The sequence below is a fragment of the Nostoc commune NIES-4072 genome (assembly GCF_003113895.1).
GTDB lineage: Bacteria > Cyanobacteriota > Cyanobacteriia > Cyanobacteriales > Nostocaceae > Nostoc > Nostoc commune.
This window is the reverse complement of sequence record NZ_BDUD01000001.1, coordinates 5,054,658-5,112,328: the sequence shown is the minus strand read 5'-3', so window position 1 is coordinate 5,112,328 and position 57,671 is coordinate 5,054,658. Positions and strand designations below refer to the sequence as shown.

The window sequence follows — 57,671 nt, the reverse complement described above, 5'->3', positions numbered from 1 at the left end:
TTTTAAAACTACAAAAGAAGTACTAGGTTAGTTCTTCCTTTTCAAAAATGTGTTGTTGACGTTGAATGACTCCTGAATTCTTTTGTAAGTACAGTTTACGGAGAATTCCTATTAACCCATTTGAAGCCCAATATCAAATGTTGCAGCGTAGCCAAGGCTTGTTTTAGTAAGCTTGAGCAACATTTGTTCGCCACCATTTTGAAAAATCCCGTCTCCAGCGTTCTTTAAATTGCGTTGTCCCTTGCTGGCGTATGGTGTCTGGGTGTGTACTTGATCCGTGATCGAGTCATCAAAGTATAGCTGCAACGTAAACTCATAACTCTGTGCTGATGGCGCATCTGTGCGAACCTTAAAGTGGATATGGACGGTTCTGCCTTGATACCAACCAGGATAAATAGTTGTGAACTCAACGGTTCCATTTGCATCCGTGACTTGATAGCCGCGCAGGAACTTTTTACCGACGGTATTAAAACCTGGATCTCTCACGTCTGAATAAACGCCTAGCGCATCACAGTGCCAAATATCCACGATCGCACCTGCGCGTAGCCTACAACCAGTGTTACCAATCTGCGAAACCCGCAGTGTCAGTTGGAGTGGTACGCCGTTTTTCACCGAACCGTCTGCTGGATCGGAACGGATATTGGAGCGGTTAAGCTTTTCGTCTACGAAATAGGGGCCTTCGGTCTGTTCTGGAGTCACAAGACAGGCAGGCAATGTACTAGAGTTAGCTAAAGATGGTGCTGTGAGGGCTACAGTCGATCGCGCCTGTGTGGATCTGGATCTCGGTATGCATCCAACTACAATTATTGCAGTTCCGGCTGCCCTAAATAGAGCAAGTGCTTTTCTTCGACTCAAAATGCGATTTATTTGACAATATTTTTTTTTCATGACGTGTTCACTATGCTTTTATCATTCTCAAAGTCCTCCGATAAATTGGAGGATTTAAGAGGATCTAGGTTTGTAGTAAGGACTTTAGTTCTGGAATTTTAAGTACTGAAGTGCTTACTACGAACTCATCAAGCACCACTACGATTAATGGATAATTTCATTTTTTCCTTAATCTAGATGATGTTTAGCTATTTTGGTGGATTAGGGCGATCGCCTGAATTTGGAGGATTGGCAGGAACTCCTAGTGCATCTTTTAACTGTTGTTCTGTAACTCCTAACTTTGCCGCCGCAGCTTTAAAATCAGGTCGAGGTGGGCGCTGATTGCGATCGCCTAAATTGGGAGGATTTGCAGGAACGCCCAACGCATCTTTTAACTGTTGTTCACTAACTCCTAGCTTTGCCGCCGCCGCTTTAAAATCAGGTCGAGGTGGACGCTGATTATTGCGATCGCCTAAATTGGGAGGATTTGCAGGAACGCCCAACGCATCTTTTAACTGTTGTTCACTAACTCCTAGCTTTGCCGCCGCCGCTTTAAAATCAGGTCGAGGTGGACGCTGATTGCGATCGCCTGGATTGGGAGGATTAGCAGGAACTCCTAGTGCATCTTTTAACTTTTGTTCACTAACTCCTAACTTTGCCGCCGCCGCCTTAAAATCAGGTCGAGGTGGTCGCCCCTGTTCATCCGGTGCTTGGTTGGGCGGCAGTTGCGCTTGTGCAATTTGAGAGAATTTACTAGCGGCATTTGCTTGATTGAGTGAAATAAAACCAAACGTACCAACCAGAACCGGAATCGCTGTTACAACTAGTACTCGACGAATATTCATAAAAATCAACCTTCAAAAGGTAGGTGTTGATATTTCTAATTAAGCCAACTTAAAATTACAGTCCACCTGCTTTCTAAATTACAGTTTTGTAATTTAAGCACAAGGATGAAGAACTTATACTGAAACTGTAAGTAAAGTAGTAAAGGCTTGTGAACGTTCTGTTTGTCGAAGATGAAGCAAAAATTGCTAACTTTGTCCGGGCTGGACTGAAGGAGCAGGGATTTGTTGTAGACTACTGCGACAACGGTGATGAAGGATATCTGCGGGCATTAGAAAATGAATATGATGCGATCGTACTCGACATTATGGTGCCGGGAAAGGATGGACTATCGATTCTGAAACTCTTGCGGCAGAAAGGTCGAAATGCTCCAGTAATTTTGTTGACGGCTCGGAATGAACTAAACGATCGCTTGGAAGGACTAAATTTAGGAGCCGATGATTACATCGCTAAACCGTTTTTTGTGGAAGAGTTAGCGGCTCGAATTCATGCCGTTATTCGCCGGAGTGTGAGCGAGCGCCAAAATCTGCTTTGCGTAGGCCCTATCACCTGGCGATCGCATCACTAGGGAAGTGACTTGCGATCGCCAGGTGATAGAACTCACTAGCCGCGAGTTTAATCTTCTGGAGTATCTCATGCGCTCTCCCGGAAGAGTTTTCACCCGTACCCAAATCTTAGAGCATGTTTGGGGCTACGACTTTAACCCCAACACCAACGTCGTGGATGTTTGTATCCAGCGAATTCGTAAAAAAATTGACCCCATCGATCAAGCAGTCTGGATTGAAAGCATTAGAGGGGTTGGATACAATACAGTTCAGTTAAGGCTTGATCCTCCTTAACACTCCTTAAAAAGAAGGGAACTAAGCCCTTTTTTTAAGGGGAGTTGGGGGAATCTTCCGAGGTCAAACATCACTCACTGAACTGTATTGCGATATAAGTCTGATAATCTTTATAAGTCGTTGGGAAGAATCCCTACTGATATCAACCAAGAGAAAATCTGTTTGATAAGCTCGATTTTGGGTTGCGAGTGCGATCTTTCAGCTACCCTGAAATTGAATATATAAAAGAGCAATTTTCAAATGACCATTTACTTTTATAAGGTTTGGCAGCCTTATGGCTGTTTTTCTAACTTTTCTCCCCACGGAATCCATATCCAGGGTACTTACTGGCCAACGGTTGAGCATTATTATCAAGCGCAAAAGTTTGTTGGCAGCACAGATGCGGCAATTATACCCGTCATCCATGCTGCCGCTACCCCAGAAGAAGCTGCCGCGTTGGGAAGATGTAGCACTCGCCAACTCCGTCGAGACTGGGATTTGGTCAAAACTGAAATTATGCGAGAGGCTGTCCTCAAAAAGTTTATCACTCATATTGATATTAGAGAAGTTCTCCTCAAGACAGGCGATGAGATTTTGGTTGAAAACTCCCCAACCGATTCTTTTTGGGGCTGTGGTGCTAATAGAGCAGGTCTTAACCATCTCGGCAAAATCCTTATGAGTGTGCGTGAAGAAATCCGTAACTTACTATCTTTAACGGTAATTTACGAATAATTTAATCAAGATAGTTACATTCAATATAAAATTAGGAATTCGACGGGGAATAGTAAAATTCCCCAACCAAAAATCTTTGAAACAGTTGCGAATCAATTTAGTTATTTCTTTGAAAAAATTTAAATAGTTAAATGAATGTGCAAAAAAGGTAAAAAATATTTTTAATTTAACGTAGTTTTTAAAACAATAAATTAAGTAATTTTACTGAAATACTTTAGTAATTGAGAATATAAAATTAATAAGTGTTAATGATTAATATTTTCTTAACATTAGACTTAAAAGGATATATTTAGAGTATCTAATGATACAAAAAATTTGATATCTCACTAAATCCACTTAATAAGGGTAGAGAGAACAAGCAAAATATCCTTTTCAAATATCCTCTGATCCATTTTCAAAGATATTGGCAACAGATGTACGCCCAGAGCAAATGCATTTGTCGCAGGAATTTTTGGAAATGGGATGAAAATCAAGGCATTGTTAAGTTTAAAACTTTTATCATTGACAATTATAAAAAAAATTATACTTCAGTCATGGTGTACATAGACAATGACATTTACCCATAAACCAAACGGGTTGCAGCAAAGCTTAGATCAAGAAAGTTTACTGCACCAGATGATAAACCAGATCAGGCGATCGCTCGACCTCCAAGACATATTAACGACTACCGTTAGCCAAGTCCGTTTATTTTTGGGTGCAGATCGGGTAAAAGTGTATCGTTTTGATAGCGATGGTAGCGGTGAAGTTATTGCTGAATCTATCCATGAGCAGCGTCTGCCATCCTTATTGGGGCAGCGCTTCCCAGCTGATGATATTCCACAAGAAGCTAGGGAGATGTTTTTGTTAGTAGGGCAACGTTCGATCGTGGATGTGGCAAACGGGAAGATCGGGCTATCGCCTCTACAGTCAAAAGAAACTGGTAAACTTCTACGAACTAATATCCACTATCGGCAGGTAGACCCGTGCCATATTCAATACTTAAAGGCAATGGGTGTGCAGTCTTCGTTGATAGTACCAATTTTAGATTGCGATCTACAAGAAGAATCGGCAAAGCCTAAATTGTGGGGATTGTTGGTATCTCATCACAGTAAACCGCGAAAAATTTCCAAGCAGGAACTAAAAGTATTGCAGCAAGTAGCTGACCAAGTAGCAATAGCGATCGCTCAAAGTAATCTACTCACCGCAGCTCGCACCAAGCAAGAGCGAGAAGCTACTATTAACCGAGTAACCACACTATTACATAAACTGCCAACAGTCCAATTGCAGGGGGCGCTAGAAGAAGTTATTACCGCCTTCAATGGAACAGGTGGCAGGCTTTACATTGAACAGAGTCAGGAACTATACACCTGGGGCGTTCAACCGACACTCCCCTACGAGTTATATAACAATATTATCGAACAGCATCCTATCTGGCAAAACTGGATGGCTGAGTTTAAACAAGGTAATATTTGGGCAACAACTGATCTGTATAAAGAACCACATTTGCGAGTTTTAGCTTTAGCATTCCGTTCAACTCAAATTCGCGGACTTATGGTGATTCCCATACATGACCGGGAAAAATTTATCGGTGTATTAAGCATTTTTCGTTCTGAATTTGAAACGGAAATCTTGTGGGCAGGACGATGTGAAAAAAATCGGCGGCAATTGTTACCCCAGCTTTCCTTTGAGCTTTGGCGAGAGCAAAAAAAGGGGCAATCAGCCCAGTGGAAACCGGAAGACATCTCATTAGCGCAAGCCTTGTACGATCATTTCTCAATGGCAATTCAGCAGCAACAGATGTTTAGACAGGTACAAACCCTGAATGGCAACTTAGAACTGCGGGTGCAAGAGCAAACTTATGAACTCGAAAAATCATTACTATTTACCAAGGTACTCAAGCAAGTCACAGAGCATATTCGCCGCACATTAGACTTGCAGACAACTCTGCAATCCATCGTTCGGGAAGTCCGTGCCCTGCTAAACTCAGACCGGATGGTAATTTTTGAACTGAAGAGGAAATCGGTAATTGTCGAAGAGATTAATGGTAATTGGCAGTCAGTTTTGGGAATGAATGCACCATCCGATTGCTTTCCTGATGAGTATACCCATCTATATAGTCAGGGCAGAGTCCGGGTAATTAGCAACGTTTCGACAGCTTCTTTAAATGATTGTCATCGAAAGTTTTTACAGAGTCTGCAAGTGCAAGCAACCTTAATAGTTCCGATTAATATAGGTATCGAAGTATGGGGGTTATTAATAGCCCATGAGTGTGAGACTCCTAGAAATTGGGAAGATGCAGAAATTGATTTATTGCAACAGTTAGGAGATCAGGCTGCGATCGCGATTCAACAAGCGCAACTCTATGAACAAACCTGTAATGCCGAAGCTGAAGCCAGAAATCAAGCCGCCCAGTTAGAGCATACCCTACATGAACTCCAAGAAACACAGACAAAATTGATTCACACCGAAAAAATGTCCGGTTTAGGACAGTTGGTGGCGGGTGTCGCCCACGAAATCAACAACCCTGTTAACTTTATTTACGCTAACCTGTGCCACGCCAGTGATTACACTGAAAAAATACTAGAAATTTTACGTCTCTACCAGTTACACTATCCTCAGCCTCATAGTGAAATTAGCGCCGCTATCAAAGCAATGGATTTTGAATTTTTGGTAGAAGACCTCCCAAAAATCATGACTTCAATGCAAGTAGGAAGCGATCGCATCCGCTCAATAGTGCTGTCGTTACGCAGTTTTTCTCGCTTGGATGAGGCTGAAAACAAGCGTGTTGACCTGCATGAAGGCATTGACAACACCTTGTTGATTTTGCAACATCGGCTCAAAGGTAATGGTGAATTTCCAGGCATTGAGGTCATCAAAGACTATGGCAACATACCACGGGTGGAATGCTATGCCGGTCAAATGAATCAGGTATTCATGAATATTATCAGCAATGCCATAGATGCGCTAATGGGGAATGGGAGTAAGAGGGACAAGGAGAATGCTCAATACCAAATGCCCACTATTCACATTTCCACTAGAGTCTCAGCAGACGGCTCTCGTCTATTAATTCGTATTAGCGACAATGGGTCTGGGATGACTGAAGAGGTGAAAAGGCGGATTTTTGACCCATTTTACACTACCAAACCTGTGGGTAAGGGTACAGGACTAGGATTGGCAATCAGCTATCAGATTATTGTTGAAAAACATGGTGGAATAATGGAGTGCATTTCAGAACCTGGCCAAGGTACAGAGTTCTGGATTGAAATTCCCGTCACGCCTCCAGCCAGAATAGATCGCTAAAGCTAGAGGAATCGTTAACAATTCAAAATCCAAAATCAATTAAAGAAATTTCAGACGGAGATTTAAACCCTGACTAAGACAAATGACCAATGACTAAAGTAAAGTTTAGTTGCAAAAAAAATCCTTAGTATCCAGAAGTGATAATTTAATAACAGAAGCTAATAAAGCTTCCCTTGGCAGATAATAACAGCTGCATTTGGAATGTAATTAAGAGGTAAAAGACGCTGTTTAACTTAAATCTGTCTCGTCAAAACACACCAACACCCAACACGAAAACTGCTATTTCCTCAAAGATGGAAGATTCGGGGGCGCTGTAACTGGTCTTTATAACTTGTTTACACAAGCGATGAAAGTTAGTACATCCCTGGTTATGATAAATAATAAAGAGGAAATAGTTCAGCGAGTAGAGGTTCGGGTGTTGTTGTGTGTAAAGAGAAGTCTAAGATAGGGACTCCTCTTAGTGTAAGATTATACGAAGTTAAATAGTGAAAAATAGTTTAAATAGCGCCTTATGTCAATTATTGCGCTTAGAGCGTGGTATCTACAGGATTACGAGCCGATTCCAGAACTGGAAAAACGTCCGCCAGACATTCGCTTAAGTAAAAAAAGCTTGCTGAGATCGGCATTGCGAGCAGACTTTTTAGAAGAAAGCGACGAAGTTAGGAAATCAACTTGGTTTGGACGCTATCTGGAAGGAGAAAATATTGAATTTTATATTGAAGGTAGTGGTGGCTATTGCGTAGCCAACATTGACTTAATTAGTCATGAAATTTATTTTACCAAACAGGCGCTGTTGGCTCAGTTAGAACCAACGATTTTTTTATCGTATCAAACAGAGTATGCCGCAGCCACAAATGTTTTAAGAGAAGAACTGCGAAAAAGTTTGGACAGTTTAAACAAGCGATCGCGCCTTCCCCTAACATTAGTAGAATCCTCTCGTCCCAGTGATGCGACTGTACGGATTAACCGCACGATCATGCGAAAAATCCGTAAGAGTTTGTTATTTATTGCTGACACCACGCCCATTGCTAGTATTGATGGTAAAGAAATTCCCCAAGTAATTCCTAGCCCTAATGTCTGTATTGAAATTGGCTACGCTATCCAAAGTAAGCGTTCTGAACAGATTTTACTAGCGCAGATGCAACGCCCCGATTTTGAAGGCCAATTTCCCTTCGACTTACCCACACAGCAAATTTTGCAATTCCAAGACACCACTGAATTAAATAAAATTCTAACAGGAACGCTTCAAAACCAACTAGCACGATTCAAATTGTTTTATTGAGCAGTTTATAAGTTATCTAACTATTACTCTAAAATCCCCTTGAATTAGTATTTAAAATAAGCGAACAGGTTTATTTTGCAGCTTGGAAGTAATAGAACTGACCCGATCAACCACAGAAATCATGTATTTGTAATCTGGTACTTGTCCATTGGGTACATACCCTACTTCTTGAGCTAAACCTGAAGGCGCATCGCTCATTACTTTACGGATGAACTCTTGACGGTTACGTTCGACATTAGGCCCAATTAAGACTACACCCAAGGGTACATAATGAAGGTCTTTAAATAGGATGCGGAATTGGGTTGACCCCAATTGTGAACCGTAGAGACTCAATTCAGCCTCCGAGACAGCACAGGCGATCGCTTTTCCCTCAGCGACCAATTCCAACGCGGCTTTAGGCGTAGGTGCAAATAGAATCTGTGCTAGTGTTGTACCAAAAAGATTGTAAAGTGGAAAATAATATCCTGTTGCTGAACCTAACTGACCTAAAGCAATTGTTTGACCTTGTAGTTGTTTTAATTCGGATATTGGATTGTCTTTGCGAACAACAAAGATTGAACGCAAATTACTAATACCTATTAAAGGAAACAGAGGAACATATTGGTGACGTGCGATCGCGATCGCAGCTAAACCCGGTGGAGCAAATACCAACGACCAAGCACGAGCCTCAAGTCGCTCAACCGCTTTATTTTCATTAAAAGCAGGCTCTAGCTGAATTAATGCATTTGTCTTCTCGCCCAAGTAATTATTAAATTTAGCATATTGATTAATTATTTGGTCGCCTCCACCATAATTGATAACACCAATAGTTAATGTGCCTTCAAACTCCCGTGGTGATTGACAAGCGGCAAATGTTAAACCTAGCAGATTAAACAGAAAGAAACGACGGGGAAATCGCAAAAACATCATTAATTATTATGCTTAAGAGAATTACTTAGGTTTCAAGACTAATTTAGATAGATTTGATTGCTGTCTAAATAGGTTATATTGCGACAAAAAATTAACATTTATTTAAATATTGTTGAGATAATTTCTAACAGGTATAAATAAATATTAGACAAACTCAGATATCGCCTTAGTTGGTTAGGTTATGTTAAACAACATTACGTTAAAGAACTTAAAAATAGGTGCTAAATTTAACTTACTTTTAATATTGGTTTTCATAGTCAGTATTTTGGGTAGTGGCGTTGCCTTATCCAGTGTACTTCAGAGAAGGGCGCAAAATGAAGTGGTTTCCCAAGCCGAGATTCTCATCCAAATGGTAAACGCAGTTAGAAACTATACACAAAATCGTATAGTTCCCCTATTAGAACCGAGAGTAGAATTAAACTCAACGTTCACCCCTGAAGTAATACCGACTTTTTCCGCTAAAGAGGTTTTTGAAAATTTTCGTAAAAACCCGCAATATAGCAACTTTTTTCATAAAGATGCAACACTCAATCCAACTAATTTAGCAGATAAAGCCGATAATTTTGAAACTCAACTTGTAGAGCGTTTTCGTAACGAACCTAATACTCTAGAAATTACAGGCTTTCGCACCTTGTCAGAAAGTGAAGTATTTTATATTGCACAACCACTTAAGATTACACAACAGCAATGTCTGCGGTGTCATTCTACACCAGATCAAGCTCCTAAAAGTCAGTTGATAACTTATGGCTTGGAAAATGGTTTTGGCTGGCAGCTAAATGATATTGTTTCTGCCCAAATAGTCTCTGTTCCTTCCGAAGAGATTTTTGCCAATGCCAAACGAACTTGGATGTTGATAATGGGACTTTTAATTGCGATTTTTGCGATCGTAGTTTTCGTAATTAACTTTTTAATCAAAAAATATGTGATTCAGCGCATCAGAAGAATAGAGAAAATAGCTCAAAAAGTTAGTATTGGTGATATGGATGCTGATTTTGAAGAAAGCTCCAAAGATGAAATTGGTGGTTTAGCAGAAGCATTTAATCGGATGAAAGCTAGCTTAAAAATAGCTATGGAAATGCTGAATAACCAGAGCTAATAATTCGTAATTTACGGATAGAAAAACGCAGTGGTTAAAAAATTAAGAAAGTAGGCGTTCCTGAAATTGCAAAGCTTTTTGAGGTTCAGTAATTTGTGATGCTAAAACATTTACAAATTCTGCACGAGAACTTTGCCCAGAAGACCTAACAGCTTTTTGGACTAAGAACCTAGCTATTGGCCCAATTAAATCAGCCAATTCTCGTTCGCACTGATGCACAAAGCTATCGTTGATTATTTGAGGTTCTTGGTTTGGTAAATTATTTTGCTTCAATTCAGATTGAACAGTAAGTTTTTGTAGTGAAGTACGTTTATCTAGTAAAAACCTTGTTTTATTCTTAAAATCAATTTGTTGATTTCCTTGAAGATGAACGCCCAATTGACTAATTAATTCTTCACAGTTGGGCGCTGATGCTGCAACTTGTCGTAGTAATCTTGAGGCAACGGGGCCGACAAATTCCAAAAGAATTGTTTCCAAGCGACTGTAATTTTCCGGTGACAGGATAGAAGTATGCGGATACCTAATTGAGTTTTGTTGAGAAAGTGAAGCTTCAGGCGGTTGCGTAAAAAATGATTGTTGAAGTGATTGCGCTTCTATTTTAGTATCGAGATGCTTAAGCACTTGTAGAACTTCAGCCGCAGACTGATAGCGTTGTTTGAAGTGGTGTAGCACCATCTTAGATAGCACAGATGCCAACTCAGAACTAACGTTAGCTTGATGCTGCCAATAAATTTCTCCAGTATCTACGTCTTCCTCAAAGTTTATAGGATTTAACCCCGTCAGCGATTGAATAGCAATAATGCCCAAGGAATAAATATCGCTGTTTGGGCGCGGCTTACCTTGACCCTGTTCTGTAGACATATATCCTGGAGTGCCAATGGCAATAGTAGCCTCTGTGCCCCCTGGAAGTGTAAGCAGTTGAGTTTGGACTTGTTTGACTGCACCAAAGTCAATCAGTACTAGCTTGCCGTCTTGTTGCCGCCTAATTATATTGTCCGGCTTAATATCTCGATGGATAACGTTGCGGCTGTGAAGAAATTCCAGAATAGCCAACATCTGTTGGAGAAGTTGAATTACTTTCTCTTCTGTCCAAGCTTGATTGGGAAACAGTTCTGCTTTTAGAGTATGCCCTTCAATGAACTCTTGCACCAAGAAGAACTCTTGGTTGTGTTCAAAATAAGCTAAAAGTCGAGGAATCTGGTCATGGTAACCCAATTCTTCTAGTGTTTCTGCCTCACTGGTAAATAGCCGTCTGGCAGTTTCGAGAAATTCAGAGTTACGAGTGACGGGCTTAAGGTGTTTGACAACGCATTTCGGGAATCCTGGTCGGTGGGTGTCTTGTGCTATGTAGGTTTGACCGAATCCACCTTTACCTAAGACCTGGAGAACTTGGTAACGTCCGTCTAATAATTGTCCTAACATTGTGTCACAAGCCTTAAGTCCTCAAATTAATCTTGGCACAACTACCAGCTTTAGGAAGGTTTCTTGAGATAGAAAGTAGGTAGGTAGTGCTGAGATTTGAAGATTTTTTGAGGATTAGACTTTTCAGGAACTGGTTAAAGGATTAGGCGTCTACAGTGAAGAGTCATTGGGGATTGGGGATTGGGCATGGGTAAGAGGACTTGGGGACAAGGAGAATTGGGGACAAGGGGAAAGACTTGTTTCAAGTTCTCACCTCTTGTCCCCTTGTCTCCTGTGCCTCCCCTGCTCCCCCTGCCTCCCCTGCCCCCTTACTTCCAACCTCCCGTATGCTTACCCTTTTCATTCGGGGGTTACGTGGTTAACAATGGGTTGAATGTTTTTTAAATAATTCAACTCTTATGGCTAGAACTCCAAATGAATATGCCGTATACCTCCTATTGGAAAGCGGCCACCGAGAAGAAGTACGTTTTCCTACTATTCAAGAGTTTCAGAAGTGGTATAGCGGCGAACTTGTGCCAAAATCTGCTTCAAATGACTTTATTAGCGTGCCGATCAAAAATATTCAAGGGGAATATATGGTAGTAAGACCTTCCCGAGTTGTGGCAATCCGGGTAGAACCCGTTTTTAGTTCTAGTGTTGAAAGATTCAACTAAATGATGAGAAAAACCTTTGCTTTGCTTTCCTTAAGTCTGGGAATTGCCCTTGTAAACCCTCTCTGGTCGGCTGTTGCTCAGGTTCCTAACTTCCTGCCGTTGCCAGTACCCATAACTCCTGATCTTCCACCTCAGCCAGTACCAATTACTCCTGAGATAACGCCACCCCTAAAACCAATCGCTATCGGAAGCGATTGTAGGTTCCAGCAGACTTGCTTGGGTTGGGATGAGCAAATTTGGGGTCAAAGGGGTAAAATAGGCGATCGCAACGCGCTGTTGGCTTCCATTGATAACAGTCTTCTTTACCTAACAAAGAATGAGGCGATCGCAGCATATCAAAATTATCCGATGAGGGAAATTACCCTTGATCGCGTCCGCCGAAGTTTGTTACGCTTCCGCCAACTAGTTATCAGTTCTAAGTCAGCAGCGCAATTACAAGCTGCTGTCAGCCGAGAGTTTGTTTTTTACCAGTCTGTGGGTAACGATGGCAAAGGTACTGTTAAGTTCACTGCTTACTACGAACCTGTTTACACCGCCAGCCGTGTCAGGACTGCAATATATAAGTATCCTCTTTATCGGCTACCACCTGATTTTAGCCAATGGCGAAAACCCCACCCAAAACGAATTGATTTGGAAGGGAAGGATGGTTTAAAAGGGAATAAGAGTAAATTGCACGGTTTAGAACTGCTTTGGTTCCGCGATCGTTTAGACGCATACATGGTACATATCCAAGGTTCTGCCCAAATTAAGTTAACTAATGGCAAAACAACGTCAGTTGGCTATGCAGGTGGAACTGATTACCCTTGGACTAGCATCGGCAAAGAACTAGCCAAAGATGGCAAACTTCCATTGGCAGGATTGACAATGCCACGGATGACTGCTTTCTTCCGACAAAAGCCTCAGGAGTTGAGTAATTATCTGCCACGCTGGGAACGATTTATTTTCTTCCAAGAAACAGGCGGTAGACCCGCTACTGGTAGTATTCATGTGCCAGTAACAGCAGAACGTTCCATTGCTACAGATAAGTCTCTCATGCCACCGGGAGCGCTAGCGCTGATTTACAACTCATTTCCCTATCCTGCTGGTGGTGGCAAACTAGAAAGGCGTACTGTCAGCCGCTTTGTACTTGACCAAGATACAGGAAGCGCCATCAAAGGCCCAGGCCGGGTAGATTATTTCATGGGGTCTGGTAAACTAGCAGGCGATCGCGCTGGCATCACAGGCGGTAATGGTTCACTATATTATTTGCTGCTCAAGGAATAAAGTTAGGAGTAGAGACGCGATTAATCGCGTCTGTACAGGAGTTAGGAGTTATTAATTCAAAACTCATCACTCCTCACTCCTCACTTTTTTTTAGTAAGGTGGATAAGCAAAATCATCTTCATCAGCATAAACATAAGAGTTAGAAACTCCTGCCATTGCCAATTTAGGCGTTTCTGATTTTACAGGTTCCTTCCCAAAATCTTTGTATTCTTCAAAAGTCTTGCAAATCATTCTAGACTCAAGAGAATCGGAAGCAATTAAGTATTCTGTTAAAGTCCCTACCGTGGGATGTTTGTAGTCTACAGTTGAAGCTACCAAAACTGTATTTGGTTCAATACCTCTTTCTTCACACTCAATTATTGGACAAAAAATGCCGTGAGCGTGGAACAATGGGCCTTTTGGTGTCAAGGGTTGCTTGCGATAAACAGCATAAGCCTTTTCTAGTTCAGCGACAAATCCACTAACTACTTTGCCTTGTTGATATTCGCAGTAGGTTTTGCTAAAACTTGCTCCGGCGGCACCATTAAGAGTTAGTTGTAGTGGTAATTCATGTAAAAACTTTTTATTCTCTCCCACTAGAAAAATTAGATAGCGAGTAAAGGTTTTAAATTTAAGTTTGTCGGCTAAAAAAGCATCATAATTCTCTTTGAGCGTACCCAGTTTTAAACCACTTTCCCGGTCTTTAACAGATAATGGCCCCCGACGCACTATAACTACGCGTGGAGTAGTGGAAATAAAGACCGTTTCAACTCCAGAGGTAAATTCATGCTCCACTTGCTGCCAATTATCATCTGGCACAAAGCCGACAGCATTAGCATTATCCAGCTTAATTGCCAAACCGTGGGATTGCATACCATCTGTGCCATATCGAGGATTAATCATCTGACACCAGGGAAGGACTTGAGAAGGCGGTGCATTAAATTTCTCGTCTTCAAAGTCGAAATTAGCAGATGCTTTCATCGTTTTAGGCATATCAAAGTGTTTTCTTGAACAAGCTGATCCTGAAGAGCCAGAATCAGAGGGTTGTTACGAGCTTTACTCGTCCCTTGCGCGTCGCCCTAAAAAGAAGGGTGAACGTTGCGTCAAACTGGAGTAGTAGTTTTTCCAGATTAAGACAGAATCAATCTATGTTGCAATCCCTGTTTCGTTTTGTAACAACAGATTCTCGTCGAAACAGTTCTAGGCACTGAGTAGCTATTCCTCGATATTATTTCGCTAAACTTAAAGCAGCAAGACTCTTTAAATCGGGCACTTCTAAATCAGCTTGACTTATTGCTGAACCTGTGGCTATAAGTCCTTTTTGGTCTGCTCGACGGTTTACCCAGACTGTTGAAAGTCCCAGAGATTTGGCTGTAACGATATCATGATATACACTAGCAGCAACATGTAATATCTGCTCTAACGGCAAATCAATTCTTTCAATAGCCAGTCTGAAGTTGTTGAAGGAGGGTTTGTAGCTTTTTGCCTGTTCTGCTGTGATTATCTGGTCAAATTCCACCTGCAAGTGCTTTGCCGAGAAAGCAAAGAGATCGTCATCTACATTTGAGATAATTACCAGCTTAAACTTTTGCTTGAGGGTTTTAAGTGCCTCAATTGTATCAGCGAAAGGCAGCCAATGCTGAATCGAATCAGCAAGTGAATTTAGTTCCTCAGCAGTTGGCCCAAAACCAAATCGTTCACCAAATTTCTGGACTACTCTCTTCAAAACTTCCCGATATTTGATATAATCGCCCTTTTCCAGTTCTGCTTCAAATTCAGCAAACAGTTCTAGAATTTCCTCATCATCCAAATTAGTGTTATGTGCCAGCAGAAGTGGCTTTAGCACCCGTAAGATACCGTTCTCCCAATCGATTAAGGTTCCGTAACAATCGAAAGTTAAAGCTTTATACTGATTGAAGTCAATCATTTTTTATACTCCAGAGCTTGATTAATAGTGTTCAGTTCTCACAAACGAAAAGATGGGTTCACCCATCTGCATTGGTGCAGCCCGCCGCAGGCATCGCCACATTTGCAACTCTTAAACTTTCTAAACATTTATTGATCAAAGCAGAGTTCAAGTAAGTAGACAACAAAAGACTAAACTGTGTAAAGATAAGCAAGTCGATTGGCACAACCAAACTAAACTCTATTATGAAGTAGGCTAAAATCCTCTTGCCTCTTACCTTCAGCATAGCTGCTTGCTGCCTGATTTAAACGACAAATATTCACGCTGATTACTTTGGGTGTGGGATAATATTATCTCACAAAGGAAATTATTCCTAAGTATATTTTCTTGTATTTTCTATGGATGTCAGATTTCAAGATACAAAAGCAAATAACAGTAAAGAATCAAACTCAACCGAACAGCAATCTCATAGCAAGCCATCCAGGCCTTTTTCAGTAGCAGAGGCAGTGGTAAAAATACTGCAAGATATGGGAGTGCAGTATGCCTTTGGTGTTTCGGGAGGCGCGATCGGTCCAATGTGGGCTGCGTTACATCAAAGTCCCATCGAGGTGTTACACTTTCGCCACGAAGCCGGAGCAGCTTTTGCAGCCATTGAGGCGCATTTTGCTAGCGATCGCCCGGTTGTGGTATTCACTACCACAGGGCCGGGGATCACCAACGCTTTAACAGGGCTGTTAGCTGCCCGTTGGGAGGGCGCTAAGGTCATTTTCGTGTCAGCTTCGACCTCAGCACCACAGCGTGGCCGGTGGGCTTGCCAAGAAACTAGCACCTACACAATGCCTAGCGCCGGGATTTTTACTTCTGGGCAAATATTCCATTATGCAACCACTCTTGAATCCAGCGATGAACTCCCAGAGGTTTCTCGAAGGCTTGCTCTTGGACTAGGACAACCAGAGGGATTCGTAGCTCATATAAGTATTCCTACAAATATCCAGACAAGTTCATTAAAGACATCATTGCCACGCGTAACTCTGTCTCACGGTATAGTAACAGCAACTGAGGAAACAATCGCAAAAAGTGTTCAGTTACTGTGTGAGGGGCCGTTTGCAATCTGGGTCGGTTTCGGGGCACGAGGTGCTGCAAAAGAGATTCGCCAGCTTGCTGAGAGAACTGGTGCTGCTGTAATGTGTTCACCACGGGGTAAGGGCATCTTTCCAGAAAACCATCCTCAGTTCGTAGGTGTCACCGGCTTTGGCGGACATGAGTCAGTTTTGACGTATATGCAGGAGCAGCGTCCTTGGCACATACTCGTACTAGGAACACGGCTTGGTGAACTGACATCGTTTTGGAACCCTGAGATGATTTCCAGGCGCGGCTTTTTGCATGTTGACATAGACCCAAAAGTACCAGGAACCGCATATCCATTTGTCAAAACATTCGCCATCCAGTCCGATGTGGGAGTGTTTGTCAAGGCATTACTGAAGTACTTTCCTGAGCGCTCTAGTACTTCTACATTTACCTCACTGCTGAGGTATAAGCGCGATATAATCCATCCGCGTGCTGAGGGTAAAGTGCGGCCAGATGTGCTTATGAATATGATTCAACAGGTGATTGTTGAACAGAGCAATGCAGTTATCATGACCGAAGTGGGTAACTCGTTGGTTTGGGCAATTCACCTGCTGCAATTTACCAAACCGTATCGTTTCCGAATCAGCACTGGCTTTGGGTCTATGGGACACTTTGTGACTGGTGTCGTGGGTGCTGCCTTAGCACGGAATAGCAAGGCAGTTGCTATTGTCGGGGATGGTGCTATGCTCATGAACAGCGAGGTAAACACTGCGGTAGGATTCCAAATTCCCGCCGTCTGGATTGTACTCAACGACGGTCGCTACAATATGTGCGAACAGGGAATGACGTATCAGGGCTTCAACAGCGTGGATGCAACTATTCCCCAAGTGGATTTCGTCAAGATTGCTCAGGGGATGGGAGCTGATGGTATCCGTGTTCAAAGCGAGTACGACATTCAAGGGGCGCTAGAAAAAGCTATGGCATCGCCCGATCCGTTTGTTGTTGATGTAATCATCGAACCTGCCTGCCCTGCACCAATAAGAAGCCGTCTCGACAGTCTAATTTCACAAGGCGCTACGAATAATTACTCAGAGGAGATTAGTTATGGTGGATTACCCAGTAGGTATTCGGGCGATCGCAGTCAGCTTTCCCAGCATTAGACGTACTAATGATTACTACAGACAAAAATACCCTGAGTTAATTGCTCAGGCAGAGCAGAAAAGTTTGGCGAGGATGTTTTCGCTCGCAGGCTCCACCCCTAGCAACGAGTTTGACCTAGAAATGATGCCATATCTGTCAGATCCATTTCGTGGTACTGTTGAGCGATGGGTACTTGGTACTGGCGAATCATCACTGACGTTAGAGGAGCGTGCTGCAAGAGATGCCCTCGAAGCGGCTAAACTTTCTGTTAAAGACGTTGATCTGATGATTGTCGCTTCTGTATGGCCCGAAAAAATCGGGCTAGGCAATGCAGCTTTCCTTGCCCATAAACTTAGTCTGGAGGGTGCTGCATGGAATCTTGATGCAACATGTGGCAGCACACCAATTGCGCTTCAAACCGCCTGTGCCTTGGTACGAGCAGGAGAGTACCGCAACGTCTTGGTAGTTATCTCATGCACATACTCTCGCTTTTTTGACGAAGATGATACCATGTCATGGTTTCTTAGTGATGGTGCCGGAGCTTTCGTGGTTGGTTCATTAGAATCGAATCAGGGAATTCTTGGCACAAAGACCATTCATGCTGGTGAGTTGTGTAATGTAGTTTTTCCTCAACTTACGACGGACGCGCAAGGCAATCCACGGCTTCGCATGAAGCTATGCAAGGAAGCCAACAAGGTAACTCGCTCAACAGCCGTGGGGTTTCTCCGTACATGCTGTGAGGGTGCGATCGCCGCAGCCGGTGTAACACTCGAGCAAATTGACTTTTTTATTTTCAATACATCTACAGCTTGGTTTGCTAGCTTCTGCATACGCGTACTGGGCATTGATCCAGAACGGACGATTGATCTCTATTCTCAATATGCAAACATTGGGCCAGTGCTTACTGTCGCCAATATGTACTATGCTGCAAAATTGGGCAAGATTCGCGAAAATGACCTAGTTCTCGTCTATGGCTTCGGAGCAGCCGGTGCTATTTCTGCGAACGTTATGCGCTGGGGTAATGTAGCGCTAAGTCCTGACCCTCTTGAAAGCTCTAAATCAGCAAAAGAAAGCTCTAAACATTCGAGCGAAGTTCCTCTTTAAGGACTTCTTTACAAAGTTGAAACCAGATTAAGGAATTAACTGTGCAAAGACAAATTATAACAACAGGATTTTTGCTATTATCTTTGATATTTCCACTGAAAGTATTAGCAAAGGATTATGACAATATTTACGTCTTTGGAGACAGTTTTTCTGATAGTGGTAATGTATTGAATGCCACTAACGGAGTTATTCCTCCAAGTCCAACCTACTATAATGGACGTTTTTCTAATGGCCCAATTTGGGTTGATTATCTTGCCTCTGATTTAGGATTAACATTAAATCTGAAAAATAACTTTGCTTTTGGTGGTGCGACGACAGGAACTGAGAATATTGGTTTACCTAGCTTACCAGGATTACAGCAAGAAATAAATAGTTTTGTATCAGCACAAACAGCCGATCCTAATGCTCTATATATTATTTGGGCTGGTACTAATGACTACTTAAGTTACTTTTTCGGTGGTGTTCCCAACCCTACCAATACAGTGGGAAATTTATCAGCAGCATTGACATCGCTTGTTGCTGATGGCGCTAGAGATATCATGGTGGTCAACTTGCCAGATTTGGGAAAATTGCCTTTTGCAAATTTCGATAGTCAACGTTCCAACTTATTCAACACATTCAGCAGCACACATAACTCTAGCTTAAACACGACACTCAAATCTTTGAGGCAACAATTAGATCCCGATATCAACATTATAGAACTGAATGTTAATTCCCTATTTGATAGGATTATTGCTGCTCCAGATGAATTCGGTTTTACAAACGTGACCAACTCTTGTATCAGTAAAGACTTATCAGTAGTCCCCATAGATGTTCCTACACAACAAGTTTTATGTAATCCTGAAAAATTTGTGTTTTGGGACGAAGTTCATCCTACAACTAAAACTCATAAACTAATTGGAGAATTAGCTTTCTCAGCACTTAACCTAGCATCAGTACCTGAACCATCTGCTGCATTAGGGATATTAGCATACAGCGTTTTAGGTGCAGTTTCGCTACTGAAACGCAAAATTCCCAACTGATAGCATTCATTCGTGTTGGCGGAGCCTCTACAAGAGTTGCGGTAGCGAGTCTGATGCTCTTACGTCGCTAACACAACGCTTACGAGCGCCCTGATTCTGACTTCTGAATTCTTTTCTTCAATTAATACTCAACTGCTCCTAAAGCTTTTAAAGTATCCTTCTGAGACTCAGTTAACCCAGTTATACTAGTGATATTCATTTCCTCATAAGGGCTTTTGCTTTTCAAAGTTTTCAAGCATTCACCTGTTTCTACATACCAAATCTTAATTGTCTCATCTTCACTGCAACTGACCACAGTTTGGCCATCTGGACTAAAGCACACTGACCAAACCCACCTAGTATGTCCTGATAAAGTTCTTAAGCAGCTACCTGTGTCAACATCCCAAAGCTTCACTGTTTGGTCGCCACTACCACTTGCTAGTATGCGACCATCCAAACTGAAAGCAACTGAATATACAGTATTTGTATGCCCTCGTAAAGTTCTGAGACACTTACCAGTGCTGACATCCCAGAGTTTTATCGTTTGGTCACCACTGCCACTAGCTATGGTGCAAGCATCCGTATTGAAGCTGACTGAATATATCCAATCAGCATGACCCTGTAGAGTCTGAAGGCATCTGCCAATGCGAACATCCCAAAGTTTCACTGTTCGGTCATGACTACCACTAGCTAATGTATGACTGTCAGAACTGAAGGTGACTGACCATGTTCTACCATTATGTTCTCGTAAGGTATTAAGGCATTGACCAGTGCTGATATCCCATACTCTTATTGTTTGGTCATCGCTACCACTGGCAAGAAAATGGTTGTCGGCACTAAAAGTAACTGATGTAACTCGATTAGTATGTCCTCTCAAGATTTTAAGACATTTACCAGTACTCAGATCCCATAACCTTACGCTTCGGTCTTCACTGCCACTAGCAAGTAAGTGAGAATCAGGACTAAACACAACTGATGTGACTCTCCTAGCATGTCCTCGCAAGATTTTGAGACAACTCCCAGTAATAGCATCCCACAATGTCACTGTTTGGTCATTACTGCCACTGGCAAGGATGTTATCGTTTGAACTGATAGCAACTGACCATATCCCATTATTATAAGTCTGGAAAGTCTTAATGCATTGACCAGTGTTGATATCCCATAACTTTACTGTTTGGTCATCACTGCAACTAGCACAAACATTTTGATTTATACATATTGCTAAAGACCATACCCTACTTCTATGTCCTTGTAGAGTTTTAAGGCATTCACCAGTAGCGAAATCCCATACCTTAACTGTTTGGTCATCACCGCAACTAACAAGAGCATTACCATCTACACTAAAGGTAACTGAATGTACTAAGTCAGTATGCCCCTGCAAAGTTTTAAAACATTGAGCAGTACTGGTGTCCCAAAGTTTCACTGTTTGGTCATGGCTCCCACTAGCTAGTGTATTACCGTCAGGGCTGAAAGTGACTGAGTATACTCGCTGAGTATGACCCTCTAAGGTGTGAATACATGAACTGCTGTTAATATCCCACAGCCTTACTGTATAGTCATCATTTCCACTTGCCAAGATGTAATTTTTTGGACTGAAGGCAACAGACCATACACTACAACCAACTTCTTGTAAAGTTTTTAGACACTTGCCTGTAGTGGTATTCCATAGCTTCACTGTTTGGTCATCACTGCCACTAGCAATAACCTGACTGTCGGGACTAAAAGTGACTGAACGAACTCCACCACTATGACCCTCTAAAGTTTTGATACACTGACCATTATTGGTATCCCACAGCTTTATTGTTTGGTCATTGCTGCCACTAGCAAGAACCTGACCGTCGGGACTAAAGGAGACTGACCAAACCCAACCACCATGACCATTACAACTCAGAAGTTGCTGACTATTTGCAACTTCGTACAAGCGAATTTCTCCATTGGTATCACCAGTAGCTAAAAGTTTACCATTAGGGCTGAAAGCTACTGAAAAAATACCACCAAAAGTTTCAACAAAAACGCACTTAGCTAGATGGGCGTGAGCAAAATTTGCATTGTATAACTTAACGTTTTGCAGGTCGGCTTGCCAAATAGTTAGATAAGAAAAATCATAACCGCTAAGATCAATTTCTAAATGACAAAGCAGGTTAAAGACATTTCCTGCCGTATAACTTTGTTCTAGAGGGGATATATCTCGTAGGGTTGCTAAAATTTGAGCTAAGTGATTTTCTAGGTTTTTTTTACTTCTAAAGACAGTAAGCAACCCATTTATAACTGGTTTGATGATGAGGCGAATTTGAGTATCCCTAACATATTCTTTTGCTGTCGCTTTTATCAAAGCTTTGCTCGTGAATACATCAATATTCTGAGTGATAATCTCCTCACATACGAGTTCTATCAAGCTACTAGTCACGTACTCCATGACCACAGGCTGGAGAGTAAAAAGCGATCCAGTTTTTTCAATGAGCGTAGGCGTAGCTTTCTCGATTAGCGATCGCCTTCCTAAAGATTCTACAGCTTCTAGTAATTTCGCTTGTGGTACTGGTGATATCATATCATCTCGCAGTTCTGAGAGTGTAATCGACTCACGATTAATCGCTAGCCAGTACATGATATCTTTTTCTAAATCTGACAAGCGTTCAAATTGCTGCTCTAAAATATCACGAATGTCGCCAAAAACAGATGTGTCTTGTTGCAAAAATCCAGTAACATTACCATCAAAAACATCTTGAATGGTCGTGGCAACTATCTTCAAGGCTAATGGATTGCCTGCATAGCGTTCAATCATTACTTTCCATTCATCCTCGGCCGCCGATAGTCCCTTGAGCTTTAAGATTTCTTGCCCTTCTGCCACCTTTAAGCCACTCAATGGTAATGAGCGAACAGCTAATGCTTGTCCTTCTAGGAATGCCACTTCTCTGGGTTTTTCCCGACTAGTCAGCACTAAGCAGCTTTGGTGAGTTGCTTCTCCCACGCGTCTTAAAAGCTCACTATATTCCTCATATCCTTCTCGATAAAGTCCGGCGCGGCTACCACTGCGGAGAATTGACTCTGCATTATCAAGTATTATCAAACAACGATGATTTTGTAAATAATAGAGTAGTCGTGATACTCTCTCGCTAAAGCTTTCTGGTAAGTTTGCTTCCGTTTCCTGCTCGTCAGATAAAAATTGGATTAAGTTACCTAGAATAATTTTAGCAGGTGGTGCTTCTCGTAGCGATCGCCAGATTACATACTCAAAGTTTTCCTGAATCTGTTGAGCAAATTTTACAGACAGGGTTGTTTTACCAATGCCTCCTATCCCTAATAATGCAACTAATTGACACTGTTCATTAAGAATCCATTGCTCTAGGGTATTAAGTTCTTCTGTACGTCCATAAAAAACTGAGTTAAAGATAGCTTCTCCCCAATCTAGACGAGTATTTGAGCTTGAATAGTCGCCTTTATCTATTTTTAACTTAAAAGCTGAAAAAAGCCTCTCAATAGTCTGTTTATCAACTCCTCCTTCCCGATTCAATACTTTCGAGATGGTAGCGGAATATAACCCCGATCGCGCACTCATTTCTTCAAGAGTATACCTGTTTCCAAAATTTTCTCTTGCTTCTGATTGATGCTTTGCTTCCTTAATTTTTTGTAACCCCTTGTTAGTAAGTGCAACGCCACGCTTGCGTCTCCAATTGTGTAAAGTCATGTATTAACTCACTGTTGATGTAATTACCTTTGATTAAAAGGAATTATCTACTAGGTTGCTATAGATATGAGGTAATAGCTATAACAAACTAATAATGTTATGTTGCAGAGAATTTAAAACAGGTATATTACCAAAATATTCACTGATGAAAGCCACTTTTGGCAATCCACTCGTCTCAGTAATTCAACACCGCTTGCTCAACAGACAATCTGGCTTGTAGGACATTGCTGACATCATCTCTTCAGCCGAAAGCTTCTTGGACTTGGGTAATGGCAGATTCATTCCGTGTGCTGTTAGTTATTTAATACCTTAATTCTTCAGTAATAGACTTGCGATGCAAAGCTTAAGTTCAATCTAAAAATCCTGATTTTCACTGGTAAAGATATTTCGGAATTGGCAAGCTTGATAAATAAAGTTTGTATATATCTAGCCTATCAATCAATGAATAAAACTGCTGCACTTAAATTTTCCCGTTTCGCAACCTCCAGTAAAAAAAGGGCGCTTAAGCGAATTACCTTAAACTTGACATCAGATGAAGCCCAGAACCTTGAAAAGTATTGTGAACATACAGGCAGACCAGCAATAGATGTAATTCGGGAACTTATTCAAGCATTGTCTTGACCTGACTTTTCATGCCAAATCTGAAAAGCCCCGATTAGACTGGCGTTGCATAAATGCGGGATGAATAGGCGGTTGAAAGGATTGAAAACTCGTTCCAAATTGAGCGAAATCACCCCATGCTCATCAGTGAGAGGTTAAGATAATTTTACTTTTGTCAATTAGAAATTATGCTGAAAATTTAGGATAAACACAGGTATGAAGTTAACTTTTGTACTGAACTTATGCGGCAAGAATGAATGATATGTATCAAGATTAAGCGTAGGCGTAGCCCGCCGTAGGCATCGCCTGCTCAAAAATTGTGTTTCCGACCCCGATTTCAACACTATTTTAAGTAAAGAGTGCTTATTGACAAATGCTATTCGAGCTTAACCTCTCACGAATGATAAATTATTTTCTGACGAAAGTTACGACAGAATAAGGATACTTGCTGTAGGAGGGGAGGTAAGTCCAAAACTAGGGCAGAAAGTTTAAGTTTAGGCACTCCCCCATAGCCCACTACAGATCGAAAAGCCTAATTTCTTATTCCCTACTCCCTACTCCCTGCCCACGTAGATAATTTCAAAAATCAAGTACGATTCTTATATTATGGCATCTAGTTAATTCTAGATGCTCCAGATTTTGTCGCTTCTTAATTTAATTATCAAGTAGCTTTCCTCCCCTTGATAACCCAGGCTACCTTAGCAGAATGCTTATTTATATTGTTCTAATTAAATTTTTAATTAAAACTTAATTGCAATCAGCTTAGTATTAATAATACTGAAGAACGCCTTAACCTAAATTTGTACTAATTTTAACTTAACCTTTGCTTACGCTCTATGTCTTAGTAAGAAGATTATGTAGTAACTATGGTAAAATACAGTATTTCTATCGTGATTTGGATGTATTACTACCATTAATCCAGAGTTAAAAGCCAAATTGGAGGTTCTTACAAGTTTCTGTTTACTGCATTAAGGATTGTAGATTCATGAAACTGCAAACCCAATTACATATACTCTGAGTCAAATTAACTAGAGTGTAGACCCATGAAATGCATAGATGATGCAAGCATCATAGAAAATCAGGTGTCTACGTCTACAGCATAAAATTTGCATATTTTCTGTGGAGTTTTCTTAACTTACTTGAGGAGTACAAATGCTTGAGGCTATCGCTGTTGCTTGGTTATTACTGTTTTTTGGCGATTTTTTATCTACATTCTTGTACCACGTACCCGAGCACGTTTTTGGTAGCCTACATTTAAAAACGCACCACTCCTGGAAGAAGGACTTTCGCCACTACGCTATTTTGACTTTTAATCCCCAAGTTCTTTTAGATGGTATCTTAGGAGCTTTGCCTTATGTACTTATAGCAGTAGTCTTGTGGTCTTTCTCTCCCATCGGCGTTATCTCTGGATTACTGCTTGGTCAGTTTCATGTATGGTGGAGACACATAAGTGTACTAGGTTGGCAAACTTCAAAGCCTGTCAATATTTTATGCCAAATTCTATTTATTACTACTCCTGAAAGACACTGGTTGCACCATCACAAAACTAATTTGGGTTTCGGTGATATTTTCACGTTCTTTGAACAACCTGCACAAATGTGGTTACGCTGGCTTCGGCTACTCAGACTTCGTTTTCGCTACTCTCGGATCTAACTGAAGCTTGCGCTTACCTAAATACTTTTTAAAATTAGCAAAAAAGGCTGCGTTAGCGAAGCTTACCGAAGGTATCGCAGCCTTTTTTTGTAGACTAGTTATTTTTTGCCAGACAGAAGATTATTCCAGCCTCAGAAAAGCTGATTCCCAATTTACAAGTAGTCGCAACAAGGGATACCAATTGACCATAGCTTTTAATCTATGCCTTTATAGAATTGTGAAAGCTTTATTTATAGTTTTTTTACAACTGATCAAAAATTAAGCGATTTACGTAGACGGAAGGACGCCTCTGTTACGGCATTTAAATATATTTCTTAATGCTCAACTTTGTTGTTATATCGCCCATTTTTTTGGGAAAACTAGTCTTAATTAGTAAATTATTATATCCCTAGATTTTTATGACAATTTCTCTCTTTTTCGGAGATGCTGGGGGTAGCTTCCTTATCCGAAGGGGTATGGATAGCTACGGTGAAGTGAGCAGGGGGCAGGAGGCAGAAGGCAGAGGGTTGCAATACAGTTTAGGCTACTTTTCTATAGGAGAGGCCGCACGATCGCAACTGGTAAAAACTAAGAACATGCCTGTGTGTGGAAACTTAGCCCCAGAGGTAGCAGATAAAATTAATAACCTGGTTGGCTTGAAGGTAGCCAATTTACAACTTGCTACTTATGAGGTGTTTCATGTCCGCAGTTAACCTCAGAAAGATGCTCAACAAAAAAGAGTTGCCATCTCTACTTCATAACTTAATTTACCAATTTAACATTGCGATTGATATTGAACTAGTAGACGGCACAAAACTGATTAGCATTGGGGAGCAAACTGCAAAAAACCGATATCCAATCGAGGTGTCAGGAGAAATTATCGGTTGGGTTGTTGGGGGAGAACAGGCAACTTTACTTGCGACTTTGCTCTCCTTTTTGGCAAAGCAGGAAGCTGAGAAGAAAGTACTCGCCAAAGAATTGTTAGAGCGATACCAGGAAATTGATTTGTTTGACGATATCTCGACTCAACTGACAACAAGTTTAGATACGCGACAAATTGCCCAACTCGTGCTTCAGGAATTGAGACAATTAATTGAATCATCTGCGGGGATGATTCTGCTTTTGAGTCCAGATGCGACTGAGTTTGAAATTATTGCCGAATTTGGAATGTTTTTTGACCACAGTCAGCCGGAACCGGGTAAGGGAATTATTGGCGACATTGTGCAATCCAACCGCGCAGAACTGGTCAATGATGTGCAAGCCGATCCTCGGTTAGAGGGGCAAAAAAACGTTAGTGCAATGATTTGTGTACCGTTACGAGCCAAGGAGCGGGTACTGGGAGCGATCGCCATTGGAAGCTCCAAAACTGACTCATACATGGCTGAACACCTGAAACTTGTGAGTATTTTTGCTTCTCAAACAGCGATCGCTATTGACAAAGCTGTGCTTTACGAGCAAAGCACTCAAGCAGCCCTCCAGGCAAAAGCCCAAACACAGAAGCTTCAGCAAGCTCTCCATGAGTTGCAATTGGCCCAAACTCAGTTAATCCAAAGCGAAAAAATGTCCAGTCTTGGACAACTCATTGCCGGAGTTGCCCACGAAATCAACAACCCGGTTAACTTTATTTGCGGCAATTTAAAGTATGTTGCCCAATACGCCCAAGATTTGTTGTACCTGTTGGAAAAGTATCAAAAGTTCCTACCTGTTGCTCCTCCAGAACTGGAATCAGAGTTAGACAACATAGACCTAGAATTTATCATGCAGGATCTCCCCAAACTGTTAGATTCGATGAAACTGGGCACAAGTCGCATTGTAGAAATTGTCCAATCTCTGAAAAATTTCTCCCGTCATGACGAAGCCGACATGAAAGCCGTGAACATCCACGATGGCATTGATGGAACCTTAATGATTCTTCATCATCGCCTGAAAGCAGATGTTCGTCGTCCGGCAATTGAAATCGTTAAAGACTATGCAAAACTTCCTCTAATTGAATGCTACCCCGGACAGTTGAATCAGGTATTTATGAACATCCTGGCAAATGCCATTGATGCTTTAGAAGAAGATATGGAAAATTCCGGATTCAAGAGTAGCCCCCAATCTCCAACCCCCAATCCCCAAATCACTATTCGTACCAAACTCCTTGACCAACAGTGGGTTGTGATTCGTATCGCTGACAACGGGCCAGGCATGAAGGAGGAGGTAATTCGCCGCATTTACGATCCTTTCTTCACCACGAAAGATATTGGTAAGGGAACCGGGTTAGGTATGGCAATCAGCTACCAAATTGTTGTAGACAAACATAGGGGAATGCTCAAATGTCGCTCTCAACCGGGTGAAGGAACAGAATTCTGGATTCAGATTCCGTTAAATTCTGCATTGGTGGATGCTACTGAAGAACAGAATAGCGCCTCTGTCTCGCCAACTTACACAACAGAATTATCCCATACTCCTAATACCGATGGCTTCATTCCATCAACAACTCCAATGCTCAAACCAACGGATTTATTGATTCGCCATACTCAATTGATCCAGCGCCTCTCACAGCACAATCCAAATGTGGAAGGTGCATCACCCGATCAAATTTACCAGATGTTCCAACGCCACCCAATTTCATTAAGGCTTTACGCCACTTTGTTGTCTTGGTTCTGTTGTTCTAACCCTACTTAAATAGGCTATTAAAAGAAACCTCAACCATGTTTAACCAACTTGATGAATACAATAGTCAGCTATTTGAACTATGTCCTGTTGGACTAGTACTATGCCGAACAGATGGGACACTCATTAATATCAACCCTGCCTATGCTGCCATTTTGGGGCGCACTGTTCCAGAAACCCTAAATCTCAACTATTGGCAAATTACTCCGGAAAACTATGCGATCGCCGACCAAGCTACGCTAGAGAACCTAGAACAAACTGGTCGTTACGGCCCCTATGAGAAGGAGTTAATCCACAAAGACGGGCATCTGGTTCCAGTTAGGATCTCCGGACTGATGATTGAGAAAAATGGGGAGCAACTGATCTGGTCTAGTGTGGAGGACATCAGCGACCTTCGACGCATTCAGCAGGAACGCCAACATACTGAACTAATCCTGAAACAGAGTGAAGCCCGATACCGCTCTCTAGTAACTGCTAATACACAAATTGTCTGGGTAAGCACACCACAAGGAATTTGCTTTGAACTGGCAAGCTGGATAGCCTATACAGGTCAAAGTCTAGCTGAAGCCGCAAATGGGGGCTGGATTGATGCCGTTCATCCCGACGATCGCGCCTACACCGGAGAAGTCTGGAGTGCTGCCGTGGCAAACCTGAGTATGTATCAAATTGAATACCGAATTCGTGGTAAGGATGGCAACTATCGTTACTTTTGGGTCTGGGGTGCGCCCGTTATAGAAGAAGATGGCAGCGTCCGGGAGTGGATTGGCACCTGCACGGATATTCACGAGCGCAAGCTGGCAGAAGCCGAAAATCAGCGTCTTAAAGAACGATATCGCTCGTTAGTAACCGCGACTTCGCAGATCGTCTGGGGAGCTACCCCAGAAGGACTGGGAATAAGCAGTGAAATGCTCACTTGGATGGACTATACGGGGCAGAGCGAAACTGAAGTTGAGGGTTGGGGCTGGATCGATCCAATTCACCCCGATGACCGTGCCAGCTCCATAGAAGTTTGGAATGCTGCTGTGGCAAACCGAGGTATCTACCAAACTGAATATCGGCTGCGTGGCAAAGATGGCACATACCGCTACTTCTCTGTCTGTGGTGCCCCCGTCTTGGAAGAAGACGGCAGTATTCGGGAATGGATTGGTACCTGTACTGATATTCACGATCGCAAACAGGCAGAAGCTGAAAATCAACGTTTATTCGATATGTTGAATCATTCCAGCGATGCCATCATCGTCCGCGACATGAGCGACAAAATTTTTCACTGGAATCAGGGTGCTGAAAGGCTTTACGGTTGGACGCGTGAGGAAGTTAAAGACCAATACATTCACGCATTTCTAAAATCAACTTTTCCAAAACCTTTAGAAGAAATTTTATCAGAGTTTCTACGGGAGGGCACATGGGAAGGAGAACTGGAACACATCACGCGCGATGGCAGACCGATCACCGTTCAGAGTCGCTGGACTTTGCAACGAGATTTATCCGGTCAACCCTGCGCCATGCTAGAAATCAATACCGATATTACTGCTCGCAAACAAGCAGAAATTGCTCTGCGGCAGCTAAATCAAGAACTGGAAGCCAGAGTTGTCGAGCGGACGGCTGCCCTGCAAAATACCTTAGCAGAAGCGCAGGGATTAAATGCCATTTTGGATAACTTAGCAGATGGTTTGTTAGTGGCAGACACCGCAGGACAAATCACCCACTTCAACCCTGCTTTTTTAGCCATGCATGGATTAACAGCTGCCGCCCTCAACGGCCACTACCGAGAATTGCCGATATCTGGTTTAGCAGACCTAATTGCACGAACTCAGTCCCATCCCAAAGAGGTGTTCTCTGCCGAAGTTGCACTGACCAAAGAACGCATTGGCCAGGCAGTAGCAACCGCCATTTTCAAAAAGACGACAGATTCAGAACCCGATGCCTGCTTTGGTTCGGCGCTGCTAATTCGGGATGTGACGGCAGAAAAAGAAATTGACCAGATGAAAACCGACTTCATCTCAACAGTTTCTCATGAGCTGCGGACGCCACTGACTTCTGTCCTCGGTTTTGCGTCCATCATTCAAGAAAAGTTGCAAACCGATGTATTCCCAATGATTTCTACCGAAGACCGCAAGCTTCAAAAAACAATTAAGCGGGTGGCTGACAATCTCAACATTATTGTATCGGAAGCAGAACGGCTGACATCTTTGATTAACGATGTCTTGGACATCGCCAAGATGGAAGCAGGTAAGGTGGAATGGCAGATGCAGCCCCTCGATCCCAGCGAATTACTCGATTGGGCAACTAATTCTACCGCCGGGTTATTTGAAACCAATGGTTTGCAATTGGTCAGCGAGATTGAACCTGGACTACCTCAGATAGTAGGCGATCGCAATCGTTTGCTGCAAGTTTTAATTAACCTAATTTCCAATGCCGTTAAGTTTACCGAATCTGGTTGTGTTACCTGTCGCGTCAAACAAGGAAACGACGGCGTTTGCATCAGCGTCATCGACACAGGCATTGGGATTGCACCTGAAGACCAGCCGAAAGTATTCGAGAAATTCCGCCAAGTTGGCGACACCCTCACCGACAAACCCAAAGGCACAGGGTTAGGACTGCCTATCTGTAAACAAATCGTCGATCATCACGGCGGTAGAATCTGGGTTGAAAGTGAACCAGGTAAAGGCAGCGTATTCTCATTTATCATTCCTACCTACACCAGCGATCAAAAAACCACTGCTAATCTGAATTTGGATACGCTAGTTAAACAACTTAAAGAACACGTTATCACCACCAACCCTGTGCGGAACCAAAACCGTAAAACCATTTTGGTTGTAGATGATGACGCTAACATTCGAGAACTATTGCGTCAACAATTGGAAAACGAAGGCTACAATGTTCGGGAAGGAAAGGACGGCATGGACGCAATTCATCAAATCAAAATAGCTCGTCCCGATTTGATTCTTTTAGACGTGATGATGCCCCAAATTAATGGCTTCGATGTGGCAGCCGTCCTCAAAAACGATCCTCAGACCGCAGACATTCCAATCATTATTCTGTCGATTATTGAAAACAAAGAACGAGGCTACCATATTGGTATTGATCGCTATCTCACTAAGCCCATTGATACAGAAAAACTCCTCAACGAAATTGGCTCGCTGCTTTACCAAGGTACTTCTAGTAAAAAGGTATTGGTTGTAGATAAAAATGCATCAGCCTTAAAAACCCTATCAGATGTACTGCAAACTCAAGGATACAGCGTGATTGAAGCTTCCGATCCGCAAGAATGCATTTATAAAGCTCTGTCAGCCAAACCTGACATGATCATCATTGATTCTATCTTCTCTCAAGAAGCCGATTTGGTGAAAACCCTACGGTTTGAGAAGGAGTTAGAAAATGTATTTTTTATTATGCTGTCTGAACAGTAATTGCTATAACTGGGGATTGCTCAAAAATTAGTTTAGCCCAATCCCCAATTCCCAATCCCCATTCCCTAATCTTATGACCCAGAAAATTCTAATTGTTGACGATGAACCTAATATCTTGATTTTGATGGAGCAAGCCCTAGAAGCATTAGAAGACGAGGGTGTTGAACTTCTAACTGCTCGAAATGGAGAAGAAGCTCTCGAAACTATTAAAACTGAAAAACCAAACCTGGTTTTTCTCGATGTGATGATGCCTAAAATGAATGGTCTGCAAGTCTGTCATATTGTTAAACACGAACTACAATTAACTGATATTTACATCGTGATATTGACAGCAAAGGGACAGGAATTTGATAAACAAAAAGGAATAGAGGTTGGTGCAGATTTATATTTAACTAAACCATTTCGCCCCAAAGAAGTGCTTGAAAAATCAATGCAGGTGTTGGGCTTTTGAGGAAAATTATGAATGCTTTTCACCTGCTTTCGCTTCTAGTGTGTCGGAGGCGATCGCATCTGATTCACTCACGTCGAACTCACGTGAGATTAACACCAGTCAAATCGCTATCGCTCAAATTAGCCCCACTAAAATCTCTCTCCCCAGTAGGATGCCTTTCCAGCAATTTTTCAATATCTATAACTTAGCTTTTGCATTAACTTATACTTCAAGTGGGGCGAGTAATTTCATACAAATCCTGGGTGCGGGTATACCAGTTACCCGACAGGCGACCGATCGCGTGCAATTTTGCGACATCAATAGTGTTTTGGGGTGTCAGTAAATCGTCCCGAATATGCCACAGCACCGCCTCCGCAATAATTAATCCCGATTGGCTACCTTCATTCCCTACGTAAACTACTTGCTTCAGCACACACTCAATATTAATCGGTGATTCAGCAACTCGTGGCGGACGCACCCGCTTTGAGGGAACAGGAGTTAATCCTGCTACTTGAAATTCGTCTACATTTGGTGGAAAGTCACCACTAGTGGTGTTCATCTGTTCCCCCAATTCTTCAACAACGATGTTGACCACCAGTTCACCCGACTGCTCTACATTCAACAAAGTATCTTTTTTAACACCACGTTTTAGACCTGTGGAGATGGCTAGAGTCGGTGGGTTAGCTGTCACACCCATAAAAAAACTGAAAGGTGCAACATTGAGCGTACCATCGCTAGCGATCGTTGACACCCAAGCGATCGGTCGAGGAACCACTGAACCTACAAGTAATTGATAGGTATTCCGTGGGTCGTTCTGGGAGGGATCGATAATCATTGAGGTTTTCCTCACTAAACACTACAGTTTTTCAAAACCGATCTTGCCGAAGAGAAGCTTTTTACCTGAGTTATGGGTAATTTTCGTTACTGCAACTTACTTTTTTTAGCTATATGTGAGATGTTCATACTCAGTTAGAATACTACGGTTTATTGGCTAGATTGCCGTAAAAAAAGAATTGGGGAAATCATCTACTGCGATCGCAACTATTTTAGTTGACCCAGATTCAGGATTATAGGACAACGGGAGAGGGAGACAAGGTGCAATACCGTTGGGTTAAGGAATTTCTTGGTTAAGGCAGACAATTAGGGGAAAGAGAAGCTGTTCTTGAGAGAAGAATTACTGAAGAACCCTCTTTCCTCAAAAGCCTCTTCTGCCTCCCCTGTTTGTTTAATCAGAAGGTAATTCTGGGAAAGCTTAATTTGTGAGAGCGAGAGGCTTTTGCCAGAAGGAACTAGAATTAGGAAACACCTAGCTGGGTTCTTCTGACTTTTGAAATTAGGAGTGCATGTGTGCCAAAATCCCCTAAATATTTGCTGATTGGATCAACCGAGACTTATAGCGGTAAATCTGCAACTGTTCTGGGTTTGTCTCATCAGCTACAGCAAAAAGGACTGGATATTACCTACGGTAAACCGCTTGGTACGTGTTTGAATTCGTCCAGTGGAACCGTGATTGAGGAAGATGTCCAATTCATCGCTCTTAGCCTCAATTTGCCGGAAAACCGTGTTGCACCTACAATGCTGGCTTTGGATGAACTAAATGTGCAAAAACGCTTGCGAGGGGAAGACAAAACCGATTATCAGCAGTCCTTAATACAGCAATATTTACATAAATCTCAAGGAGATTTGGTGTTACTGGAGGGGCCTGGTGATTTGTCCGAAGGCAATTTGTTTGACTTGTCTTTGCTGCAAATTGCTGAAGTATTGGATGCTGGGGTGCTGTTAGTAGCCCGCTATAAATCGTTGCTCTCGGTTGAGTCGCTATTGGCTGCTAAAGGGCGTGTGGGCGATCGCTTGATTGGAGTTGTAATCAATGATATCCCTGTCACCCAACTAGAAGCAGTTGACACTCTTTTGCGCCCATTTTTGGAACAGCAGGGTATTCCTGTGCTAGCAATGCTACCTAACAGCGATTTGCTCCGCAGTGTCAGTGTTGGCGAACTGGTAAAACAGTTAAAGGCTGATGTTCTCTGTCGCAACGATCGCATGGATTTGTTGGTGGAAAGTTTAGCAATTGGAGCGATGAATGTCAACTCTGCTGTGAAATATTTCCGCAAACGTCGGAATATGGCAGTGGTAACAGGAGGCGATCGCGTGGAAATTCAGCAAGCGGCTTTGGAAACTTCTACCCAATGTTTAATTCTCACCGGGCAACTACCACCCCCACCGTTCATTCTCAGTCGCGCTGAAGACCTAGAAATCCCCATTTTGTCTGTTGACTTAGATACCCTGACTACTGTAGAAATTGTTGACCGCACTTTTGGTCAAGTCCGTGTCCACGAGCCGATAAAGGTTCAGTATATTCGCAAGTTGATGTCTGAGCATTTTGACATTGACCGCTTGTTATCCAAATTAGGTTTAACTCCGGCAACGGCATTGTCTTAGATTCATTGCTCAGTTATCAGTTAGAAGGCTGTATTACTGCTAAGGGTATAGCTGGCTCACCGTCACCTCCGAAGGGACGGCGAGCTGTTTCTTTGCGCCCCATAGCTGGATTTGACTCTCCTAAATGGCATTAGTTACGAAACACATTGGCTAGCCTGGTGTAACCAAGTAAGAGAGTTACTGAACCAAACAATTGAAAATTAGTAACAATGTTTAATTCAAGTTTTCCTCGTATCTACACGCTGTTTGGTAGAATATCTGGGTCGTTTAATCTGATTTTCTCCATCTTTGAGCCAATCAACAGACCTTATTAACCTAGATACATTAGCGCAAGAACTAGCGACAATCCAGCAAACGGGTTCTAAAAGAATCGCCTTGCTGGGTTCTCGTCACGTGCCGATTACGCATCAGAATCTTATTGAAATGATGACTTATGCCCTAGTTTTATCGGGTAATCGAATCATTACTTCTGGTGCTACAGGTACAAATTCAGCGGCCATCAAGGGAGCAACCCGGGCTGATGCAAATTTGTTGACGGTGATTCTACCCCAAAGCCTGGAACGCCAGCCTTTGGAATCACGCCAGCAACTAGAACAGGTAATGCATCTAGTCGAAAATCCCAGTAATGATAATCTGTCTCTTGCTGAAGCTAGTTACTTGTGCAACAAGGAGATTGTCTCCCGTTGCCAGCAACTAATCTGCTTTGCGTTTCACGACAGTCGCACCCTGTTACAAACTTGTCAGGATGCAGAAGAACAAAGAAAAGTGGTGACGCTTTTCTACTTTGATTAGTCATTTGTCATTTGTCTTTCGTCATTTGTATTTGACTAATGACTGATGACTGATGACTGATGACTAATAACTAACGACTAATAAGTAATGATAATTTTTTTGTACTCGATCGCTGCTGCTGCCGTTCTAATTTACGTGCCATTTTTGCTAGTAGCTTATGCCCGTGTGCGTATTGGGTATGAAAGTTTTTCTACTCCTCGCGCTCTGTTTGATAAATTGCCACCTTATGCCCAACGAGCTACTTGGGCACATCAGAACACCTTTGAAGCATTTATGGTGTTTGCCGCAGCCGCATTGATGGCTTATGTAACTGGTGTAAATTCTTTTACAGCCCAATTAGCTGCGATCGCCTTTGTGGTAGCCCGTTTGCTATACTCGATTTTTTATATTTTGAATATACCCCTTTTGCGATCGCTCATGTTTGCCATTGGCATCTTTAGCTCTGGCACTCTCTTTTTCTTGAGCATTATCCAAACTAGTAGTTAATTGGGGAGTCGGAAGTAAGGAGTGGGGAGATGAGAGAGCAGGAGAAGAACTTGCAACAAGTCTTTCCCCTTGTCGCCAATTCCCAATCCAAAATCCAAAATCTAAAATCCAAAATGTTTTATGGCTTCTACTTTTTCTTTTGACATTGTGAGCGACTTTGACCGACAAGAGTTGGTTAACGCTGTCGATCAAGTTATCCGAGACATCAAAGGTCGTTACGACCTCAAAGACACTGAAACTACTGTCGAGTTAGTCGAAGAAAGCATCAATGTTAGTACTGACAGCGAGTTTACCTTAGATTCTGTACACACCATTCTGCGGGAAAAAGCCGCCAAGCGTAACCTATCCCAGAAAATCTTTGATTTTGGCAAAGTTGAATCAGCCAGTGGTAATCGCGTGCGTCAAGAAATCAAACTCAAAAAAGGCATTAGTCAGGAAATTGCCAAACAGATTTCCAAATTGATTCGGGACGAATTCAAAAAGGTACAAGCTTCAATTCAAGGGGATGCTGTGCGCGTTTCTGCTAAATCTAAAGATGACTTACAAGTAGTCATGCAGCGTCTAAAACAAGAAGACTATCCAGTTGCTTTGCAATTTACAAATTACCGTTAAAAGATTCGTAATTCGTAGTTAAAAATTCAATTACGAATTACGAATTATTTTAAGTCCGTCCGCCAATACTTCTTTGAAATGCCGGACGATCAGATAATTGCTTCATATAGTTCAAAACTGCTGGATAGGGGCTGAGGTCTAGCTTCAGTATCATGGGAATATAATTCAGAATAGACCCCAGTGCCACATCAGCAACAGTGAATTCATTACCAAGTAAAAAAGGTTGCCTACTGAAAATTTCATTTAACGGAGTCAACAAGCGGGGCATTTCCCGTTCCCGATTCTCCTCTCCAAAAATCCCTGGGCCAAGGGTAGCATTAGCAAACAAAACCCATTGGTAAAATACAGCACGTTCTTGGAGTGAAAGTGGAGTTTTACTGTACTTATCGGCAAGATACAGCAAAATTGCCCCAGATTCCCAAAGTTTAAAATCCCCATCAACAATTGCTGGAACTTTACCAACTGGGTTAATTGCCAAATATTCTGGTTTAAGGTGTTCACCCGCCTGCATATCGAGCTTGACAAATTCGTAGGGAACTTCTAGTTCCTCTAAATACCAGTGAACAATTGACGCTCGACTACGAGCGCCACCATAAAGTTTGAGCATAATTCCTTAAAGAACTTTGTGAGTGTGAGAATGTTGTTTAACGTTGTCTTCTTTGGTGACAACTCTAGCGGCATTTAATACCCGCTTGCGCTCAATGGAATACTTAAATTCGCTGTAGTTTGTACCTAAAGGAATTAAAGATTTTGCAGATTCACGACGCTTGTAGGTACGAGCTGCTGCAAATGCCCGTGGGATAAATTCTTCTCCAAACTGAGCCGACTCTGGGAAGCCATCTGGCAATACTTGTGAATCGCCATCCAGCACAGATCCCAAAGTTGTTGCATGAGCCAGCTTATAGGAGGTAGGAATGCCCTTTAAGAGCGCTTCCAAAGCCGCAGAGGGAATCGGTTCTATAACTTCGATTTGATAAACTTCTCCATCTTCTTTGACAAAGCAGGTTGCCAAGCCGATAACAATGTAATCATCGGTTGCTAAATCAGGGGCATTGGGATAGGAAATTGCGGTTGTCATCGGAAAATTTCTCAAAATTTAAAAATTGGATTTAGGGAATTGGGAATTGGGCATTGGGCATTGGGCATTGGGCATTGGGCATTGGGCATTGGGCATTAATTATTTTTCCCCTGCTTCCTCATTCCTTCTTGAATGAACGGCTTGTTGGCATTCTACCAATTTGTAGCTCTTACTACTTGACTCGCCTTTGAGATTGATATCTGCTATTTCTGGAATTCACTCTAAGGATGAAGTATTCATGATTAGGTTTGAGGATCAATTGTTTATCCAGAGTGTAGATTTCTCTTGTGCGGCTAAGTTAAGTTCTCTCTTGGGTGGCTTTACTGTAACCCTAATTACTTTAAAAATAGACATAGTAGTAAAACCACTAGCAAACGAAAACTAGAATTTTATTCCACAAAGCAGGAATTTAGTAAAGGTAAGTATGAATATTCACTCATTTTTAACTGATGGTGACCAGCACAGTAGCAGATGTAGGTTTGTAACTAATATTACACATATAACCAAATCACAGAGGAAAAATGACAGTGGCGAATCTGTTTTAGGCGATCGCTCCTTACGTTCTTGTGCTTTGAGATCGGCTCAACAAGGAGATTATACTGAGGCGATCGCACTTTTAAGCCAACTAATTTTCCGCCATCCCTACAATGCCATTGATTACAACAACCGGGGGCTGATTTATTTTCAAAGTGGTGAAAGGCAAAAAGCACTTGACGATTATAATACCGCTCTCAAACTTAATCCCTATTTGGCTAGTGCTTATAATAATCGGGCAAATTACTACGCAGCTTGTGGAGAATTAGCAGCAGCACTTACCGATTACGATCAAGCGATTGATTTCAATCCTCGTCATGTCCGGGCGTGGATTAACCGAGGCATTACCTGGCGTGATTTGGGGCAATATGAGGAGGCAATTGAGAATTTTGAGGTAGCACTGCTTTTCGGTCAACTAGAAGGTCATATCTGGGCTGAACGCGGCAGAACTTACCATCTTTGGGGTGACTGGAATTGTGCGATCGCTGATTATCGTCGCGCCCTCACTCAACTGCCCTTTCTCGATAACAGTAAGGATATTACTGGTTATCGCTTACGTTTACAACTCGAAAATTGGCTAAACGAGCTGTTATCTAAATCAGCGTCCTAATTGGTAGATTAATTCTTCTGGGAGATTCAAAATTCAAAATAAATTATTAAACTTTGAATAAGAGCATAGTGACGCTGTATCGCTTATGACTAATAGATGATAGCTACATAGCTATTCAAAAATTAGCTATTAACCATTATTTATTAGCAATAATATAAATTAACACCCGGCTTATACGTAGCCTGAATCACAAGAAACTTAAATAATCCCAAATTCGTTATTTGTCTTAGGGTGATGACTCTGTTTGTTCATCTTCTCGGCGATCTGGATTCATCAACACGACTCGACGCTGATTAGGATCAAATCGGTATCCTTGTTCTTGCATAATACTTTTGGTTTGCTGAGGATCGAAGTTACGGCTAAATTCCACCTGCAAACCGTTGACATGTCCTTCCATCAGCTTGACTTCAGTACTAATTTCGCGCAACTTTTCTTGCTGTGACCAATGATAAGGCAAAAGTTGTGATAAAGCAGATGCTGCAACGGTTGTAATCACAAGATTAACTGCTATTTTGGCTGTGCTTTCCAGAGCCATCACCTGGTAAGAACGTTGGCGAAGATGCCGTTTTGGTCGAGGAATGACCCGGCGTTTTTGTATAGGTTGTAACGGTGGTCTGGAGGGTTGAATCGCGTTCATGATGCTAAAAAATAACCTCGCTGAGTGAAGGGAAGCACTGTAAAAGCTCTCTGGCGCTAATTATTGCTGATTTAGCTGTCATATTACTTCATTTTTTTGAAATAGCTACAAGTGTTGCACCAGTTAAAAAATAACCTGGCTTACGTAAGTGCAAGTCTAGATACTTATGGCTTTACACCATAAATTCTGGAAATTGCACCCCGTACTGCCAGGATTATTAGCTTTTTAACTGTGTCACATCGAAGCCTTATTTGTAAAGTTCTGTGGCTAATCGCCAAGCTAGAACTCCGGGGATCAAGGCCACAACTAGAGCGATGTAGACTTGAGTATCTGAGATGGAAGATATCTGAGCGATGTACAGAGTATCTAAAATAGGCATGGCTGAAAACCTCCTAACCTGAATAGATTTTGATCAGTTCGTTTACTACTTTTCCTTGTTTTGCCAAGATTGGGGAATATCTTGTTACAAGATGCAACAAAAGCAGTTATTAGTCAGTAGTTTTTAATGATTGTTTATTAAAAAAATTCATAAAACTATGGATTTCTATTTGGGTATCGACTTTGGCACCTCTGGTGCACGCGGTATGGTGGTTGACCAGGAAGCTAGCATCCAAGCACAGGTGCGATATCCCTTCCAGGACTCACCAGCCGCCGTTACGCCCAAAATTTGGCAGGAGGCTTTGTTTATGCTGGTGGAACAAATACCCGATCAATTGCGGCGAGAAATTAAAGCGATCGCAATTAATGGTACTTCCTCCACCGTCTTAATGGTCGATAGTGCTGGCAATCCAACAGATGCACCATTACTGTACAACGATGCGCGGGGATCATTAGTGCTAGACCATTTGAGGAGTATAGCACCCCCCAATCATACCGTGTTGAGTGCCACCTCCAGCCTGGCTAAACTTTTGTGGATGAGGCAACAACCCTCTTTTAGTGAAGCTAGATATTTCCTGCATCAAGCAGATTGGCTAGCGTTTCTCCTACATGGACAGTTGGGGATTAGCGATTACCATAATGCTTTAAAGCTGGGTTATGACGTAGAAGAGTTGAGATACCCAGAATGGCTAGAAAGTTTGCAAATACCGATTCAGCTACCCAAAGTTTTACCTCCTGGTACTCCCATTGCCGAATTGCGTCCTGAAATTGCCGATAAATTCGGTTTCCGCCGTGATTGTCTGGTGTGTGCAGGTACAACTGATAGTATTGCGGCTTTTCTCGCCAGTGGGGCAAAATTACCTGGTGAAGCCGTGAGTTCCCTTGGTTCAACGTTAGTACTAAAGTTGTTAAGTCGTACCCGACAAGAAGATGCCAGATATGGGATTTATAGCCATCGGTTGGGTGATTTGTGGCTGACTGGTGGTGCTTCTAATACTGGGGGTGCTGTACTCAAGCAATTTTTCACGAATGCTGAATTAGAAAGTTTTAGCCGGGAGATTGATGCTTCAATTGCCAGCGAGTTAGATTATTATCCGTTATTGAAGGTAGGCGATCGCTTTCCAATTAACGATCCGAATCTACCGCCACGTTTGTCACCACGCCCAGATAACCCAGTGGAATTTTTGCATGGGTTGTTAGAAAGCATTGCCCGCATAGAAGCGCGAGGGTATGAATTATTACAGCAAATGGGAGCAGACAAGTTGAGCCGTGTTTATACTGCTGGCGGTGGTGCGGCGAATGACACTTGGACTGCGATTAGGGCGCGTCTTATGCAGGTTCCTGTAGTCGCGTCAGTGTACACAGAAGCAGCTTACGGAACGGCGCTGTTGGCGATGGGAGGCGGAATTAAGGGTGAACAAGAGTAATTATGTAACAATCTTTTCGTAGGTATTTCGTAAATCAGTATCTATCCCAGTGACAATCTACATATCTCGGCCGATACTGTGATTATTAGATACCGGACTATAGATTCCAGGTTCATGATCTGGGCAGCTATTCGGGGATGGGTGCTTCGCCACAAGCGAATGTCATCTATCCCCTTTATTAATTATTGGTGTGAGTTTTAACTAGCCTAGCGTCGCTAAGGTAACGAGTGTATTTACACTAGGGATATTAAGCTTGTCGTAGTTGTTGGCGATCATGCTGTAGCTCATTTTCAAGATTAGTAAGTTAGGTACAGATACGAGTATCATTAATCTTGATCATTTCAGGACTGCAAGCGCAAATGCAACTTATGCTTGGAAAAACAAAGATAATTCTTTGTAGTTACAATAAGGGAGGTGTAGGTAAAACAACTCTGGCTGTTCATATTACAGGGGTACTTTTAGAGAGGAGTTAAACTAAATAGCAGAAAACTTTGCTAAACTTATCTATATTTAGGTATTTTAGACAAGTTTATGTGGAAGGTTGCAGAGTTTGGCGGATTAATTGGTGTCTCTTCATCGACGTTAAGGCGGTGGGAGACAGAAGGGAAACTAACCCCGGAAAGGACGCTAGGCAATCAAAGAATTTACACAGAATCACACTTAGCACTAGCTCGAAACCTGAAGTCCGGCAAATTTCCAACAAGAATAATTATCTATTGCCGTGTTTCATCACATGGGCAAAAAGATGATCTGCTTAGTCAAGTTGAATCTATGGATGGGTTTTGTGTTGCTAATGGCGTAGTAGTCACTGACAGAATCGAAGAAATAGGCGGTGGACTTAACTTTAAGCGCAAAAAGTTTCTCCAAATTATTCAGTGGGCAATTCAAGGAGAAGTTAAATCGGTCTATGTAGCCCACAAAGATAGGCTATGCCGCTTCGGTTTTGACTTGGTAGAACAAATTATTGTCTGGGGAGGCGGAACTGTTGTAGTAGCTAACAGTGAAGCATTATCGCCCCATGAAGAACTGGTTCAAGATTTGTTGTCAATCGTGCATTGCTTTTCCAGTCGTTTATACGGATTACGCAAATATAAGCAAAAAGTAAAGTTAATTGCTCAAGGTGTCGATCCTTGTTCAAAGTAGGATATACTTATTTAAGTAAATAAGTTTGCAAAAGTTTAGCTATGTTTGCTATCAAGCGAGAATTAAAACTAAATAAGGTTGAAACCTCCTTGATGCGTGGCAATGCTGGCTTTAAGCGGTTTGTTTACAACTATGGATTAGAACTGCTAACTGCATCTTGGAGTTTTGAAGACGTAAAAGCTTCTGACTCCAAACGCATTGATGCTATCAAGAAAGTTCTAACTCAAGTTACAATGCAAAAGCCTGAATATGCGTGGATGAGAGAGTATCCGTCCACAGTGTATCAGTCAGCATTTATTGACTTGAAGGATGCTTTTTCGAAGTGGCGTAAAGGGTTAGGAGATTTCCCAAAGAAGAAGTCCAAGAAAAAAGGTGACTCCTTTAGTGTTTACAAAACTGCTGGCATATATCTCGAAAAAGGTAAACCAGCACTGCCATTTACTAACCGAGTTGTAATAAATGCTGGAAAGATTATAAAGTTACCCGGACTAAAGGAACTTAGATTAAAAGAACGAATTGATTTTATCTGTAGTTCCCAGACATTTACTGTTTCTAGAACCGCAGATAGATGGTTCGTTGCGTTTGTGTTGGATGCCGAGAAGATTCCACCAATAATTCACCCAATTAAAAAGATTGGTGTTGACTTAGGAGTGAAAGTCTTAGCAACTTGTTCTGACGGTACTTTTTACGATATGCCTGTCACTACCAAAAAGGCGAAAATCAAGCTTGGGAAATTGCAGTGGCGAAATCGTAATAAAGTCCTTGGCAATAAGAAGCTGAAAATCAAAGCATCAAATAAAGCGAAACGATATTATGTCCGACTGGCAACACAACACGCTCATGTTGCCAACATTCGGCAAGATGCCACTCAAAAAATGACCACTGACATAAGTCGTAAAGCTGCTGTCATTAGGATCGAGGATCTGAATGTATCAGGCATGATTGCTAACCATAAACTAGCCAGCGCTGTGAGTAATAACTGTTTTTACGAAATTCGTAGACAGTTGACTTACAAGCAACCTTTTTACGCGACTAGGGTTGAGTTGGTTGATAGATGGTATCCGTCCTCGAAGATGTGTTCCAAGTGCCACCACATTCAACCGATGGGACTGAGTGAGCGTGTTTATAGATGTGGTGGATGCGGCAATATTCAAGATCGTGATGAGAACGCCTCAATTAATTTGAGGGATGCACCTTTAAGCAAAGTAGGGTTGGCTTGACCCAAACTTAACGCCTGTGGACAAGAAGTAGCCGACTACCTTGGTTGAAGCAGGAAGAAAACATTAAGTCTATTTAATTAAGGTTAAGTAGGTTTGAGTAAGTTTTTTAAAGCAGAAAGGGACAAATACTTCTGGTAGATTGCGGATGAAATGGTTGACGCACTTGGGGGAAAACAATATATTTGGAAATACCCAGGTTGCGAAGACTCCCTTGAATATTTCAGTTCAATTTTGGAAATTATCTAGGGAAGAAAATTATGACTTTAGAAAATCAAAAAAACCAGGATAGTAATGCTGTTATTGAGAGAGCATTATCGTTAGGTATTCAAAAATCTCATAAAGGCGTGGAAGATGAATTTACTTTAAAGCTGAGTGAATCTCAAGAGAGCAAAATTGAGGAAATTTGTGATTTTCTAGGCTGTTCTTTAGGAAGCTTTCTGAACTTAGCGATCAATTGTGCAATTTCTTCTGCAAAAATTAAGGGAGTAAGTGTCAATGAACTCGAAGGTTATCCAAAAGAGCTTGGAACACTTTCTATTCAAGTAGAACTGACTACCAAAACTAATATCAAACTTCAAGATGCTGGCATGAAAGAAAAAGTTACTGAATGTGCAGTTTTGGGTATAGAAATATTTCACAAATATTTTATATATAACAATATAAAAGATGAAAACGAATAATTAATTATGGATGGAACACAGATTCGCGTCCTTGTTCTTGGTTATACTAATGCTAGTAGTTATGCTAAACAGGAACTTGGGCGTTGCTTTGCAGTTCATCTTGGTTTGACACCGGGGCCGCGTGGATCAGATGATGGTATTGATGGAGTTGGATTTATTGAGACACGTAAAATATACTTCCAGTGCAAGTTGAGCAAAAACAAATTAAAAGTGGAAGAGGCAGAGAGATTTTACGCTAATCTTTTATTCCACTCCATTGATATTGCAGTTATGTTAGCCGGAGTTGGCTATACATCAGGTTTTGAATCAAAACTGCTCAAATTCCCTGATATCCATAAGTTTAAAATTCACTTATTGACGCTAGAGGATTTATTTGAAGAAACTTCAAGTTTTAAAGAAGCACTGAAAGATATGCCATTGCTACAAGACTTGGTAGGCGAGATGTAGTTGGAATTATGTCTAAAAATTATGGATGTCACCGCTCGATAATAAACCTTGCTTTACATTCGCTTTTTTACCGCTAAACGCTGCTGCCAAATCTACATACTGGTGCAAAGCAGCTATAGCCTACAGTCGCTAAGGTAACGGGTGTATTAAGGCGATCGCAACAAACTTTCACTGGTAAAAGAACGCCAAATTGTGGATTGAAAGTAACCGGATGCTGCGGCGCTATAGTGTAGAAGCTAATGACAGCAAGCGTAACACGGAGACAAAAAAGTGCAAATCACTAAGCGCAATGTTGAATTAAGAGTAGATGGCAGCTTAATGCGTGTTTATGTTGCAGTTCCCAAAGCAGCAGGAAAATACCCTGGTATTGTCTTCTACAGTGATATTTATCAGTTAGGTGATGCAATGATTCGTCTAGCTAACTACTTAGCAGGATACGGCTATGTAGTAGCAGCGCCAGAAATTTTTCACCGAATTGAGTCAGTTGGTTTAGTAATTGAACCAGACGATTTGGGAAGGATGCGCGGTAATGACGATGCGCGTCGAACCTCGGTAGCTGATTATGATGCCGATTGCCTGGCTGTGATTGAATTTCTGAAAACAGAGAGTGCGGTTTCTCCAAATCAAATAGGCACTCTCGGCTTTTGTATTGGTGGACATTTAGCTTTCCGCGCAGCATTTCAAAGCGAAATTCGGGCTTGTGTCTGCTGTTACCCTACTGGTATTCCCAGTGGTAAATTGGGTAAAGAGGTAGCCGATACAATCCAGAGGGTAAGTGAAATCAAAGGTGAGATACTAATGGTGTTCGGTACTCTTGACCCTCATATACCAGATAGCGATCGCCAAATCATAATAAAAGCAATTGAGGATGCTAACATCCCTCACCAAGTTTTCTTGTATGAAGCAGAACATACATTCATGCGCGACGACGGTTATCGTTATGATTCTAGTGCTACCACCGCAGCTTGGTTTGAAATAGTAACTTTCTTGGGGCGGATATTTGCAAACTGAAAACTCCTATTATTGCTTTCTTCGCGTCAATTTTGAGTTGTCTGCAACGCTAATAACCCAGCACCGTAAGCAGGTTCATACCTTGGAAAAATCACGTTTACATTAGGAAACTTTTTACCAAGAGACGCTGCAAATCTTTCATGAATCTTGCATCTACCACGCCAGACACTTCCTGTTGTGACTACTTCTAAAACTGAGTCAGCACTAAAAATTGCATCAATTACTGTAGATGTAGCTTTTACTAACTCTTTTACAGCATCATCAATTATGAGATTGGCTACTATATCACCTGACGCTGCTGCCAAATCTACAACTGGTGCTAAAGCAGCTATCTGTTTAACTCCCCATTCTCGCCGATATACTACTTCTATTAAATCTTCTATACTTTCCAAATCAAGATGCTGTTTGAAACCCTCTATCAAACTCGTTGAAATCTCTCGTCCATCATAAGATTTTAATGCTGCATTCATGCCTGCGATCGCAATTTTATAAGCGCTACCTTCATCTCCTAAAATATACCCCCAGCCGCCGACTCGCTTAGTGTGTCCTTCATGATTTCGGCCGAAAACTATCGAACCAGTACCGGCTGCAACCACGATTCCTACAGGCTGACCAATTCCACCAACTAAAGCAATCAAAGCATCGTTACAAATTACAATATTCGCTGGTTGTAATGCCCAAATAATAGGCAATTTGTTATTCTGTAGCTCTTTAACTAAACCTTTCACTACTTCGATATCTGTTGCACGACCTACACCTGCTAAACCCAAACATATCGCGTCAATATTCACAGAATTGGTAATTATTGCTGCCTCAACCGCATTGTGAATTGCAGATTGAATAGATTGTAAAGTTGCTTCGATACCTATCCGAGTTTTTTGTAAAAGATTACGGAAACTGTGTTGATGATGATGTAAGGTATGCCGGAGGTGAAATATAGGGTGGGGATGAATGTCCAAGGGGAGGTTGTTTGGTGTTTCATGGATTTGGAGAACGAACCGCCAAGACGCCAAGTGCGCCAAGGGAAGATTAAGAATAGAGGATGATACGTTTGATGCCGTCTTTGAGGAGGGGGACGTTAAAGTTGATGAGAAGGGCTAAGGGGTAATTAGTCATTTTAAGGTAGGACAGGACTTGAGCTTCGTGGATTGGGGCTAAATTTTGAACAGCTTTTAATTCCACAATTAGACAATTTGCAACCAGAAAGTCTAATCTACCCTTGCCTACTTCATGTCCTTTGTAATTTACTGTTACCGACTTCTCAACCACATGAGGTATCCCGCACCTGAAAAATTCTATAATTAACGCCTCCTTATACACCTCCTCCAAAAACCCTGGCCCCAACACCTTATGTACCTCAATCGCCGCCCCAATCACAGCATAAACTAGTCTATCCACCTCCTCACTTGGCTCTCTTCTCTTGGCGTCCTTGGCGTCTTGGCGGTTCGTTTCCATCAATCCCTCTCCAACCCTATGGCAAAATTTATTAAAGTCCTTCCTTAGTTTTCCCGCATGACCGCAACCATTCCCAATCTCCCCAGTCTCTACGACCCCTTTTCCACTGAAGCCAAGTGGCAAAAATTCTGGGAAGACAACCAAGTTTACAAAGCTGACCCCAACCAAGGCGGCGAACCCTACTGCATCGTCATTCCCCCCCCAAATGTCACTGGCAGTTTGCACATGGGTCACGCTTTTGAAAGTGCCTTAATTGATACCCTCGTGCGCTACCACCGGATGCAGGGACGTAATACCCTGTGGCTACCCGGAACTGACCACGCCAGCATCGCGGTGCATACTATGCTGGAAAAGCAACTCAAAAAAGAGGGTAAGACTCGCTACGAATTGGGGCGCGAAAAATTCCTAGAACGCGCTTGGCAATGGAAGGCGGAGTCTGAGGGAACGATTCTTAATCAGCTACGACGCTTGGGTGTCTCGGTGGACTGGTCACGGGAAAGGTTTACCTTGGATGAGGGTTTATCTAAAGCTGTTGTGGAGGCATTTACTCGCCTTTACGAGGAAGGTTTAATTTATCGTGGTGAATATTTAGTTAATTGGTGTCCAGCTTCTGGGTCGGCTGTGTCTGATGTGGAAGTAGAGAATCAAGAGGTGAATGGAAATCTCTGGCACTTCCGCTATCCCCTCACCGATGGTTCCGGTTTTGTAGAGGTGGCGACAACTCGACCAGAAACGATGCTGGGTGATACGGCTGTAGCAGTTAATCCCAATGACGATCGCTACAAACATCTCATCGGTAAAACTGTAACTCTGCCAATTCTACACCGAGAAATTCCGATCATTGGCGATGAATATGTTGACCCCACTTTCGGCACGGGTTGCGTAAAGATAACTCCTGCCCATGACCCGAACGATTTTGACATGGGTAAGCGTCACAATCTGCCGTTTATCAACATTATGAACAAAGACGGCACTCTCAACGCCAATGCTGGGGAGTTTCAAGGACAAGACCGCTTTGTTGCGAGAAAGAATGTGGTTTCTCGCCTCGAAGCAGATGGCTTTTTGGTGAAGATCGAAGATTATAAGCATACCGTTCCCTACAGCGATCGCGGTAAAGTACCTATTGAACCCCTCCTCTCAACTCAGTGGTTCGTCAAAATTCGCCCCCTCGCTGACAACACTCTCGAATTCCTTGACCAGCAAACTTCTCCAGAGTTTGTCCCCCAACGCTGGACAAAGGTCTATCGTGATTGGCTAGTAAAACTCACTGATTGGTGTATCTCTCGCCAATTATGGTGGGGACACCAAATTCCAGCTTGGTACGCTATCAGTGAAACGGATGGACAAATTACCGATAATACGCCCTTTATAGTAGCAAAGTCGGAAACCGAAGCTTGGGAGAAAGCTAAATCACAATTTGGCGAAAATGTCAAGTTAGAACAAGATCCAGATGTGCTGGATACTTGGTTTTCTTCTGGACTGTGGCCGTTTTCGACTTTGGGCTGGCCGGAACAAACTCAGGATTTAGCAACTTACTACCCGACTACTACTTTGGTAACAGGCTTTGACATCATCTTTTTCTGGGTAGCCAGAATGACCATGATGGCTGGGCATTTTACGCAGCAAATGCCTTTTCAAACAGTTTACATTCATGGCTTAGTGCTGGATGAAAAAGGTCAGAAGATGTCAAAGACCAAAGGTAATGGCATTGACCCATTGTTATTAATTGACAAATATGGTACTGATGCCCTGCGATATACCCTAATTAGAGAAGTGGCTGGTGCTGGTCAAGATATCCGCTTAGAATACGATCGCAAAAAGGATGAATCAGCATCGGTTGAGGCATCGCGCAACTTTGCAAATAAGTTGTGGAATGCAGCCCGGTTTGTGATGATGAATTTGGATGGACAAACGCCGCAACAATTGGGAAATCCAGTAGCTACCGAATTGAGCGATCGCTGGATCATCTCGCGGTATCATCAAGTTATCAAACAAACCACCAATTACATCGATAATTATGGTTTAGGGGAAGCAGCTAAGGGATTGTACGAATTCATCTGGGGTGATTTCTGCGATCAATATATTGAACTAGTGAAATCTAGATTGCAAGCAGATGCCGATCCAGTATCGCGGCGGGTAGCACAGCAAACCCTCGGCTACATACTAGAAGGGATTATGAAACTGCTTCATCCCTTCATGCCTCATATTACCGAAGAAATTTGGCAGACTCTCACCCAACAATCAACAGATTCCCCGCAAACTTTACCATTACAAATCTATCCCCAGGTAGATGCAAACTTAATTGATTCAGGTTTAGAAGAACAGTTTGAATTGCTGATTGCTACTATCCGCACAATTCGGAATTTGCGGGCGGAAGCAGATATTAAGCCAGGGGTAAAAGTGACAGCGAATTTGCAAACTGAAAGCCAGAAAGAGCGGGAAATTCTCACTGCTGGACAAGATTACATTAAAGATTTGGCGAAGGTTGAGACTTTAACTATTACCGACAAGCAAGAAAACCAAACTGTTGCTGCAAAAAAACCTCAAAGGGGTTTGAAGACAATTGGCTTAATTATTGTGGCTATTGTCTTTGGTAGAGTGGGTTTAGCTGCGGGAAATGCCATTGATGACATTCCCATCGTCGGGACTTTCTTTGAATTAGTTGGTTTTAGTTACACAGCTTGGTTCGTTAGCCAAAATTTACTAACTGCTCAAGCTAGACAAAAGTTATGGAACCGATTTTTCCCGCAGACAGAATTAGAGCAACCACAAGAACCAGAAAATGCGATGCCTGACGGCAAGCCGCAAAGCGTCTACGCAGGTGTAATTGGTACAATACAGGTGCTAATTCCTCTAAGCGGTGTGGTAGATATTGAAGTTGTGCGTGCCAAGCTAGAAAAAAGCTTGAGTAAAGCTGAAGCAGAAGTTCAATCCCTGAGTACCAGATTAAACAATCCTAGTTTCGTAGATAGAGCTAGAGCTGATGTGGTACAGGGGGCGCGGGATGCCTTAGCAGAAGCACAGAAGCAAGCTGAAATTTTGCGCGAGCGTCTGAAGGGGTTGTCGTAGCGATCGCCCACGTGGCTTAAGATAACTGTAATGGGTAATAGGAGTGTCAATAATTCCCAATTACCCGTTACCAATTAACAAGATCCAAATCTCAATTCTGGGAATTATTATTTTATTAAAATTTTTTAATTTTTAATTTTTAATTTTTAATTGGAGCAAAGCGACCCTCATGCTATATCTAGCCCAGGTGCGTAAAAACGATTTTTTAGACCAGCACCAGTTACGCTTGTTAGCGCGTCAAGAAGCTGATAACTTGTGGGCGATAATTCCAGAAGAGGCTTTCATTCTGCTAGGGAAGGGAAAAGTTATCAGTGAAAACTTGCTTGTTTTAGTAGAACTTTCCTCTACAGGCGACATTGAAAGGCTAGAAGATGCCACCAACTGGGTACTCCATCTGGTACAAAGCTACCTCACCATAGGCATTACTCCGGAATTTTTGCAGCACGAAGCCGAACGAGCAGAACATTGGCGACAATCCCTGACATTGCAAAACCAAGACTTAGCGCGGCGTTCTTTAGAATTGGAAGCTCGTCGTGAACAAATTCAAGCCTTGGAAGAAAGCCTCAAACGTGAGAAAAATGGTTATCCCCAAGAAGAAAGTTAAATACAAAATGAAGTGCAAAATGTGGGTTAAACTTAGCAAATCCGTCTAATAAAACTATCCAAATGACAACAGCCAGCCAGTGAATGATAACTGAAAGTCAAATAGAGCCAGATATTAAGTAAGCGATCGTACAGATAACTCCTAACAAAGCTGCCAGAATTAAAAAATTTGGATTTATAAAAACTTCATAGCCACCAGGATTCCAGGTTAGTCCCTGAAATGGGTGATATATGATGAAGGCGACTAAAGTGATAATTATCCATATAATTTGTGTCTTGAGTGAGGGGTTTTCAGTAGGGTGAGGCAAAAACAAAACGCGAAAAACTATCTCTTCACTTAAACCTGGTATAAAAAAGGAAAACACAATAATTTTTACAATTTCTTGCCAAGATTTTTCTAAGATATGTAACTTGAGAAACTCTGATTGAAATCCTATAAATAATAATAAAATTGTTAATCCTGTCAGAGGTAATATTAACTCTAGCAAATTGGTAATAGTAGGGAATGTAGATAGTGCAGTAGTCAGACGTCTGATAATCAAATTAATCATACAATCTCATTTTTAACTTAAGTTCTCAAATATACAACCAGGTAAGATGAGACAACAAGAATATGGCGTGACAGTATGGTTCACTGGTCTAAGTGGTGCAGGTAAAACTACTATCTGTAAATTCGTGGAGAAGGAACTGCGGATACAGGGATACAGAGTTGAAGTTCTAGATGGCGATGCGGTACGTCAAAACATCTGCAAAGGATTGGGTTTCAGTAAAGAAGATCGAGAAGAGAATATTCGGCGTATTGGCTTTGTAGCTCATCTTCTTAGCAGAAATAATGTAATTGTATTGGTTTCGGCTATTTCACCATACCGTGAAATTCGGGAACAAGTGCGCCAAAGTATTCCATCTTTCATTGAAGTTTACGTCAATGCATCATTAGAAGTTTGTGAACAACGAGACGTAAAAGGGTTATATAAAAAAGCAAGATCCGGGGAGATTAAGCACTTCACTGGTATTGATGATCCTTATGAAATACCACTCCGCCCGGAAGTCGAATGCAAAACGAACCAAGAAAGTGTTACCCAAAGTGCAACTAAGGTTTTAGAAAAGCTGGAAGAGTTGGGTTATATAGTTGCTAGAGTGAATGATTTATGAGTTAAAGAAAGTTTTTAACTCATAACTTTTGCTAAGATGCCAATAATTGCCGAATTAACCTGGCTACAGCCTTTTGCGTAAAGCGGTTGGCAATTTGTTGACCCAAACGCTGTACATCTGAATTTACCAATAACTGGGCAATTTTGGGCGCAAGTTCTATTGGATCAAAGCCTCGTGTTTCTCGGAGAATACCTAATATACGTTTGATATGCTCCAAGGTTTGTTGTTGCTCAACTGTCGCCGCCGGAGTTTCATTAACTGCTGTCAACCCTACACGTTCCCGCAGCAAATAGGTGAAGTTATGCAAAACATTTTTACCTAAAGCATCGAGTCCGTTAACAGATTCATCTACTAGCTTGTCACGAATAAAAGCACCGCGTTCAGATGCTAGAAATTCTATCCCCTGATTCAGCACCAAATTAAAGTCGTAGTCTTGACTATTACGCGCATTCTTTAACAAGTTTTCTAAGCGGTTCCAACGAAATCTGCCATCTTTAAATAGCAAATCTTGCAATGATGCTCTTAATTGCGGTGCTGGATCGGTTAACAGCCGTTTAGAAACGTAGGGATAAGCTTCGCTGAGAACTTTAAAGGTGGGATCTATATATATTGCAATACCTTCGAGCGTCACTAGAGAGCGAATAATTAAGGCGTAGTAGGGCGGTACACGGAAAGGATACTCATACATCAAAGCCGATAGTTCATCGGTGATGCTTTTAATGTTAAGTTCGGCAACGCTGGCTCCTTGGGCATCCGCAAAGACTCTAGCAAAAGCTGGGATAATTGGTGTTAAATCGGTTTCTGGTGATAAGAAATCTAATTTAACGTAATCTTTTGCTAATCCTTCAAAGTCGCGGTTGACAACGTGGACGATCGCTTCAATTAAACCATAACGCTGTGGTGGCTTAATCTCGCTCATCATGCCAAAGTCGAGATAAGCTAACTTACCATCGGTTGTTGCTAATAAATTACCAGGGTGGGGATCTGCATGGAAAAATCCATGTTCTAGCAACTGGCGCAGGGAACACTGCACACCCACTTCAATTAGATAACGAGCATCTATACCTTGGGCGCTAATTTCTTCTGTCTGGGTTAATTTAGTACCGTTAATCCACTCCATCGTCAAGACGCGACGATTGGTATATTCCCAGTAAATTTTCGGTACATATACGTCTTTTATATGACCGTATAACTCGAAAAATCGCTCGGCATTTTCGCCTTCATGGATGTAATCCATCTCTTCAAAAATGCGATCGCCTAATTCATCGAGAATCCCAACTAAATCACTTCTTACCCGTTTGACTCTTTTCTGCACCCAAGCAGCAAGGTTACGCAAGATATACAAGTCAATAGTAATCCCCTCTCTTAAGTCGGGGCGTTGAACTTTAACAGCAACTTCTTCACCAGTTTTGAGCTTACCTTTATACACTTGCCCCAATGAAGCCGCAGCAATTGGCTGGGGCGAGAGTTCGGCGTAAACCTCTTCTGGAGGTGCGCCTAGTTCTTCTTTAATAAACTGGTAAGCAAGTTCGTTGGGGAAAGGTGGTAATTGGTCTTGTAGTTTAGTTAATTCTTCTAGGTATACCGGAGGAACTAGATCCGGTCTGGTGGATAAAGCTTGTCCAATTTTGATGTAAGCAGGCCCCAGTTTAGTCAACAATACTCGTAATTGAGCGGCTCGGCGGCGATCATTTTTGACGATAATTCCCCGTTTACTATCCGACCACAACCCAAAAGCAAAGGATAGAGCCGGCCCCAACACGGCGAAAATCCGCCGTACAACTTGTAGGGGTCTGTTTTGGTAATGCGCCGCTATAACCACAGGATCGTAAAGCATCTCAGGTTGGGCTGTTGTCCTCAACTGCTGGGCTGCTAAAAGTCTTGGCGATCGCACAACTAAGCTTGGCGTACCATCTTCTGGCACTATATCAATTACGTCCAGTTCGCCTCGGCTATTTGTGCCGTTGCTACTGTTCTCCTGAATCGGTCGGGAACTAGGGGGAAGTGTCTTAACAATCATGAAGAATGGCCACCAGTCAGAACGATCACATTAAGTATTGTAACAATATGTTTAGAAATTGGGAATTGGCAATGGGGCATTGGGCATTGGGCATTAATTATTTCTTCCTCATCTCCCTCATCCCCCACTCCCCACTAGTCTGCTACACTTAAACGGGCACACTAGTTCAATAGTATTAGGTATTGCTAGTTGCTCAAAGATGAAACCTATTATCCTGTAAGTTAGAAGTATCCGGCATCTGCCCTCATGGAGAATTTGGCTTGATGTTGCTTTGCCTGCGAATTGAAAACTTTGCCCTAATTGACCAACTGGAATTGGAATTTGGCGCGGGACTAAATGTGTTAACAGGTGAAACCGGCGCTGGAAAATCGATTATCTTAGATGCCATTGATGCCGCTTTGGGCGGTAAAGTCTCTAGTAGAGTCATTCGCACGGGGACAAGTCGGGCGATGGTAGAAGCGACTTTCACCTCAAACGCCCCCCTAGCCGCTTGGTTAACTGAACAAGAAATAGATTTACTTGATGAAAATTCCGTAGTCATTAGCCGAGAAATCACAGCTACTGCTAGTAATATCCGCAGTCGATCGCGGGTGAATGGGGTGTTGGTCAATCGGCAGATTATGGGAGGAATGCGCGATCGCTTGGTGGAAATCACCGCCCAAGGTCAAACTGTACAAGTGGGACAATCTGCTCAAGTCCGCGATTGGTTGGATTTATATGGCGGTGACTCTCTGATGCAGCAGCGTCATAAAGTCGCCACGAGTTTCAGTGCTTACCAACAGGCGAATTTAGCACTAGAAAAACGCCGGACATCAGAACGAGAACGCTTACAACAACTCGACTTGCTCACTTATCAAGTGCAAGAACTAGGAGCAGCCAATCTGTGCGAACCTGATGAATTGGAACAGTTGGGACAAGAACGGGAACGCCTAAATCATGTGGTTGATTTGCAACAAATGAGTTACAAGGTTTATCAAGCTTTGTATCAAAACGATAATGAAACTCCCGCCGCAGGTGATTTATTGGGAGACAGTGAGGCGATATTAAATGACATGGTGGAATATGATACGCAATTGCAACCCTTATTGGAATTAGTGAGGGACGCGCAAGCTGCGGTAATGGAAGTGGGAAGGCAGATTAATGCCTATGGGGATGGATTGGAAGCCGATCCACACCGATTGGAAGAGGTGGAAGAACGAATTCAGGAATTAAAGCAAATTTGCCGCAAGTATGGGCCGACACTTACAGAAGCGATCGCTTATTACGAACGTATCCAAGGGGAATTAGCCCAACTTAATGACAGCGAACAATCTCTCGAAAACTTAGAACAGCAAGAAAAGGTGTGTTTTGAAAAACTCACCCAAGCAAGTAATCAGTTAACTCAACTACGGGGTAAGGCGGCTGCTAATTTAGAATCACGTTTGATAGCTGAACTCAAGCCTCTAGCGATGGAAAAAGTGAAATTTTTGGTTGAAATATTACCAGCTTTCCCAACTGCTATGGGAGCAGATAAAATTACCTTTATGTTTAGTTCCAACCCTGGAGAACCCCTGCAACCTTTAACGGAAGTTGCCTCTGGCGGGGAAATGAGCCGCTTTTTACTGGCGTTGAAAGCTTGTTTTTCTCAGGTTGATGCGGCTGGAACAATGGTTTTTGATGAAATTGATGTTGGGGTTTCGGGAAGAGTCGCCCAAGCGATCGCTGAAAAATTACACCAGCTAAGTCAACGCAACCAAGTATTATGTGTTACTCACCAGCCTTTAGTCGCAGCAATGGCCGATCGCCATTTCCGCGTCGATAAGCAAACTATCAATCAAGGCAAAGGTAAAAAAGCCAACAATGACAACGCCGAACAGCGTACTGTCGTCAGAGTTACTACCTTGGAGAATTTAAATACTCGCCGGGAAGAACTAGCACAGTTAGCTGGTGGTAAATCTGCAACTGACGCGATCGCATTTGCCGAATCTCTGTTATTACAAGCTGCTAACCATCGTCAAAAAATTAAAAATTAAAGATAAATCTACAGTCCAAAGACTTTGGTGCGTTACGGACTCCCTCCTAACGCACCCTACATATACTTAAATTTTTTCACGCAATCAAATCTGATTGCTATATAGGATTACTATTTGATTTTTGAACGAAATTAAGTATTGTAGAGTGTGTTAGAACGGAGTTCGTAACGCACTATGAACACGAGTTTTATGCCGTACTCTCTGTGCTAACACATCCTACGTATATTTTCAGAAATCAAACCGGATTCCTATAGGAATAATCTGCTCATTGAAATTTTTAAAACACGCATTGCTGTCTTTTTACTCATGATGCTCATTTGTCAAGTCTGATTTATATCAATTTCAATGATCTTACCCTGCAAATTTCAATACTAAAAGTATCTAAAGATTTGGCACAAGCATCTAAAGATTTTTCATTGTATAAATAAGTTAATTTATTTATATTAATTGACATAACCAGCGTGAATTGCAGGTTTTTTTACTCGGTAAATTTCATAAAAACACTCTGTAATTCAGTTCGGGAAGCTCAATATTAGCAATTAAAAAAGCAATAAAAAAGCTACTGATGAAGCTTAGTTTTGCATTTTTGACATTTATTAATGAAGCAAGATTTATATCCTAATAGGAGAATTAACTCTAATGGCATCTGATACAAATTCTGTTTTTGGTAATCCCGTTAATGGTGGTAGTCAGGCTAGCAATCCCAGCGATCCTTTCGCAGCCGGAGGCGCTTTTGGCATCCCAACGGCTGACAGCTTCGATTTTGATAAGTATGGAATTCCTAAAGAAGGCAGCTTCGATTCTGCTAAGTATGGAATTCCCAAAGAAGGCAGCTTCGATTCTGCTAAGTATGGCATCCCAACGGCTAATAGCTTCGATTTTGATAAGTATGGAATTCCCAAAGAAGGCAGCTTTAGTTTAGGTAGCTCTGGCATCCCAACAGCTGATAGCTTCGACCCTTCTAAGTATGGTATTCCAACGGCTAATAGCTTCGACCCCTCTAAGTATGGTATTCCAACCGGAGGCAATATACCAAATATTGGTGGTAGCCCAACTGCTTAGTATGGCAACTGGTAAATTTAAGTTAGACATAATCCTAAAACTCTGGGTTTGTCTACCTCTTAATTAAGCGATATGCAACTTTTACTAAACAAAAATCCCATTCTAGCAAGAGATAACAATTATAATTTTGTAGCTTTTGCATAGGGTGGGGTTTTTATTATGTATGGAAGACTTAGTAGTGGATATAACTCCATCATCTAATACTTCCATTTTAAATTTATTTATACTCTTGCAAAGCTCCTAACTTACGAATTCCTGGCCAAATCATAGCTGTAGCAATCACTACTAAAATTGTGCCAATTCCACCACCCACAACAGAAATTACCGGGCCAAATAAGAGGGATCGTGTTGTGCAACCTCAAAGTTATGGGGCTTTGAGTTCTGTTTTCTCGAAGACATTTTTTAGTAGAGTTAAGCCTTCTTCAATGTTGGAAATTTGGTCTTCTGAAAGACCTTTTAGTAAGTCGGTAATATGAGCGCGAGTTTGATCTTGGGATTGCTTAAGATGGTGTTTTCCATCTTCAGTTAAATTGAGCAGCACCCGCCGCCGCTCTTGAGGATGAGCAATCCGTTTCACGAAGTCGCGTTGTACCAAGCGTTCTATGGTTGCTGATGCCGTGGCAGAGGTGACACCTAAATGCTCTGCTAAGTCAGATAATGAAGCACCAGGATTCCGGTTGATAAATGCTAGCGATCGCAATTGAGGTATAGATAAAAAAGCGGCACTATGGGCACGCATATCCGCTCGGATAAACCGCATCACTAATGGAACTGTCTCCATTACTCTAGCGGCACATTCTTCGGAAGTTGCACCTTGATTAGGTTTATCCAAGGTCATGGGCTTGTTGTTCTCCTAGTTACATAGCCACCCGTGGATAAAGTTTTCCACCAAGGATGGCCAAAATTATTAATGTGAATAAGAGAATTGTACAATCCAGACCAAAGCCATAGATGCTAGTGCCATTCAGCAGCATCGTGCTACGTAAGCCGTCAACCAGATAAGTCAACGGATTTAAATGAGAAATGA

The 57,671-nt window shown here is 42.1% G+C and carries 51 protein-coding genes and 1 pseudogene (2 of these 52 cut by a window edge); 34 read left to right on the top strand and 18 right to left on the bottom strand.

The window, feature by feature from the left end:
• Positions 1-31, top strand: partial view of a ribonuclease HIII gene (gene rnhC / locus CDC33_RS22770; protein WP_219930056.1) — the 3' portion only. 908 nt of this gene lie to the left of the window's left edge; only the last 31 of its 939 coding nucleotides appear in the window; its start codon lies beyond the left edge, outside the window; its stop codon occupies positions 29-31.
• 80 nt (positions 32-111) lie between these two features.
• On the opposite strand, the gene CDC33_RS22765 is transcribed toward rnhC, so the two are convergent.
• Both CDC33_RS22765 and CDC33_RS22760 read right to left on the bottom strand, forming a co-directional pair.
• Entirely contained in the window at positions 112-888 is a 777-nt protein-coding gene (locus tag CDC33_RS22765; protein WP_109010838.1) for an intradiol ring-cleavage dioxygenase, read from the bottom strand.
• 188 nt (positions 889-1,076) lie between these two features.
• Positions 1,077-1,712: a hypothetical protein gene (locus CDC33_RS22760; RefSeq protein WP_109010837.1), complete on the bottom strand. Its 636-nt coding sequence runs from the start codon at positions 1,710-1,712 to the stop codon at positions 1,077-1,079.
• 149 nt (positions 1,713-1,861) lie between these two features.
• Between CDC33_RS22760 and CDC33_RS42100 the strand changes: the two genes are divergently transcribed.
• The 5 genes from CDC33_RS42100 (at position 1,862) to CDC33_RS22740 (ending at position 7,821) form a co-directional block, all read left to right on the top strand.
• Positions 1,862-2,278: a response regulator gene (locus CDC33_RS42100; RefSeq protein ID WP_501193671.1), complete on the top strand. Its 417-nt coding sequence runs from the start codon at positions 1,862-1,864 to the stop codon at positions 2,276-2,278.
• A gap of 4 nt (positions 2,279-2,282) precedes the next feature.
• Entirely contained in the window at positions 2,283-2,549 is a 267-nt protein-coding gene (locus CDC33_RS42095; protein WP_501193670.1) for a winged helix-turn-helix domain-containing protein, read from the top strand.
• A gap of 240 nt (positions 2,550-2,789) precedes the next feature.
• Positions 2,790-3,260 carry an N-glycosidase gene (locus CDC33_RS22750; protein ID WP_109010836.1) on the top strand — a complete coding sequence of 157 codons (471 nt, stop codon included), beginning with the start codon at positions 2,790-2,792 and terminating at the stop codon, positions 3,258-3,260.
• A 549-nt stretch (positions 3,261-3,809) separates the two neighbouring features.
• A complete protein-coding gene (locus tag CDC33_RS22745) occupies positions 3,810-6,539 on the top strand; it encodes a GAF domain-containing sensor histidine kinase (RefSeq protein WP_109010835.1) in 2,730 nt (909 codons plus the stop codon).
• A gap of 511 nt (positions 6,540-7,050) precedes the next feature.
• Positions 7,051-7,821 carry a hypothetical protein gene (locus tag CDC33_RS22740; protein ID WP_109010834.1) on the top strand — a complete coding sequence of 257 codons (771 nt, stop codon included), beginning with the start codon at positions 7,051-7,053 and terminating at the stop codon, positions 7,819-7,821.
• 51 nt (positions 7,822-7,872) lie between these two features.
• Here CDC33_RS22740 and CDC33_RS22735 read toward each other — a convergent pair whose 3' ends face one another.
• Positions 7,873-8,727, bottom strand: a complete 855-nt coding sequence (locus CDC33_RS22735) for a phosphate/phosphite/phosphonate ABC transporter substrate-binding protein (RefSeq protein WP_109010833.1) — start codon at positions 8,725-8,727, stop codon at positions 7,873-7,875.
• Between the two features lie 184 nt (positions 8,728-8,911).
• On the opposite strand from CDC33_RS22735, the gene CDC33_RS22730 reads away from it, so the two are divergent.
• Positions 8,912-9,826 carry a Tll0287-like and HAMP domain-containing protein gene (locus CDC33_RS22730; protein ID WP_109010832.1) on the top strand — a complete coding sequence of 305 codons (915 nt, stop codon included), beginning with the start codon at positions 8,912-8,914 and terminating at the stop codon, positions 9,824-9,826.
• 42 nt (positions 9,827-9,868) lie between these two features.
• Here the strand turns inward: CDC33_RS22730 and CDC33_RS22725 are convergent, their stop codons facing one another.
• Entirely contained in the window at positions 9,869-11,248 is a 1,380-nt protein-coding gene (locus CDC33_RS22725) for a serine/threonine-protein kinase (RefSeq protein ID WP_109010831.1), read from the bottom strand.
• Positions 11,249-11,646: 398 nt separating this feature from the next.
• On the opposite strand from CDC33_RS22725, the gene CDC33_RS22720 reads away from it, so the two are divergent.
• Together CDC33_RS22720 and mltA are read left to right on the top strand one after the other, a co-directional pair.
• Entirely contained in the window at positions 11,647-11,901 is a 255-nt protein-coding gene (locus CDC33_RS22720) for a hypothetical protein (RefSeq protein WP_109010830.1), read from the top strand.
• Positions 11,902-11,904: 3 nt separating this feature from the next.
• Positions 11,905-13,164, top strand: coding sequence for a murein transglycosylase A (gene mltA, locus CDC33_RS22715; protein ID WP_109012675.1), 1,260 nt, complete (start codon positions 11,905-11,907; stop codon positions 13,162-13,164).
• 90 nt (positions 13,165-13,254) lie between these two features.
• Here the strand turns inward: mltA and CDC33_RS22710 are convergent, their stop codons facing one another.
• Both CDC33_RS22710 and CDC33_RS22705 read right to left on the bottom strand, forming a co-directional pair.
• Positions 13,255-14,124 carry a DUF5895 domain-containing protein gene (locus CDC33_RS22710; protein WP_109010829.1) on the bottom strand — a complete coding sequence of 290 codons (870 nt, stop codon included), beginning with the start codon at positions 14,122-14,124 and terminating at the stop codon, positions 13,255-13,257.
• Between the two features lie 247 nt (positions 14,125-14,371).
• Positions 14,372-15,070 (bottom strand): haloacid dehalogenase type II, encoded by a 699-nt coding sequence (locus CDC33_RS22705; RefSeq protein ID WP_109010828.1) that lies wholly within the window; start codon positions 15,068-15,070, stop codon positions 14,372-14,374.
• Positions 15,071-15,447: 377 nt separating this feature from the next.
• Here CDC33_RS22705 and CDC33_RS22695 point away from each other — a divergent pair, with 377 nt between their 5' ends.
• Genes CDC33_RS22695 through CDC33_RS22685 form a run of 3 tightly spaced genes read left to right on the top strand, consistent with a single transcriptional unit; the run spans position 15,448 to position 19,383 of the window.
• The gene (locus CDC33_RS22695) at positions 15,448-17,277 is read left to right on the top strand and encodes a ScyA-related TPP-binding enzyme (RefSeq protein WP_109010826.1); all 1,830 of its coding nucleotides are present in this window, start codon (positions 15,448-15,450) and stop codon (positions 17,275-17,277) included.
• Positions 17,222-18,361, top strand: coding sequence for a 3-oxoacyl-ACP synthase III family protein (locus CDC33_RS22690; RefSeq protein WP_109010825.1), 1,140 nt, complete (start codon positions 17,222-17,224; stop codon positions 18,359-18,361). Before CDC33_RS22695 ends, CDC33_RS22690 begins: the two co-directional genes overlap by 56 nt.
• Before the next feature lie 41 nt (positions 18,362-18,402).
• A complete protein-coding gene (locus tag CDC33_RS22685; protein ID WP_109010824.1) occupies positions 18,403-19,383 on the top strand; it encodes an SGNH/GDSL hydrolase family protein in 981 nt (326 codons plus the stop codon).
• Between the two features lie 121 nt (positions 19,384-19,504).
• Here the strand turns inward: CDC33_RS22685 and CDC33_RS22680 are convergent, their stop codons facing one another.
• Positions 19,505-23,047 carry a WD40 domain-containing protein gene (locus CDC33_RS22680; protein ID WP_109010823.1) on the bottom strand — a complete coding sequence of 1,181 codons (3,543 nt, stop codon included), beginning with the start codon at positions 23,045-23,047 and terminating at the stop codon, positions 19,505-19,507.
• A gap of 1,752 nt (positions 23,048-24,799) precedes the next feature.
• Between CDC33_RS22680 and CDC33_RS22670 the strand changes: the two genes are divergently transcribed.
• The 5 genes from CDC33_RS22670 to CDC33_RS22645 all read left to right on the top strand — a co-directional run bounded on the left by CDC33_RS22670 (position 24,800) and on the right by CDC33_RS22645 (position 31,795).
• Positions 24,800-25,300: a sterol desaturase family protein gene (locus CDC33_RS22670; RefSeq protein WP_109010821.1), complete on the top strand. Its 501-nt coding sequence runs from the start codon at positions 24,800-24,802 to the stop codon at positions 25,298-25,300.
• A 398-nt stretch (positions 25,301-25,698) separates the two neighbouring features.
• On the top strand, positions 25,699-25,992 hold the full coding sequence (locus CDC33_RS22660) for a hypothetical protein (protein ID WP_146195848.1): 294 nt from the start codon (positions 25,699-25,701) through the stop codon (positions 25,990-25,992).
• Positions 25,979-27,946: a GAF domain-containing sensor histidine kinase gene (locus CDC33_RS22655; RefSeq protein ID WP_109010818.1), complete on the top strand. Its 1,968-nt coding sequence runs from the start codon at positions 25,979-25,981 to the stop codon at positions 27,944-27,946. The genes CDC33_RS22660 and CDC33_RS22655 overlap by 14 nt, the downstream gene beginning before the upstream one ends.
• Before the next feature lie 26 nt (positions 27,947-27,972).
• On the top strand, positions 27,973-31,344 hold the full coding sequence (locus tag CDC33_RS22650) for a PAS domain S-box protein (RefSeq protein ID WP_109010817.1): 3,372 nt from the start codon (positions 27,973-27,975) through the stop codon (positions 31,342-31,344).
• A gap of 73 nt (positions 31,345-31,417) precedes the next feature.
• A complete protein-coding gene (locus tag CDC33_RS22645) occupies positions 31,418-31,795 on the top strand; it encodes a response regulator transcription factor (RefSeq protein WP_109010816.1) in 378 nt (125 codons plus the stop codon).
• 208 nt (positions 31,796-32,003) lie between these two features.
• Here the strand turns inward: CDC33_RS22645 and CDC33_RS22635 are convergent, their stop codons facing one another.
• Entirely contained in the window at positions 32,004-32,609 is a 606-nt protein-coding gene (locus CDC33_RS22635; protein ID WP_109010814.1) for a flavin reductase family protein, read from the bottom strand.
• A gap of 512 nt (positions 32,610-33,121) precedes the next feature.
• On the opposite strand from CDC33_RS22635, the gene CDC33_RS22630 reads away from it, so the two are divergent.
• The 5 genes from CDC33_RS22630 to CDC33_RS22605 all read left to right on the top strand — a co-directional run bounded on the left by CDC33_RS22630 (position 33,122) and on the right by CDC33_RS22605 (position 36,106).
• A complete protein-coding gene (locus tag CDC33_RS22630; protein ID WP_109010813.1) occupies positions 33,122-34,216 on the top strand; it encodes a phosphotransacetylase family protein in 1,095 nt (364 codons plus the stop codon).
• A gap of 111 nt (positions 34,217-34,327) precedes the next feature.
• A complete protein-coding gene (locus CDC33_RS41715) occupies positions 34,328-34,420 on the top strand; it encodes a hypothetical protein (protein ID WP_369694339.1) in 93 nt (30 codons plus the stop codon).
• An 84-nt stretch (positions 34,421-34,504) separates the two neighbouring features.
• A complete protein-coding gene (locus tag CDC33_RS22615; protein WP_041565591.1) occupies positions 34,505-35,008 on the top strand; it encodes a hypothetical protein in 504 nt (167 codons plus the stop codon).
• 87 nt (positions 35,009-35,095) lie between these two features.
• Positions 35,096-35,494, top strand: a complete 399-nt coding sequence (locus tag CDC33_RS22610) for an MAPEG family protein (RefSeq protein ID WP_109010812.1) — start codon at positions 35,096-35,098, stop codon at positions 35,492-35,494.
• A gap of 120 nt (positions 35,495-35,614) precedes the next feature.
• Positions 35,615-36,106, top strand: coding sequence for a YajQ family cyclic di-GMP-binding protein (locus tag CDC33_RS22605; protein WP_012411046.1), 492 nt, complete (start codon positions 35,615-35,617; stop codon positions 36,104-36,106).
• Between the two features lie 49 nt (positions 36,107-36,155).
• On the opposite strand, the gene CDC33_RS22600 is transcribed toward CDC33_RS22605, so the two are convergent.
• Positions 36,156-36,713 (bottom strand): glutathione S-transferase family protein, encoded by a 558-nt coding sequence (locus CDC33_RS22600; protein ID WP_109010811.1) that lies wholly within the window; start codon positions 36,711-36,713, stop codon positions 36,156-36,158.
• A 6-nt stretch (positions 36,714-36,719) separates the two neighbouring features.
• A complete protein-coding gene (locus CDC33_RS22595; protein WP_109010810.1) occupies positions 36,720-37,184 on the bottom strand; it encodes a hypothetical protein in 465 nt (154 codons plus the stop codon).
• Between the two features lie 424 nt (positions 37,185-37,608).
• On the opposite strand from CDC33_RS22595, the gene CDC33_RS22590 reads away from it, so the two are divergent.
• On the top strand, positions 37,609-38,328 hold the full coding sequence (locus CDC33_RS22590; RefSeq protein ID WP_109010809.1) for a tetratricopeptide repeat protein: 720 nt from the start codon (positions 37,609-37,611) through the stop codon (positions 38,326-38,328).
• Between the two features lie 226 nt (positions 38,329-38,554).
• On the opposite strand, the gene CDC33_RS22585 is transcribed toward CDC33_RS22590, so the two are convergent.
• A complete protein-coding gene (locus CDC33_RS22585) occupies positions 38,555-38,965 on the bottom strand; it encodes a slr1601 family putative cell division protein (RefSeq protein WP_109010808.1) in 411 nt (136 codons plus the stop codon).
• A 247-nt stretch (positions 38,966-39,212) separates the two neighbouring features.
• Positions 39,213-39,302 (bottom strand): photosystem I reaction center subunit XII, encoded by a 90-nt coding sequence (gene psaM / locus CDC33_RS22580; RefSeq protein ID WP_040630342.1) that lies wholly within the window; start codon positions 39,300-39,302, stop codon positions 39,213-39,215.
• A 199-nt stretch (positions 39,303-39,501) separates the two neighbouring features.
• Here psaM and CDC33_RS22575 point away from each other — a divergent pair, with 199 nt between their 5' ends.
• From CDC33_RS22575 to CDC33_RS22550, 6 genes are all read left to right on the top strand, one after another.
• Positions 39,502-40,770, top strand: coding sequence for an FGGY-family carbohydrate kinase (locus CDC33_RS22575; protein ID WP_109010807.1), 1,269 nt, complete (start codon positions 39,502-39,504; stop codon positions 40,768-40,770).
• A 531-nt stretch (positions 40,771-41,301) separates the two neighbouring features.
• A complete protein-coding gene (locus tag CDC33_RS22570; RefSeq protein ID WP_109007710.1) occupies positions 41,302-41,913 on the top strand; it encodes an IS607 family transposase in 612 nt (203 codons plus the stop codon).
• Positions 41,914-41,954: 41 nt separating this feature from the next.
• Positions 41,955-43,133: an RNA-guided endonuclease InsQ/TnpB family protein gene (locus tag CDC33_RS22565; protein ID WP_181373844.1), complete on the top strand. Its 1,179-nt coding sequence runs from the start codon at positions 41,955-41,957 to the stop codon at positions 43,131-43,133.
• A gap of 257 nt (positions 43,134-43,390) precedes the next feature.
• Entirely contained in the window at positions 43,391-43,813 is a 423-nt protein-coding gene (locus CDC33_RS22560; RefSeq protein ID WP_109010806.1) for a hypothetical protein, read from the top strand.
• 6 nt (positions 43,814-43,819) lie between these two features.
• The gene (locus CDC33_RS22555) at positions 43,820-44,260 is read left to right on the top strand and encodes a PDDEXK family nuclease (RefSeq protein ID WP_109010805.1); all 441 of its coding nucleotides are present in this window, start codon (positions 43,820-43,822) and stop codon (positions 44,258-44,260) included.
• 270 nt (positions 44,261-44,530) lie between these two features.
• Positions 44,531-45,271: a dienelactone hydrolase family protein gene (locus tag CDC33_RS22550; protein WP_109010804.1), complete on the top strand. Its 741-nt coding sequence runs from the start codon at positions 44,531-44,533 to the stop codon at positions 45,269-45,271.
• Positions 45,272-45,297: 26 nt separating this feature from the next.
• On the opposite strand, the pseudogene CDC33_RS22545 reads toward CDC33_RS22550, so the two are convergent.
• A pseudogene (locus tag CDC33_RS22545) lies at positions 45,298-46,140 on the bottom strand (N-acetylglucosamine kinase); the annotation flags it as partial.
• 160 nt (positions 46,141-46,300) lie between these two features.
• Positions 46,301-46,726, bottom strand: a complete 426-nt coding sequence (locus CDC33_RS22540) for a GxxExxY protein (RefSeq protein WP_109010803.1) — start codon at positions 46,724-46,726, stop codon at positions 46,301-46,303.
• A gap of 57 nt (positions 46,727-46,783) precedes the next feature.
• Here CDC33_RS22540 and CDC33_RS22535 point away from each other — a divergent pair, with 57 nt between their 5' ends.
• Positions 46,784-49,795, top strand: a complete 3,012-nt coding sequence (locus CDC33_RS22535; protein ID WP_109010802.1) for a valine--tRNA ligase — start codon at positions 46,784-46,786, stop codon at positions 49,793-49,795.
• A 169-nt stretch (positions 49,796-49,964) separates the two neighbouring features.
• Positions 49,965-50,399, top strand: coding sequence for an HmpF-related protein (locus CDC33_RS22530; RefSeq protein ID WP_109010801.1), 435 nt, complete (start codon positions 49,965-49,967; stop codon positions 50,397-50,399).
• Between the two features lie 97 nt (positions 50,400-50,496).
• Here CDC33_RS22530 and CDC33_RS22525 read toward each other — a convergent pair whose 3' ends face one another.
• Positions 50,497-50,949, bottom strand: coding sequence for a CPBP family glutamic-type intramembrane protease (locus CDC33_RS22525; RefSeq protein WP_109010800.1), 453 nt, complete (start codon positions 50,947-50,949; stop codon positions 50,497-50,499).
• A gap of 46 nt (positions 50,950-50,995) precedes the next feature.
• On the opposite strand from CDC33_RS22525, the gene cysC reads away from it, so the two are divergent.
• Positions 50,996-51,550 carry an adenylyl-sulfate kinase gene (gene cysC / locus CDC33_RS22520; protein ID WP_109010799.1) on the top strand — a complete coding sequence of 185 codons (555 nt, stop codon included), beginning with the start codon at positions 50,996-50,998 and terminating at the stop codon, positions 51,548-51,550.
• Between the two features lie 31 nt (positions 51,551-51,581).
• Here the strand turns inward: cysC and CDC33_RS22515 are convergent, their stop codons facing one another.
• Complete coding sequence (locus tag CDC33_RS22515; RefSeq protein ID WP_109010798.1) at positions 51,582-53,570, bottom strand: ABC1 kinase family protein; 1,989 nt, start codon at positions 53,568-53,570, stop codon at positions 51,582-51,584.
• A gap of 263 nt (positions 53,571-53,833) precedes the next feature.
• On the opposite strand from CDC33_RS22515, the gene recN reads away from it, so the two are divergent.
• Positions 53,834-55,582 carry a DNA repair protein RecN gene (gene recN / locus CDC33_RS22510; protein ID WP_109010797.1) on the top strand — a complete coding sequence of 583 codons (1,749 nt, stop codon included), beginning with the start codon at positions 53,834-53,836 and terminating at the stop codon, positions 55,580-55,582.
• A 639-nt stretch (positions 55,583-56,221) separates the two neighbouring features.
• Positions 56,222-56,644 (top strand): hypothetical protein, encoded by a 423-nt coding sequence (locus CDC33_RS22505; protein ID WP_109010796.1) that lies wholly within the window; start codon positions 56,222-56,224, stop codon positions 56,642-56,644.
• A gap of 364 nt (positions 56,645-57,008) precedes the next feature.
• Here CDC33_RS22505 and CDC33_RS22500 read toward each other — a convergent pair whose 3' ends face one another.
• Together CDC33_RS22500 and CDC33_RS22495 are read right to left on the bottom strand one after the other, a co-directional pair.
• Positions 57,009-57,482, bottom strand: coding sequence for a MarR family winged helix-turn-helix transcriptional regulator (locus tag CDC33_RS22500; RefSeq protein WP_012410989.1), 474 nt, complete (start codon positions 57,480-57,482; stop codon positions 57,009-57,011).
• A 19-nt stretch (positions 57,483-57,501) separates the two neighbouring features.
• A protein-coding gene (locus tag CDC33_RS22495) for an ABC transporter permease (protein ID WP_109010795.1) crosses the window boundary here: on the bottom strand, positions 57,502-57,671 show its final stretch. It continues 685 nt past the right edge of the window; the window shows 170 of its 855 coding nt (coding positions 686-855); its start codon lies off the right edge, out of view — the gene reads right to left on this strand; its stop codon occupies positions 57,502-57,504.

Coding starts and splice junctions, on each gene's coding strand:
- CDC33_RS22575 (WP_109010807.1), top strand. CDS start 39,502: ATGGATTTCTATTTGGGTATCGACTTTGGCACCTCTGGTGCACGCGGT.
- CDC33_RS22565 (WP_181373844.1), top strand. CDS start 41,955: ATGTTTGCTATCAAGCGAGAATTAAAACTAAATAAGGTTGAAACCTCC.
- CDC33_RS22695 (WP_109010826.1), top strand. CDS start 15,448: ATGGATGTCAGATTTCAAGATACAAAAGCAAATAACAGTAAAGAATCA.
- CDC33_RS22745 (WP_109010835.1), top strand. CDS start 3,810: ATGACATTTACCCATAAACCAAACGGGTTGCAGCAAAGCTTAGATCAA.
- CDC33_RS22505 (WP_109010796.1), top strand. CDS start 56,222: ATGGCATCTGATACAAATTCTGTTTTTGGTAATCCCGTTAATGGTGGT.
- CDC33_RS22645 (WP_109010816.1), top strand. CDS start 31,418: ATGACCCAGAAAATTCTAATTGTTGACGATGAACCTAATATCTTGATT.
- CDC33_RS22500 (WP_012410989.1), bottom strand. CDS start 57,482: ATGACCTTGGATAAACCTAATCAAGGTGCAACTTCCGAAGAATGTGCC.
- CDC33_RS22660 (WP_146195848.1), top strand. CDS start 25,699: ATGACAATTTCTCTCTTTTTCGGAGATGCTGGGGGTAGCTTCCTTATC.
- CDC33_RS22585 (WP_109010808.1), bottom strand. CDS start 38,965: ATGAACGCGATTCAACCCTCCAGACCACCGTTACAACCTATACAAAAA.
- CDC33_RS22680 (WP_109010823.1), bottom strand. CDS start 23,047: ATGACTTTACACAATTGGAGACGCAAGCGTGGCGTTGCACTTACTAAC.
- CDC33_RS22720 (WP_109010830.1), top strand. CDS start 11,647: ATGGCTAGAACTCCAAATGAATATGCCGTATACCTCCTATTGGAAAGC.
- CDC33_RS22605 (WP_012411046.1), top strand. CDS start 35,615: ATGGCTTCTACTTTTTCTTTTGACATTGTGAGCGACTTTGACCGACAA.
- mltA (WP_109012675.1), top strand. CDS start 11,905: ATGAGAAAAACCTTTGCTTTGCTTTCCTTAAGTCTGGGAATTGCCCTT.
- CDC33_RS22750 (WP_109010836.1), top strand. CDS start 2,790: ATGACCATTTACTTTTATAAGGTTTGGCAGCCTTATGGCTGTTTTTCT.
- CDC33_RS22600 (WP_109010811.1), bottom strand. CDS start 36,713: ATGCTCAAACTTTATGGTGGCGCTCGTAGTCGAGCGTCAATTGTTCAC.
- CDC33_RS22650 (WP_109010817.1), top strand. CDS start 27,973: ATGTTTAACCAACTTGATGAATACAATAGTCAGCTATTTGAACTATGT.
- CDC33_RS22730 (WP_109010832.1), top strand. CDS start 8,912: ATGTTAAACAACATTACGTTAAAGAACTTAAAAATAGGTGCTAAATTT.
- CDC33_RS22525 (WP_109010800.1), bottom strand. CDS start 50,949: ATGATTAATTTGATTATCAGACGTCTGACTACTGCACTATCTACATTC.
- CDC33_RS22570 (WP_109007710.1), top strand. CDS start 41,302: ATGTGGAAGGTTGCAGAGTTTGGCGGATTAATTGGTGTCTCTTCATCG.
- CDC33_RS22610 (WP_109010812.1), top strand. CDS start 35,096: ATGATAATTTTTTTGTACTCGATCGCTGCTGCTGCCGTTCTAATTTAC.
- cysC (WP_109010799.1), top strand. CDS start 50,996: ATGAGACAACAAGAATATGGCGTGACAGTATGGTTCACTGGTCTAAGT.
- CDC33_RS22515 (WP_109010798.1), bottom strand. CDS start 53,570: ATGATTGTTAAGACACTTCCCCCTAGTTCCCGACCGATTCAGGAGAAC.
- CDC33_RS22710 (WP_109010829.1), bottom strand. CDS start 14,124: ATGAAAGCATCTGCTAATTTCGACTTTGAAGACGAGAAATTTAATGCA.
- CDC33_RS22560 (WP_109010806.1), top strand. CDS start 43,391: ATGACTTTAGAAAATCAAAAAAACCAGGATAGTAATGCTGTTATTGAG.
- CDC33_RS22670 (WP_109010821.1), top strand. CDS start 24,800: ATGCTTGAGGCTATCGCTGTTGCTTGGTTATTACTGTTTTTTGGCGAT.
- recN (WP_109010797.1), top strand. CDS start 53,834: ATGTTGCTTTGCCTGCGAATTGAAAACTTTGCCCTAATTGACCAACTG.
- CDC33_RS22765 (WP_109010838.1), bottom strand. CDS start 888: ATGAAAAAAAAATATTGTCAAATAAATCGCATTTTGAGTCGAAGAAAA.
- CDC33_RS22705 (WP_109010828.1), bottom strand. CDS start 15,070: ATGATTGACTTCAATCAGTATAAAGCTTTAACTTTCGATTGTTACGGA.
- CDC33_RS22595 (WP_109010810.1), bottom strand. CDS start 37,184: ATGACAACCGCAATTTCCTATCCCAATGCCCCTGATTTAGCAACCGAT.
- CDC33_RS22740 (WP_109010834.1), top strand. CDS start 7,051: ATGTCAATTATTGCGCTTAGAGCGTGGTATCTACAGGATTACGAGCCG.
- CDC33_RS22735 (WP_109010833.1), bottom strand. CDS start 8,727: ATGTTTTTGCGATTTCCCCGTCGTTTCTTTCTGTTTAATCTGCTAGGT.
- CDC33_RS22590 (WP_109010809.1), top strand. CDS start 37,609: ATGAATATTCACTCATTTTTAACTGATGGTGACCAGCACAGTAGCAGA.
- CDC33_RS22760 (WP_109010837.1), bottom strand. CDS start 1,712: ATGAATATTCGTCGAGTACTAGTTGTAACAGCGATTCCGGTTCTGGTT.
- CDC33_RS22655 (WP_109010818.1), top strand. CDS start 25,979: ATGTCCGCAGTTAACCTCAGAAAGATGCTCAACAAAAAAGAGTTGCCA.
- CDC33_RS22530 (WP_109010801.1), top strand. CDS start 49,965: ATGCTATATCTAGCCCAGGTGCGTAAAAACGATTTTTTAGACCAGCAC.
- CDC33_RS22535 (WP_109010802.1), top strand. CDS start 46,784: ATGACCGCAACCATTCCCAATCTCCCCAGTCTCTACGACCCCTTTTCC.
- CDC33_RS22540 (WP_109010803.1), bottom strand. CDS start 46,726: ATGGAAACGAACCGCCAAGACGCCAAGGACGCCAAGAGAAGAGAGCCA.
- CDC33_RS22725 (WP_109010831.1), bottom strand. CDS start 11,248: ATGTTAGGACAATTATTAGACGGACGTTACCAAGTTCTCCAGGTCTTA.
- CDC33_RS22555 (WP_109010805.1), top strand. CDS start 43,820: ATGGATGGAACACAGATTCGCGTCCTTGTTCTTGGTTATACTAATGCT.
- CDC33_RS22635 (WP_109010814.1), bottom strand. CDS start 32,609: ATGATTATCGATCCCTCCCAGAACGACCCACGGAATACCTATCAATTA.
- CDC33_RS22690 (WP_109010825.1), top strand. CDS start 17,222: ATGGTGGATTACCCAGTAGGTATTCGGGCGATCGCAGTCAGCTTTCCC.